Origin of the sequence: Thalassospira xianhensis MCCC 1A02616 (genome assembly GCF_003326475.1) — a bacterium.
Classification (GTDB): Bacteria; Pseudomonadota; Alphaproteobacteria; order Rhodospirillales; family Thalassospiraceae; genus Thalassospira; species Thalassospira xianhensis.
Genome location: NZ_JPWA01000004.1, coordinates 172,390 through 219,068, shown reverse-complemented (window position 1 = coordinate 219,068; position 46,679 = coordinate 172,390). Strand labels below are relative to the sequence as shown.

The 46,679-nt window shown below is 54.8% G+C and carries 41 protein-coding genes (1 of these 41 running past the window's edge); 19 read left to right on the top strand and 22 right to left on the bottom strand.

Going from position 1 to position 46,679, the window contains the following annotated elements:
* On the bottom strand, positions 1 to 1,078 hold a 1,078-nt coding region (locus TH5_RS05815), incomplete at its 3' end, for a GNAT family N-acetyltransferase (protein ID WP_114121071.1).
* Between the two features lie 278 nt (positions 1,079 to 1,356).
* Between TH5_RS05815 and TH5_RS05810 the strand changes: the two genes are divergently transcribed.
* Positions 1,357 to 3,351, top strand: coding sequence for an autotransporter assembly complex protein TamA (locus TH5_RS05810; protein WP_114121056.1), 1,995 nt, complete (start codon positions 1,357 to 1,359; stop codon positions 3,349 to 3,351).
* Positions 3,348 to 7,766 carry a translocation/assembly module TamB domain-containing protein gene (locus tag TH5_RS05805; protein ID WP_114121055.1) on the top strand — a complete coding sequence of 1,473 codons (4,419 nt, stop codon included), beginning with the start codon at positions 3,348 to 3,350 and terminating at the stop codon, positions 7,764 to 7,766. Before TH5_RS05810 ends, TH5_RS05805 begins: the two co-directional genes overlap by 4 nt.
* On the opposite strand, the gene TH5_RS05800 is transcribed toward TH5_RS05805, so the two are convergent.
* Positions 7,760 to 8,710 carry a sugar kinase gene (locus TH5_RS05800; RefSeq protein WP_114121054.1) on the bottom strand — a complete coding sequence of 317 codons (951 nt, stop codon included), beginning with the start codon at positions 8,708 to 8,710 and terminating at the stop codon, positions 7,760 to 7,762. The genes TH5_RS05805 and TH5_RS05800 overlap by 7 nt on opposite strands.
* A 28-nt stretch (positions 8,711 to 8,738) precedes the next feature.
* Complete coding sequence (locus TH5_RS05795; RefSeq protein WP_063091877.1) at positions 8,739 to 9,623, bottom strand: MurR/RpiR family transcriptional regulator; 885 nt, start codon at positions 9,621 to 9,623, stop codon at positions 8,739 to 8,741.
* A 365-nt stretch (positions 9,624 to 9,988) separates the two neighbouring features.
* Here TH5_RS05795 and TH5_RS05790 point away from each other — a divergent pair, with 365 nt between their 5' ends.
* The 5 genes from TH5_RS05790 (at position 9,989) to TH5_RS05770 (ending at position 15,606) form a co-directional block, all read left to right on the top strand.
* Positions 9,989 to 10,510, top strand: coding sequence for a TRAP transporter small permease (locus TH5_RS05790; RefSeq protein ID WP_114121053.1), 522 nt, complete (start codon positions 9,989 to 9,991; stop codon positions 10,508 to 10,510).
* Positions 10,507 to 11,787: a TRAP transporter large permease gene (locus TH5_RS05785; RefSeq protein WP_062953091.1), complete on the top strand. Its 1,281-nt coding sequence runs from the start codon at positions 10,507 to 10,509 to the stop codon at positions 11,785 to 11,787. The genes TH5_RS05790 and TH5_RS05785 overlap by 4 nt, the downstream gene beginning before the upstream one ends.
* Before the next feature lie 94 nt (positions 11,788 to 11,881).
* Entirely contained in the window at positions 11,882 to 12,937 is a 1,056-nt protein-coding gene (locus TH5_RS05780) for a TRAP transporter substrate-binding protein (protein ID WP_114121052.1), read from the top strand.
* A gap of 90 nt (positions 12,938 to 13,027) precedes the next feature.
* Entirely contained in the window at positions 13,028 to 14,497 is a 1,470-nt protein-coding gene (locus TH5_RS05775) for a M81 family metallopeptidase (RefSeq protein WP_114121070.1), read from the top strand.
* Positions 14,498 to 14,535: 38 nt separating this feature from the next.
* On the top strand, positions 14,536 to 15,606 hold the full coding sequence (locus TH5_RS05770; RefSeq protein WP_114121051.1) for a D-TA family PLP-dependent enzyme: 1,071 nt from the start codon (positions 14,536 to 14,538) through the stop codon (positions 15,604 to 15,606).
* A gap of 11 nt (positions 15,607 to 15,617) precedes the next feature.
* Here the strand turns inward: TH5_RS05770 and TH5_RS05765 are convergent, their stop codons facing one another.
* On the bottom strand, positions 15,618 to 16,112 hold the full coding sequence (locus TH5_RS05765; RefSeq protein ID WP_114121050.1) for a hypothetical protein: 495 nt from the start codon (positions 16,110 to 16,112) through the stop codon (positions 15,618 to 15,620).
* A gap of 202 nt (positions 16,113 to 16,314) precedes the next feature.
* Between TH5_RS05765 and TH5_RS05760 the strand changes: the two genes are divergently transcribed.
* The 3 genes from TH5_RS05760 to TH5_RS05750 all read left to right on the top strand — a co-directional run bounded on the left by TH5_RS05760 (position 16,315) and on the right by TH5_RS05750 (position 18,762).
* Positions 16,315 to 17,166, top strand: a complete 852-nt coding sequence (locus TH5_RS05760) for an alpha/beta hydrolase (protein WP_114121049.1) — start codon at positions 16,315 to 16,317, stop codon at positions 17,164 to 17,166.
* A gap of 148 nt (positions 17,167 to 17,314) precedes the next feature.
* On the top strand, positions 17,315 to 18,265 hold the full coding sequence (gene lhpI, locus TH5_RS05755) for a bifunctional Delta(1)-pyrroline-2-carboxylate/Delta(1)-piperideine-2-carboxylate reductase (protein WP_114121048.1): 951 nt from the start codon (positions 17,315 to 17,317) through the stop codon (positions 18,263 to 18,265).
* Positions 18,262 to 18,762, top strand: coding sequence for a thioesterase family protein (locus TH5_RS05750; RefSeq protein ID WP_114121047.1), 501 nt, complete (start codon positions 18,262 to 18,264; stop codon positions 18,760 to 18,762). The genes lhpI and TH5_RS05750 overlap by 4 nt, the downstream gene beginning before the upstream one ends.
* Positions 18,763 to 18,817: 55 nt before the next feature.
* On the opposite strand, the gene TH5_RS05745 is transcribed toward TH5_RS05750, so the two are convergent.
* The gene (locus tag TH5_RS05745; RefSeq protein WP_114121046.1) at positions 18,818 to 19,327 is read right to left on the bottom strand and encodes a GNAT family N-acetyltransferase; all 510 of its coding nucleotides are present in this window, start codon (positions 19,325 to 19,327) and stop codon (positions 18,818 to 18,820) included.
* A 102-nt stretch (positions 19,328 to 19,429) separates the two neighbouring features.
* On the opposite strand from TH5_RS05745, the gene TH5_RS05740 reads away from it, so the two are divergent.
* Complete coding sequence (locus tag TH5_RS05740; RefSeq protein ID WP_114121045.1) at positions 19,430 to 20,668, top strand: bifunctional alpha/beta hydrolase/OsmC family protein; 1,239 nt, start codon at positions 19,430 to 19,432, stop codon at positions 20,666 to 20,668.
* A gap of 78 nt (positions 20,669 to 20,746) precedes the next feature.
* Here the strand turns inward: TH5_RS05740 and TH5_RS05735 are convergent, their stop codons facing one another.
* The 10 genes from TH5_RS05735 to TH5_RS05690 form a co-directional block, all read right to left on the bottom strand.
* Positions 20,747 to 21,094 (bottom strand): RidA family protein, encoded by a 348-nt coding sequence (locus TH5_RS05735; RefSeq protein WP_007089349.1) that lies wholly within the window; start codon positions 21,092 to 21,094, stop codon positions 20,747 to 20,749.
* 42 nt (positions 21,095 to 21,136) lie between these two features.
* Positions 21,137 to 22,432, bottom strand: a complete 1,296-nt coding sequence (locus TH5_RS05730) for a M20 family metallopeptidase (RefSeq protein ID WP_114121069.1) — start codon at positions 22,430 to 22,432, stop codon at positions 21,137 to 21,139.
* Positions 22,433 to 22,454: 22 nt separating this feature from the next.
* On the bottom strand, positions 22,455 to 23,597 hold the full coding sequence (locus TH5_RS05725; RefSeq protein WP_114121044.1) for an NAD(P)/FAD-dependent oxidoreductase: 1,143 nt from the start codon (positions 23,595 to 23,597) through the stop codon (positions 22,455 to 22,457).
* Positions 23,594 to 24,637 carry a histone deacetylase family protein gene (locus TH5_RS05720; RefSeq protein WP_114121043.1) on the bottom strand — a complete coding sequence of 348 codons (1,044 nt, stop codon included), beginning with the start codon at positions 24,635 to 24,637 and terminating at the stop codon, positions 23,594 to 23,596. The genes TH5_RS05725 and TH5_RS05720 overlap by 4 nt, the downstream gene beginning before the upstream one ends.
* Positions 24,638 to 24,692: 55 nt before the next feature.
* Positions 24,693 to 25,622 (bottom strand): 3,5-dioxohexanoate:acetyl-CoA acetone transferase, encoded by a 930-nt coding sequence (gene kce, locus TH5_RS05715; RefSeq protein WP_114121042.1) that lies wholly within the window; start codon positions 25,620 to 25,622, stop codon positions 24,693 to 24,695.
* Complete coding sequence (locus TH5_RS05710) at positions 25,619 to 26,992, bottom strand: aminotransferase family protein (RefSeq protein ID WP_114121041.1); 1,374 nt, start codon at positions 26,990 to 26,992, stop codon at positions 25,619 to 25,621. The genes kce and TH5_RS05710 overlap by 4 nt, the downstream gene beginning before the upstream one ends.
* A gap of 23 nt (positions 26,993 to 27,015) precedes the next feature.
* On the bottom strand, positions 27,016 to 28,113 hold the full coding sequence (locus tag TH5_RS05705; RefSeq protein ID WP_114121040.1) for an ABC transporter ATP-binding protein: 1,098 nt from the start codon (positions 28,111 to 28,113) through the stop codon (positions 27,016 to 27,018).
* Positions 28,114 to 28,204: 91 nt separating this feature from the next.
* Positions 28,205 to 29,359: an ABC transporter substrate-binding protein gene (locus TH5_RS05700; RefSeq protein WP_114121039.1), complete on the bottom strand. Its 1,155-nt coding sequence runs from the start codon at positions 29,357 to 29,359 to the stop codon at positions 28,205 to 28,207.
* 109 nt (positions 29,360 to 29,468) lie between these two features.
* Positions 29,469 to 30,278 (bottom strand): ABC transporter permease, encoded by an 810-nt coding sequence (locus TH5_RS05695; protein WP_208638407.1) that lies wholly within the window; start codon positions 30,276 to 30,278, stop codon positions 29,469 to 29,471.
* A gap of 10 nt (positions 30,279 to 30,288) precedes the next feature.
* Positions 30,289 to 31,161 carry an ABC transporter permease gene (locus TH5_RS05690; RefSeq protein WP_114121038.1) on the bottom strand — a complete coding sequence of 291 codons (873 nt, stop codon included), beginning with the start codon at positions 31,159 to 31,161 and terminating at the stop codon, positions 30,289 to 30,291.
* A gap of 152 nt (positions 31,162 to 31,313) precedes the next feature.
* Between TH5_RS05690 and TH5_RS05685 the strand changes: the two genes are divergently transcribed.
* Both TH5_RS05685 and TH5_RS05680 read left to right on the top strand, forming a co-directional pair.
* Positions 31,314 to 32,258, top strand: a complete 945-nt coding sequence (locus TH5_RS05685) for a LysR family transcriptional regulator (RefSeq protein WP_244204823.1) — start codon at positions 31,314 to 31,316, stop codon at positions 32,256 to 32,258.
* Positions 32,259 to 32,461: 203 nt separating this feature from the next.
* Positions 32,462 to 33,148, top strand: coding sequence for a GntR family transcriptional regulator (locus TH5_RS05680; RefSeq protein ID WP_062953108.1), 687 nt, complete (start codon positions 32,462 to 32,464; stop codon positions 33,146 to 33,148).
* On the opposite strand, the gene aroQ is transcribed toward TH5_RS05680, so the two are convergent.
* From aroQ to TH5_RS05660, 4 genes are all read right to left on the bottom strand, one after another.
* The gene (gene aroQ / locus TH5_RS05675) at positions 33,145 to 33,597 is read right to left on the bottom strand and encodes a type II 3-dehydroquinate dehydratase (protein WP_114121036.1); all 453 of its coding nucleotides are present in this window, start codon (positions 33,595 to 33,597) and stop codon (positions 33,145 to 33,147) included. The two genes, TH5_RS05680 and aroQ, sit on opposite strands and share 4 nt — an antisense overlap.
* A 10-nt stretch (positions 33,598 to 33,607) precedes the next feature.
* Positions 33,608 to 34,909 (bottom strand): TRAP transporter large permease, encoded by a 1,302-nt coding sequence (locus TH5_RS05670; RefSeq protein ID WP_114121035.1) that lies wholly within the window; start codon positions 34,907 to 34,909, stop codon positions 33,608 to 33,610.
* Complete coding sequence (locus TH5_RS05665; protein ID WP_114121034.1) at positions 34,906 to 35,454, bottom strand: TRAP transporter small permease; 549 nt, start codon at positions 35,452 to 35,454, stop codon at positions 34,906 to 34,908. The genes TH5_RS05670 and TH5_RS05665 overlap by 4 nt, the downstream gene beginning before the upstream one ends.
* Before the next feature lie 73 nt (positions 35,455 to 35,527).
* A complete protein-coding gene (locus tag TH5_RS05660) occupies positions 35,528 to 36,463 on the bottom strand; it encodes a sialic acid TRAP transporter substrate-binding protein SiaP (RefSeq protein WP_208638406.1) in 936 nt (311 codons plus the stop codon).
* A gap of 329 nt (positions 36,464 to 36,792) precedes the next feature.
* Here TH5_RS05660 and moaD point away from each other — a divergent pair, with 329 nt between their 5' ends.
* Positions 36,793 to 37,044 carry a molybdopterin converting factor subunit 1 gene (gene moaD, locus TH5_RS05655; RefSeq protein WP_114121032.1) on the top strand — a complete coding sequence of 84 codons (252 nt, stop codon included), beginning with the start codon at positions 36,793 to 36,795 and terminating at the stop codon, positions 37,042 to 37,044.
* Positions 37,045 to 37,106: 62 nt separating this feature from the next.
* Here moaD and choV read toward each other — a convergent pair whose 3' ends face one another.
* From choV to TH5_RS05640, 3 genes are all read right to left on the bottom strand, one after another.
* Positions 37,107 to 38,303: a choline ABC transporter ATP-binding protein gene (gene choV, locus TH5_RS05650; protein WP_114121031.1), complete on the bottom strand. Its 1,197-nt coding sequence runs from the start codon at positions 38,301 to 38,303 to the stop codon at positions 37,107 to 37,109.
* Between the two features lie 2 nt (positions 38,304 to 38,305).
* The gene (choW, locus tag TH5_RS05645) at positions 38,306 to 39,154 is read right to left on the bottom strand and encodes a choline ABC transporter permease subunit (RefSeq protein ID WP_114121030.1); all 849 of its coding nucleotides are present in this window, start codon (positions 39,152 to 39,154) and stop codon (positions 38,306 to 38,308) included.
* 92 nt (positions 39,155 to 39,246) lie between these two features.
* Positions 39,247 to 40,206 (bottom strand): choline ABC transporter substrate-binding protein, encoded by a 960-nt coding sequence (locus TH5_RS05640; RefSeq protein WP_114121029.1) that lies wholly within the window; start codon positions 40,204 to 40,206, stop codon positions 39,247 to 39,249.
* Between the two features lie 378 nt (positions 40,207 to 40,584).
* Here TH5_RS05640 and betI point away from each other — a divergent pair, with 378 nt between their 5' ends.
* From betI to TH5_RS05615, 5 genes are all read left to right on the top strand, one after another.
* Entirely contained in the window at positions 40,585 to 41,175 is a 591-nt protein-coding gene (gene betI, locus TH5_RS05635; RefSeq protein WP_114121028.1) for a choline-binding transcriptional repressor BetI, read from the top strand.
* 62 nt (positions 41,176 to 41,237) lie between these two features.
* On the top strand, positions 41,238 to 42,695 hold the full coding sequence (gene betB, locus TH5_RS05630; RefSeq protein ID WP_114121027.1) for a betaine-aldehyde dehydrogenase: 1,458 nt from the start codon (positions 41,238 to 41,240) through the stop codon (positions 42,693 to 42,695).
* A 56-nt stretch (positions 42,696 to 42,751) separates the two neighbouring features.
* Positions 42,752 to 44,437 (top strand): choline dehydrogenase, encoded by a 1,686-nt coding sequence (gene betA / locus TH5_RS05625; RefSeq protein WP_114121026.1) that lies wholly within the window; start codon positions 42,752 to 42,754, stop codon positions 44,435 to 44,437.
* Positions 44,438 to 44,559: 122 nt separating this feature from the next.
* Positions 44,560 to 46,149, top strand: a complete 1,590-nt coding sequence (locus TH5_RS05620; protein ID WP_114121025.1) for an L-serine ammonia-lyase, iron-sulfur-dependent, subunit alpha — start codon at positions 44,560 to 44,562, stop codon at positions 46,147 to 46,149.
* A 177-nt stretch (positions 46,150 to 46,326) separates the two neighbouring features.
* Positions 46,327 to 46,679, top strand: partial view of an NAD(P)/FAD-dependent oxidoreductase gene (locus tag TH5_RS05615; protein WP_114121024.1) — the 5' end (the start) only. The gene runs 961 nt beyond the window's last position; the window shows 353 of its 1,314 coding nt (coding positions 1–353); it begins with the start codon at positions 46,327 to 46,329; its stop codon lies off the right edge, out of view.

The window sequence follows — 46,679 nt, the reverse complement described above, 5'->3', positions numbered from 1 at the left end:
CAGCCGCCGGTTTGCGCACGCGGCCGCGCAGATAGGCGCGGATGGCGCTTTCAAATGCGGGCAGGTCTTCGGCACCCAGCTGGCTTAGTGCCGGGGCTTCGATTTCGCGCAGGATTTTCTTGTCCGACGGGTTCAGATGCAGACGCAGGATCGGGCAGCGGAACTGATCAAAGGCGCGTTGGGCGATATCACGGAAGCGTTTATCGACGGTGCGGCCAAAGAATACGTCGATTTTGGTCGGGTGATCGCCGGGTTTGGTCAATGCTTCGACGATTTGCGGGCTCATTTCCGCACGTGCGGTCTTTTGCAACCGTTTCCAGTTCAGATCCAGAAGCACGTCGGCTTCGGGGATCACGCGTTCGCTGCGTGCGGCGGCAAGCAGGCTGCAATAATAACCGCGTGACAGATATTCATAGGACTGGCACAGGTTGATCACACGGCGGTTGCGCACCCCATGATCAAGCGCAAGATATTCACGCACCCGCATGATGCGTGCACCGGGGACCTGAAATGGCAGGTCTTTCAGGCGATCCACAAGGATTAGAGGCGCACCGGTTGCGACCGCCGGGGACCGTTCGGTCGGGATGTCATACAGATCGTGTTGCAGGCGAATGCCATCGGCACCGTCTTCGTAATAGCCGGGCAGATCGGCAATCTGCTGATAACCGTGGCGGTCATAAAGATTGCGGGCATTGCTGTTTTCAATGCGGACCTCAAGGCGGATACGCACACATCCGGCATCGATCGCCAGGTTTTCAAGCCCGGCGAGAAGTTGCGTGCCCAGACCCTTGCCGCGCCAGTTGTCGGAAATCGCCAGCGAATAAATGCGCGCGGTCGTCGTATTGGCGCGCAGCAAAAGCAGGCCATAACCGACAATGTCGGGTTTGCCGCTTTCGCCGGCATCAGCGACAAGAAGACGGGCGGATGCCTGACGCAGGAAGCGCGAAAAGCCGGACCGCGAAATCGCGTCGCTTGTGAAGCTGCCGCTTTCAAGGGCGCAAAGACCATCGAGATCAGAACGGGTGGCGTTTCGGATGATGACGGGCAGGGACGGGGTTGAAGTCACGTTTGAAGTCAATGGGTGGCCTCCGGCATTTGGGTGGCAGCAGCAAGCAGATTGCTCTCAACTTCGAGTAAGCGGAACAGTTTTTTCTGACAAGTGCGATTACCGATCACAGCCATGCCATTTTTTCATGCTGTTTGATCGTTGGTGCATTCGACCTGCGTATAGAATGAAAATATGGTAGACGCTTGGCAAGTGCCTTAAAACAATAAACGGATCGGCCTGTGCAATGAACGCGGCCGGACGTTACATAAGTCTATCGGGACCGAGTGAAAATATTGGGGACGTCGTCGGTGAATACGGATAAACGCTACAACCGCAAATCCAGATTGCGAGGCATTGGTGTTGTGTCTGTTTTGCTGATGGGAACGGCGCTTTCGGCCTGTTCGGGCGATGGCGTTCTATCCGAACTTGGTTTCGGCAAGGACAGCGATAGTGCGGCACAGGATGCCTTGGGGGCGACAATCCCCTATGAAGTCCAGATCGAAGGTATCGACCCGCAGGAAGAGAAACTGATTGCTGCGTTACGCGATGTCAGCACATCGATCCGCCTGCAATCCCGACCGACGCCATCGCTTGCCGGGCTTGAGCGCCGTGCCGAGGATGATGTGGAGCGGTTTGAAACCGTTTTGCGGTCCTTCGGGTTCTATGATGGACAGGTGTCTTTCAATATCCGCGAAGCCGAACCCGATGATCCGAATACATCGGATAATGAAAATGGCGGGGACGGCGATGACGTTGTCAGTGCGGCAAGTGAACCGGCGGCAGGCGCACCGGAAAGTACGGAGCAGCCCGATCCGGTTGATCTGGTTTATCAGATTGATGTCAATCAGCCCTATCTTCTGTCGGAAGTGAAACTGGTTATTGTCCGCCCGGATCATACGACGCGCCGCGAAGCCACGGATGAGGAACTGGAACGTACCAATCTGCATCTTGGGCAGCGTGCTGCTGCCGACCCGATCATTCTGGCCGAACAATATGCAGTTGATTTCATGCGAGATCGCGGTTTCCCGCTGGTGGAGGCGGGCAAGCGCACGGTGATCGCGAATACGGCGGAAAAAACCATTTCCGTGACTTACGAGCTGATCACCGGACCGGAAGCCAATTTTGGCAAGGTCAGTGTCAAAGGAGCCGAAACCGTTGATGAAGATTTCATCGCCGGTTATCGCAGTTGGAAACCGGGGCAGAAATATTCCCCCGAAGAAGTCCGGACAACGCGCCGCGATCTGGCGCAATCGAACCTGTTTGACAGCGTGATCGTCAAGCCGGTCGGGCCGGTCGCCGAAAATGGTGAAATCCCCGTCGAGATCGAAGTGCAGGAACGCAAACATCGCACGATTGGTGGCGGGGTTGATTTTTCAACTGCCGACGGGCCGGGGGCGAATGCGTTCTGGGAAAACCGCAATCTGTTCGGAGCGGGCGAACGGCTCAGACTTGGTATCGAAGGGTCGGGGCAAAGCCAGGGCCTTGAAGCTGCATTCCGCAAGCCGCAGTTTCTTAAGCGGCGTCAGGCGCTGGTTGCGGATGCTTCGGCCAAGAGTTACAGCACGGATGCCTATGACGGCGAACTGGTCGAAAGCTTTGTCGGGGTCGAACGCAAGTTTGGCGATTACTGGTCGGTTACGCTTGGCCCAACGGCGGAATATTCCGACCTGACGGGGGCTGATTCCCCTAATGAGCAATTCTATCTTGGCGGTTTGCGAGGTATTTTGCGGCGCGACAGCACCGATAATCCGCTTGATCCGACCGAGGGCAACCGGCTTGAATTCAACGTATCGCCCTATACCAGTTTGAGTGGCCCGAGCGCGCAATTCACTTCCGTTTCATTCAATGGATCGCAATATTTCGCCTTTGACGACGAAGGCGATTATGTCCTTGCGGGGCGGGGGCGTGCCGGGATGATTATCGGCGAAGATCGTTCGGATCTTCCGGCCAACAAAAGGTTCTATTCCGGTGGTGGCGGATCGGTTCGCGGTTACGAATATCAGAAAGTCGGGCCGCTTGATGATGATGGTGATCCGCTAGGCGGGCGTTCGGTACTTGAAGCCGGGATTGAGTTCCGCGCACGTGTGACGGAAAGCTTTGGCATCGTGCCGTTTATCGAAGGCGGTAATGTGTTTGAAGAAAGCAACCCGGACGATCTTGATCTGCTTTGGGCGGCGGGGCTTGGTTTCCGGTATTATACGGCGGTCGGGCCGCTTCGTTTTGATGTCGCGGTGCCGCTTGATAAGCGTGACAATATTGACGACGATTTCCAGATTTATCTTAGCCTTGGACAAGCATTTTGACGTTGCCTGACGATCCCAAACCATCCGGAACCACCAAACGTGGAAAGGTTGCCAAATGGGCGCGACGTGGAGCGATTGCGTTTGCGTGTCTGTTGCTCATGATGATTGCGATTGTCGGCATTGCCGGAACCGGGCCGGTATTGCGGGCGGTAACGCCGTGGTTAAACACCACGGTGGCAGAGGCGATAGAGGGCGATTTCGAAATAGGCCGGATTGAAGGCAGTCTTTGGACGGGGCTTTCGCTTGACCGGCTGTCGGTGTCGATGCCGTCAAATGGCCTGGCCGTGGAGGTCAGCCAGTTCGGGTTTGACTGGTCACCGCTTGCGCTTTTGGGTGGGACGCTTCGGATTGATCGGATTGAAAGTGCCGCGATTGATGTGGTCTTGCCCGATATGTCCGGAACCGAAGACGCCGTCGAGGAAGAAGAAACCACGTCGGGCGGTTTTGCGCCCCCACTTGCCATTGAACTTGGCAAACTGGCGCTTGAGCATGTGCGTATTTCCGATCCGGCCAGCGGCAAAAGTTTTGAATACGGTCTGGGCGCCAGTGCGACGATCCGCGAAAACCTTGAAGCGGCTTTGTCGCTTGATCTGCGGCCTCTTGATGACAGCATCGACCGGCTGCGTGTCGAGCTTGATCTTGATGCCGATGCGCAGCGATTAAAGGCCGATATCGAAGGCAAGCTGGATCGTGCCGGACTGGTCATGACCCTGGCCGGGCTGGCACCCGAAGATGCGCCAGATGTCACGATCAGCCTTAAGGGCGATGGCCCGGCGGCAGGCTGGAAAGGGCGGATTGAGCTTGCGGCAAGTGACTTGGTCACGCTTGGCGGTGATTTGAGACTTCGGCTGGATGACAGCCGGATCGGGTTTGACCTTGATGGTCTGCTGGCAACGCAAGGCGACCTTGCCGCGCAGCTTCCGGAACCGTTGCGGGGCGACGTTGATCTGGGGATTGGTGGGCAGTTTGACGCCGATGCCAGTATCCTGTCGATCACGCGCGGCGATATTGCGAAATCCGGGCTTGCGACGATTGCGGCCACGGCGGAAATCAATTTTGATGACAGCACGGTTCTTGCCGATCTACGCGGGGATATTGATTCGGCGGTATCGGGACTGATTGAGGATGCGGTGACGTGGGGCGGGCTTGATCTGACCGCGCATGCCGAAGGACCGCTTGAATTGCCCGATGTGAATGTCATGCTGCGCGGGGATCAGGTCGCAACGCCGGTATCAACCATCGGAACATTGGCACTTGATGCCGATTTGCGCGGTGATGAAGACGGGTTTTCTGTTCAAAGCCGGATCGATGTTTCGGGCAATGAATGGCAGGATGCCGATCTTGGCGCGATGCTGGGCAATACGCAGCAGGTTGCCCTTGATGCAGAAATTGCACCGGATTTCAGCAAGTTTGCCCTTGGCAAAATCAACATCACCACGCCGGGCATTTCGGTTAACGGCACGACCGATATCAATGACGTGATGGCGGTGACGGATGGCGAGTTGATTGCCGATATCCGCGATCTTGCGATTTTTGCCCCGATTTCGGGGCTTGATCTGACTGGCACGGGGCAGGTTGCGATACGCGATCTGGCATGGTCGCTTGAACAGGGTGGTACGGCCAATATTGCAATCAAGGCCGATCAGACCGGGTTTGGCATTACCGATCTTGATCGTATTGTCGGGGCGACGCCAACCATTGATGGCAAGCTTGCTGTCAGTGACGCATTTGATCTGTCGATCACACTTGATCAGATTGCTACTGCGATGGTCTCCGGTCCGGCGCAAATCGATATATCAAACGAATTCAGTAATTTGTCGGTAAAATCTGATCTTTCGGTTCAATCCGGTGTGGTGCCGCCAGATATAGGTGTTTCCATCGCCCCGGCGACGATTGCGATCAATCTTGACGGGGATATTGCAGCACCGGCGGGAACGATCAAGCTTGTAACGCCATCGGTTTCGGCGGGCGGGCAGAAGTTTGAAAAGCTTGATCTTGTGACTGAAATGCGTTGGTCCGATCAGGCAGTATTGTCGCTGATCAACAAGGCCGGGTTCGGTTTGATGGGGCGCAATTACGATCTGGCGGTTGATGTGGTTTTGCCCGCGGATGGGTTGCGGGTTGATAATATCGCCCTGACGGGTGAACGGCTTGAACTGGTCGGTAGCTTGATGTTGCCAGATTATGCCGTGCCGATGCGCGGCAAGCTTTCAGTGCGCAAACTTGATGCGGTGATGCTGTCTGATTTTGGGGTACCGGTTACGAATGGTGCGGGAACCGCCGATGTTGCATTCGTTCCGAAATCAGGCCAGCAGCAGATTGACGTGAATGCCAATCTGAAAGGCATTCGACTTGCCGCCGAAGACGGGGCCGAACAGCCCGCGATCGAGGATGTTGTTCTGGCGGGTTCGATCCTTGATGCATTCGAGAAGCCGGGTTTCAACCTGAAACTGAATGGCAGCGATATTCGTTTTGCGCCGCTTGCAGTGGATCGGTTGGGCACAGAAATCACCGGTGATATGTCGGCCATCGGAATTGCGCTTGATGCTAATGGTCGGCTTCAGGGTAACATTCCGGTCAAGCTTGATAGCGATATGGAAGTTGGTCTTTCAGACGGGATCAATGTTCGTGCCGATCAGCTTGATATCAATATCGGCAGTCAGAACATCGCCCTTCGCGAACCTCTGTTATTTACCCAGACAGAAAGCGGACAGCAGAAACTTGACGCGGCTTTGAATGTCGGTGCCGGTCAGGTGATCGCAAAACTTGACCATCGGCCAAAGCGCAATTTTACCGCCAATGCGCAAATTGCCGACCTCGTTCTGGGGCCGTGGGGGGAGATGTTCGGGTTAAGCGGGCTGGATGGTACGATGAATGTGACCGCCGATATATCCGAAGCGTCCGGACAATTGCCGATTGCGACCGTCAAGGGCGGAATTGAGAACATCACGACTGCGGCTGTAAAGGATATGGCGCCGTTTGGGATGGTGCTTGATCTGGCGTTGCGTGACGGTCAGTTTGACGGCAACGCCACCCTTGGTAATGAAGAGGCACAGATTGTTGAGGCGCGTGGTACCGTGCCTTTGGGTGTTTCCATCCTGAAACAGGATTTCACACTTGATCCGGATGCGCCGATTGATGCGCTGGTCAAGGTGGATGGGGAAATTGCACAATTCTGGCCTTATGTTCCGGCACCTGATCATGTCATGTCCGGGCATCTCAAGCTTGATGTGGTTGCGAGCGGCACACTTGATGCACTCGACTGGAATGGCAATATCGCCCTTTCGGATGGGGCGTATGAGCATCTGGAATATGGCACGCTGCTGAAACAGATCACGATCAGTGGTGATTTTGATCAGAACGGTTTGCGGGTGCCGGAAATTACGGCAACGGATGGCGGCAATGGCCGGATCAGTGGATCTGCCGAGGTAACATTGGATGACGATCCGGTTGTCAGCTACAAGGCGAATCTTAAGGTTGATAACGCAGCGCTGTCGCGTAAGGATGAACTGCAATTCTGGGCTGATGTGACGGCATCTGTTACCGGAACCGAACAGACTGCCGATATCCAAAGCAATGTGACGCTGCGCCGTGGTGAAGTCGACCTGACCCTTGCGCTGCCTGCATCGGTTTCGACGCTTGATGTCGAGAATATTGAAGATTCCAGGCAGCGCGAGGAAGAAGAGAAAAAGAAAGACGCGGCATCGGGTTTTGTCGGCAATCTGGATGTGACGGTTGATATTCCGGGACGTTTATTTGTGCGCGGACGGGGACTTGATTCCGAATGGGGTGGCAAGCTTGATATCAGTGGCACCACCGTTGATCCGGTTATTGTCGGGCAGTTGCAGGCCTTGCGCGGGCAGCTGGATATCATTGGCAAGACCTTCGTGATCAAGGATTCCAAGATCACGTTTTCGGGTGCAACACCGCCCGATCCATTACTGGACATCGAAGGGGTCTATACCACCGATGACCTGACCGTAACCGCCGGGTTCCAAGGCCCGGCAAGCGACCCGGAACTGGTTTTGACATCAAATCCGTCCCTGCCGGAGGACGAAATCCTGTCGCAGGTGCTGTTTGGCAAATCGCAGGGTAGCCTGAGCGCGATTGAGGCGGTCCAGCTTGCCAGTGCGGTGAACGAGCTTTCGGGCGGGGGCGGCGGACTTGATATCGTCGGTTCGGTACGTCGCTTTATCGGGGCGGATGTTTTGCAGGTCGGCGGCGGAGAAGACGGCCCGAACGTCAAGGTGGGTAAATACCTGACGGACGGGGTCTATGTCGGCACCAAAACCGGCACGACCCCGGGGTCAAGCGGGGTCGAGGTCGAGATTGAATTGACGCCAAATATCAGCGTGACCAGCGAAACCACCGAAATCGACAGCAAGGCCGGTGTTCAGTTCCGGCTGGATTACTGATCAAGTTTGATATCGCTGATATCCACAAGTGCCCCGCGCCGTGAAATCACGCGGCCAGCGACCTTTTGCGCAACGGCAATGGCGGCAGGCACATCGCGCCCGGCATTGCGGGCGGCAAGGTATGATCCGTTAAAGGAATCCCCGGCCGACGTCGTATCGACGATATCGGTGACCTTGGGCGGGGTGACGGTGCCGCTTTCGCCGTCCCTGATCGAATAAAAGGTCGGTTCACCACCGCATTTAACAACAACCTCGTCCGCGCCCAGCGAATGCCAGCGTTTGGCGGTGGCAGAGGGCGTTGCATCGCCAAACAGCGCGCTGTCGTCGTCAAATGTCGGCAGGACAGTGTGGCAATGGGGGGCAATCGCCAGATAGGTCGCCATTGCATCGTCCTGATCGGCCCAAAGACGCGGACGGTGATTGGTATCAAAGCAGACTTTGCCGCCCTGTTTTGCAAAGTCCTTTGCGATGCTGATCAGGGTCTGGCGGTCTTTCTCAGACAGGATTGCCAGTGTGATGCCAGAAAGATACAGACAATCGAACCCGCCAAGCGCATCGCGCAACACGGTATCGTGGCCGCCCTGAAGCATCTGTTTCGCGGCGGAATTATTGCGCCAGTAGGAAAAGCTGCGTTCACCGGTTTCATCGGTCTGGATGGCATAAAGACCGGGCAGCGCGCCATCGATCCGGCGGACCAGTGTTGTATCGATATTGTCGTTCTGCCACGCGGCAATCATTGCGTCGCTATAGGGATCCGTGCCCAGTGCCGTGATGTAGGAAACATCTGTATCAGGCGTTGCAAGCAGGCGGCTGGTGCGTGCCATATAGGTCGCACCATTAAGCGTATCACCGGCAAAGCCGAGATTGGCTGCGCCAAAAATGCTGCCGGGGGATGTTCCGGCAAGCTCGATCATGCATTCGCCGATAAAGGCAGTACGGGTCATTGGGGCCTCGATGGGGATGGTGGCGTGATTAGTCGCCGATAGGCTGGCGGCCGGTCGGCGGATTGAGAGTCAGCAAAGATGACCTGATCCGGCGAAGTTTTTCAAGTGTTCGGTCCGGCGTGCGCCGGGCAACCGCAGTGGCAATGATATCGATGGTTGCCAGAAAAACATGCCGGGTGGCCGTTGGCTTATAAATATCAGGGTTTTCAGGCATATCAATGCCAATCACAAGGTCGCTTTCAGCGGCAAGCGGACTTTGCGGGTGAGTCATGGAGATGACCTTTGCACCATATTGGCGGGCAATGGCGGCACTGTGGATCAGTTCGGTCGGTCGGCCACTGGTGGAGATGGCAAAAAGCACATCTTCCTCGCCAAAGGTGGAGGCCAGCATACGCTGAAGGTAACCATCACTTTGGGCCTGTGCGGGAATGCCAAGGCGGAAGAAACGGTTGGCAGCGTCAAAGGCAACTGTGGTGGAGCCGCCGCCGACCCCCATAAAGGCGATCTGGCGGGCATTTGCCAGAATATCGGCGGCCTTGTCGATCTCAGTACTTGAAAGCTGTTCGCGTAGCAGACGCAGATTATCGACAATCACGCCCAGAACGTGATTGGAAAGCACGTCGGCGGCAGTTGTATCATCGGCCAGGTCTTCGGGGGCCAGATATTGCATGCTGACGGCAAGGTTCTGTGCCAGTCGTATTTTAAAATCACGAAACCCGTCGCATCCAAGGGTCCGGCAAAACCGGATCACGGTCGGTTCGCTGACGCCAACCTTTTGCGCAAGATCGGATAGCGCGATCGTGGTGACGTCTTGCAGGTGATCCTGAACGTAGTCGGCAACCCGCTGTTCACGTGCGGGAAAGGTCCCGGCCTTTCGACGCAGGAGGCTGATGATATCGACAGTAGGTTGCATGCAAGCGTTCCGATCATTCTCGAATATGAGGTGTTGTTACCGACACCACGCTGATAAATATCACTTTTTCGGTTTACAGGCGATAGCTTCGATCTTGATCCCGAGATTACCCATCCTGTCGGATCTAACCGTAAAGCGGGCAGGGCGTTCATTGTCGAATTGTTTGATCGCCGTTGTCGTTTTTCGGTGGGTGGCCCAATAATATAGGTAAAAATGTAGTTTAACTACCTATAATATCATTAGTTGCAGATCATTCAGGGTGATATTTGCAATTATGACTCAAAAATATGTAGACAAGCTACAAAAATATCATCACGATGTAGAAAAATTACATAAAACATTCATCAGCGGAGAGATTGAGTAAGATGGCGCTGCGCCGTGTTGAAGCCACAGCCGCATTGATCAGCCGGTCCCTGAACTGGGTGGTCGAACGAGTAATTGCCGTCCTGATGCTGGCCCTTGTGCTGGATGTCTGGCTGGGCGTGATTGATCGTTACATTTTCCACTGGCAACTGCCCTGGCCCGAAGAACTTGCGCGCTACCTGATGATCTGGGCAGCTCTTTTGGCGGTGTCGGCCGGGATTGCGCGGCGCGAACATATCGGTATCGGGATGTTTATCCTTAATACGCCGATGCCCGTGCAGCGCACGGTCCTGTTCTGTGTCGATCTGATTGCGCTGTGCGCGTTTCTGTATCTGGCAATTTACGGTTTTGATTTTGCCGCGGGCGGTATGCGCCGTCAGGCGATGATCTTTGGCATGACGCTGGCACTGCCATATGCCGCGGTGCCGGTTGCATCCCTGCTTGCTGCCATTCAGTTGTTGCTGGTTGCGCTTCGCGATCAGGGCCGCTTCGTTCCCATTGATCTGGCGGAGGGAGCAGAATGATCGTCGGTATTACTTTTGTCGTTCTGATGGTTCTGGGCATGCCGATTGGTTTTGCCCTTGGCGTTGCCGGTGTGATCGGCCTTTATGACATGGGCGGGGGCATGTTCCTTGTTCAGGGGCCAAGCAAGGTCTTTAACGGTCTGAACGTATTCCCGTTCCTCGCCATGCCGTTCTTTATTCTGGCTGGCGAGATCATGAACCATATCGGCATCACCAGCCGTCTTGTCCTGTTTGCGCAGGCGCTTGTCGGGCATTTCCGCGGCGGGTTGGCGCACACCAACATGCTGGCATCGGTTTTCTTTGCCGGACTGACCGGGGCGGCGACTGCCGATGCGGCGGCCTTTGGCAAGACACTTGTGCCAGCCATGGTCGAACGAGGGTATCGCCGTGATTATGCCTGTGCGGTGACCGCAGCCGGATCGATCATCGGCCCGACCATTCCGCCGTCGGGATTGATGGTTGTTTACGGGTCGCTGATGGGGGTTTCCATCGGCGGGCTGTTTGCCGCCGGTATCCTGCCGGGGCTGATGATCTGTCTGATCTGCATGACCGTGATTGCAGTAACCGCACGATCCAAGAACCTGCCGAAAAACGAACGTCGTGCTAACCTTTTGGAAATCTGGAAGATTTTCAAATCATCGATCACGGCCCTGATTATGCCTTTGATCATTCTGGGCGGCATTCTGGGCGGGATTGTTACCCCGACCGAAGCCGCATCGGTTGCAGTGGCCTATGCGCTGTTTATCGGTATCTTTATTTACCGTGCGCTGACCTTTGCCGATTTCTTCAAGATGCTGATCCGCACCGCCAGGGTGACGGGGGTGATTTTCATCATCATCGCGTTTGCGTCGATCCTTGGCTGGTGGCTGAGCTTCAATCGCATCCCGCAGGAAGTTGCGAGCCTCGTTCTGGGGCTGTCGTCCGATCCCTATATGGTCATTTTCATGATTGTCGCCCTGTTGCTGATGATCGGGATGGTCATGGATATCAATGCGATCCTGATCATTCTGGCGCCGGTTCTTGTGCCATTGACGGTTCAGATCGGCATGGACCCGATCCATGCCGGGATCATCTTTGTCCTTGCACTCAATATCTCGTTGATGACGCCGCCCGTAGGTGCGTGCCTGTTCGTGCTGTCGTCTGTCACGGGTGAAAAGCTTGAAAAAATTGCCGCCCAGCTTTGGCCGTTCCTTTTGGCAGAACTGGGTGTGCTGTTCCTGTTTGCCTTCTGGTCCGATCTTGCGCTCGCGATCCCGCGATTGCTTGGCTTCCGGTAACCAGTGGCAATGAAACGCTCCGATCAGGTCCGGATCGGGGCACCAAAACAAGACCGTGGACAGAAATAAAAGGCCTTAATCAAGGAGAGGTAGAATGAATACGATGAAGCGTTTCGGGGCATTTGCCCTTGCGACGGCCATGCTGGCCAGCACCACGTCATTGGCCTATGCAGAGCCCAAGGTTCTGAAATTTGCCCATGACAACAAAATGGATCCGTTTGAAAACCCGGCGCATGCCTGCACCGCTGTTTTCGCCAACATTGTCGAAGCCGACACCAATGGCGATATCAAGGTAGAGGTTTATCCGTCCAACCAGCTTGGCTCGGCTGCCGAACATGTGCAGATGGTTCGCGATGGTCTCATTCAGGCGACCCTGACCTCGACCGGGGCGATCGCATCCTACTATCCGCGTATCGACGTTCTGAACCTTGCCTTTGCGTTTGACAGCAACGCATCGACCTATGACGTGTTTGATGGTCCGTTTGGTCAGAAACTGGCGGTAGATATTGAAAACACCCTTGGCGATGTCAAGGTTCTTGGTTTCCCGGATACGGGCGGGTTCTTTGCTGTGACCAACTCCAAGCATCCGATTGCAACGCTGGACGATTTCAAGGGCATCCGTGTTCGCACCATGTCGCTGCCGTCGCATCAGAAAATCATGCAGGCACTGGGCGCAGAAGCCTATCCGATGGCGTGGGGCGAAGTTTATGCCGGCCTTCAGACGGGCGTGATCGATGGTCAGATGAACCCGGTCCCGACCGTGACCTTTGCCAAGTTCAACGAAGTGCAGGGTTATCTTACCCTGACCAACCATCTGTTTTCGCCTTACACCTTCATGCTGTCGAAAGCATTCTGGGATGATCTGACTGCCGACCAGCAGAAGATTGTTCGTTATGCAGCACAGTCCTGTGTGGTTGCCAGCCGTGGTGTATCGCGCGTGATCGAAGCATCTGACCGTGGTCTTGCCGGTTTGACCGACAAAATGGAAATCACGGCACTGAGCTCGGAAGAGCGTCAGAAGCTTAAAGATGTAACCCAGCCGGTCGTGGTCAAACACGTTCAGGAATCTTTGGGCACGGAAGGCGTTGAACTTCTCGAACTGTTCCAGACGGAAGTCGATAAAGCCAACGCCCACCGCTACATGGAATAATCCATGCGCGTGCGGGTGGTGCTTCACCCGCACGCTTTTTTCTTTTGCACATAAAATATGATGATTACAAAGAACAAAAAGGATGGGGTCATGAGGATTTTTTGCGCCTCCATTGCGACCGAAACCAACACATTCTCGCCGTTGCGCACCGATTTTTCCGATTTCAAGGAAAGCTTCTATGCCCCGCCCGGACAGCACCCGGTGACCCCGACGCTGTGCAGTGCCGTCTTTACCGAGGCGCGCCTGCGTGCGGCAAAGGAAGGCTGGGAACTGATCGAGGGTACCGCCACCTGGGCCGAGCCGGGAGGCTTGGTCAACCGGGAAACCTATGAACAATTGCGTGACGAGGTTCTGGGCCAGTTGCGTGCGGCCATGCCGGTTGACGCGGTTATTCTGGGGCTGCACGGGGCGATGGTCGCGCAAGGATATCTGGATTGCGAAGGCGATCTGATTTCGCGCGTTCGCGACATTGTTGGCCCGGATGTTATTATCGGCACCAGTTATGATCCGCACAGCCATCTGACGGAGCAGCGCATTACGAACGCCGATATTATCGTCGCGTTCAAGGAATTCCCCCACACCGATTTTGTCGATGCCGGGCGTTCGGTGGTTGACCTGGTGTTGCGTACGCTTCGCGGAGAGATCACGCCGACCAAGGCGGTTTTTGACTGTCATATGATCGAAGTTCTGCCGACGTCGCGCGAACCGATGCGGTCCTTCATTGATCGGGCCAAGGCGATGGAGGGGGCCGGTGATGTTCTTTCGGTATCGTTTATTCACGGCTTCATGGCCGGAGATGTACCCGATCTTGGTGCCAAGGTGATTGTGACCACCAACAATGATCCGGCCAAGGCAAACGAGCTTGCCCAAAAGCTGGGGCATGAGCTTTTCGGATTCCGTGGTACGACACGGCCAAGTTTTGTAACCGCGGATGTCGCGCTTGATCAGGCATTGGCAAGCGACGCCCGGCCGATTGTTCTGACCGATGTGTGGGACAATCCGGGGGGCGGCGTGCCGGGTGACAGCACGATTTTGCTGCGTGCCGCAATGGAACGCGGGCTTCGTGATTTTGCGGTTGGCACCATCTGGGACCCGATGGCGGTTCGGATTTGCATTTCGGCCGGCGAGGGCGCGACATTGCCGTTACGCTTTGGCGGAAAAACCGGTGCACATGCGGGGGCACCGATTGATGCCGAAGTGCGGGTGAAAAAAATCCGGCGCGATTCATGGCAGTATTTTGGTGACAGCATCGTGCCGCTGGGCGATTGCGCAGTGATCGAGCTTCCGGGTGGGGGCGAGGTGATTCTGAATTCCAACAGATCGCAAAGTTTCGATCCCAGCCTGTTTTCGAATATGGGCATTGATCCGACGTCGAAAAAATATCTGTTTATCAAATCGACCAATCACTTCTACGATGCGTTCGCCAAGATCGCGGGCGAGATCATTTATGTCGATGTCCACGGACCTTATCCGTCCGACCCGAAAACCAATGGATACCGTCATTTGACGCGCCCGATCTGGCCGATTGTTGACGATCCCTTTGCCGCAATAGCAAGCTGATTGCTGCCACCACCAGACTTGATAAGGACGCTGCCCCGATGACCGGAATGCCCCAATATCCCGAACTTGATACGCCCTGCGCGGTTGTTGATCTTGATACTGTCGACCGCAATATCGAAAGCTATCAGACCTATTGTGACAAACACGGGATCGGGCTGCGTCCGCATATCAAAACCCATAAAATTCCGGCCTTCGCCGCCCAACAGATGAAGGCAGGTGCTATCGGGATCACCTGCCAGAAAATTGGCGAGGCCGAGGTAATGGCAGATGCAGGGCTGGATGATATTCTTCTGACCTATAACGTATTGGGTGAACGCAAACTCGCGCGATTGCGGGCATTGTTTGACCGTATCAAAAGCCTGCGCGTGGTGGCCGATAATGCGGTTGTGGTCGAAGGATTGTCCAAGGCCTTTGCCGACAGTGCCAAGCCGCTTGAAATCCTGATCGAATGCGATACCGGTGGCGGACGTTGCGGGGTGCAAAACCCGGCAGAGGCCGTTGAACTGGCAAAGAAAATCCAATCACTGCCGGGGATCAGGTTTGTCGGGCTTATGACCTATCCGGCGACCGGTGGTGGTGCCAAGGTTGAGGCATTTTTCACCACGGCCATGAAGGAACTGGATGCGATTGGCCTTGAATGCCTGGTGCGCAGTTCCGGTGGGACGCCCGATATGTGGTTGGCCCATGAAGTGCCGTCTGTGACCGAACATCGCATCGGGACTTATATTTATAATGACCGATCCCTGATGGCGCGTGGGGTTTGCAAGGAAGATGATTGTGCACTTCGGGTGTTGACCGAGATCGTATCCTTGCCAACACCGGGCCGGGCAATCATTGATGCCGGGTCAAAGGTTCTGACATCCGATTTGCTGGGTCTAGACGGATATGGCTATGTCGTGGGGCATCCCGATGTTGCGGTCAAGGCTCTGTCCGAGGAACACGGCATTTTGCATTTCGATCCGGCGACACAGCCGTTTGAAATCGGCCAGCGGATCGAAATCATCCCGAACCATGTCTGCGTTGTCAGTAACATGCTTGATCAGGTGCATCTGGTGCGCGATGGCGATATCGAAACGGTTGATGTCGCCGCGCGGGGTTACGTGCTTTAAGGCACGATTACCTATGCCGGATCATGGTTGGGCAGATAGCCGGTGAAACCGGTGATCAGCCATTTTCCATCAGACTGTTTTTCGCAGTAATAATGGGTTTTCCAAAGCAGACGGTCAGTTGATCCGTCTGCTTTTTTTATGGCGCCGTTGAAATGTTTGCGCACCAGTGCGCGATTGCCGGTGATATCGATTTTCGAGAGGTAGGTGGCACGGAAAACACCATCAAACAGGTCTTCGACATAGTCGATTTCCTGTGCTGCTATCGCCTGACGCAGCCACTCATCGCGATAGGCTGCCAGATCGGGGAACATCATTTTCCAGGCATCGGGATCATCGGATTTGCAGGCATCAATGGCGTAAAAGCCGTCTGCCTTGAAGTCGTCTTTGACCATGGACCAGTCGGCCGCGACGAAGGCCGCAATATCGCGCGGCACCAGCATTTCCCAAATCTGGTTGCGATCCGTATCACCGGCTGGGAACGGGCTGTGGAATGTGCGGCTGTTCATGGTCTATCCGACTGATTTTAAAATTGATTTTCGATATTCTGCCATTGACTTGCCCGCAGTGCAATTACGACAAGATGTTTGTCAGCGGAAATTATGCCCCTGTGTGAAGCATTTGCAAAAACTTGAAAAATAAAGAAAGATTATCGGACGTGCCTGATCTACCAATAATAATTCCGGTCCGGGCAGAGCAAACGAGGTTCAGATGAGTTGGGGTGGTTTTACCCTTGCCGAACTTGAATGGCAGTATAATCCGCGCGAAACCGTGCCGGAATACATGACCTGTTTTGAACGTTTTGTGCGTCTGTCCGACGACACACGGGCAAGTGTCCACCACATGACCGATATCCGTTATGGCGACGGGCCAAAGGAAACCATGGATGTTTACCCGGCGGCCGAGCCGGATGCACCAGTGCATGTGTTTTTCCATGGCGGTTATTGGCGAAGTCAGGACAAAAAGGATTATGCGTTTGTTGCCCGCGACCTGAACGCCGCGGGCTTTACTGTCATTTGCCCGAATTACGACCTGTGCCCGGATGTGACGGTTGCTGAAATTACCTTGCAAGCGGTCCGTTGCATGACCTTCATTTATCAGAATATCGGCGATTTTAACGGAGATCGTGATCGTATCAGCATTTCCGGTCATTCGGCAGGCGGGCAGATTGTCGCGCGCCTTGCAGCCCATCATTGGGAAGATTCCCTTAATGATGCCAATCCGTTTTGTGCGGTTGTTCCGGTTTCCGGGGTTTTCGATCTGGAACCGATCCGTTTTACCAGCATCAATGACGATGTGCGGCTTAATGCTGCGACGGCGGCGGATAATTCACCGATGCTTGATGCCGTTCCGCATGACGTCAAAATGATGGTGGTGGTCGGCAGCAACGAAAGCCCGGAATTTGTCCGCCAAAGTGATGCCTATGCTGCCTATTGCGGGCGCGAGGGGTTGAAGGTCCCGGTCTATAAGGCATGGGGTGCGAACCATTTCACGGTGCTTGAAGAACTTTACCTTGGTACCGGTTCGCTGTTTGGGCATCTGAAACGCTTTTTGCAGCGTTAATCGGCCAACAGGCCACATGTGGCGGGCAGATTATTCACCAGAAACAAAGTGAAAAACAGCGTGCGATCCTGTGACGCATGTTCTTTGACGTGGTATAAGATATCCATGCTACCACGCTGAAATCGAAAATAAATTTACAGGAAGGCCCATGCGTTTCATCTCTGCCGAAGAAATCGATAAATTCGTCTCGCCCCGCGATCTGGTTGAGGCGCTCCGCAAAGGATTTGCCCAAGGCTGTGAAGCTCCGTTGCGCAGCCATTTCAACATGGAACGCAGCAATGAGGATGACGCGACTTTCCTGATCATGCCTGCCTGGCAAAAGGACGGGGCGGCCGGGGTCAAGGTTGCCGCCGTGGTGCCGGGCAATTCGGCGCGTAACCTGCCGGCGGTTTCGGGGACTTATATCCTGCTTGATGCAGTAACCGGTCAACCATCGGCGGTGATTGATGGCACCAAACTGACGACGCGCCGCACGGCGGCGGCATCGGCATTGGCAGCGGATTATCTTGCACGCAAGGACGCCCGCGAGATGGTAATGGTCGGGTCCGGGGCGATGGCGCCGAACTTGATTAAGGCGCACGCATCGGTTCGCCCGATCAAAAAGGTCACGATCTGGAATCGCAATGGCGACAAGGCCCGCGCGTTGGCTGCTGAAACCGCCACCCTTGGGTTTGAGGCGGTGGGCACGGATGATTTGGAAACGGCATGCAAGAGTGCCGATCTGATTTCATGCGCCACCCTTTCGACCGAACCACTGGTCCGCGGTGACTGGCTTCGTGAGGGCACGCATGTTGATCTTGTCGGTGCGTTCAAACCGACGATGCGTGAAACCGACGATGCTCTGATGCAGAAATGCCGGATTTATGTTGATAGCTTTGAAGGGGCAGCGGCGGAAGGTGGTGACGTGGTTCAGCCGTTGAATGCCGGATCGATTGCCAAATCCGATATTCTGGGCGATCTGTTTGGCCTGACGCGCGGTGAGGTCAAGGGACGCCAAACCGATGCAGAATGCACCGTTTTCAAATCGGTCGGTCATTCGCTTGAAGATTTCGTTGCGGCGGTTGCGGTTGTCGATGCCGTCGGGAAGGTTGGCAAATGATCAGTACCGATCTTTTCGCCCCGGAGATGCTGGAAAGCTATCGCGGGACGGTACCGAAAGATTGGATCGACTTTAACGGGCATGTGAATGTCGGTTATTACGTTGTCGGATTTGATCTGGGATCTGTGGCGTTTCTTGATGCGGTCGGGATGGGACGGACTTATCCCGAACGGCGCGGGTTTTCGACCTTTGCACTTGAAATGCACATCACCTATGACCGGGAAATTCACCTGAACGACCCGTTTGTGATCCATACGCAAATTCTTGATTGCGATCACAAACGCATTCACATGTATCACGAATTGCGCCATGGGACCGAAGGATGGCTTTCGGCGACCAATGAAATCATCACGATGCATATCGATATGAAAACGCGGCGGTCGGCGGCATTTCCCGATGATGTTCAAAAGACGCTTGATCTGATCCGTGATGCGCATCGCGATTTACCGGTGCCAAGCGGGGTCGGGCGCAAGATCGGTATTCGTCGCGCAGGATGATGATAGTCGTCCCTGAGACGATCAAACCCGCATCCGGTGATGCGGGTTTTTGCATTCAGGCGACCTTTACAAACAGCTTGCAGATTTCGCCGCTGTTATTGACGTCCTGATCCCGTTCATAGGTCAGGCCAAGTTTGGTCAACAGTTTTAGCGATACGGTATTGTCCGGCAGGGTATAGCCAAATATCCGATCAAACCCGAGGGTGTCGTAACCATAGTCGATCAGGGCGTTGCTGACTTCAAACGCATAGCCCATGCCCTGACGGCTTTCGGTAATGGCATAGCCGATATCGGGCGCATCAAGGGTGTCGCGTTTGACAAAACCGCATAGACCGATTGCGGTATGCGTTGCCTTTTCGATCACAATGTAAGAACCGAAACCGTGTTTCAGATAACTGCTGAGAAGCCGTTCATCGATATAGTCACGTGCGGCATCAAGATCCCGAATATTGCGATCCCCGATAAACCGGATCCAGCCCGGTTCGTTCAGCAGTTGCAGGATAAAGGGGGCATCATCATGGGTCGCATGACGGACAAGCGTTCTTTTGGTTTCCAGTATTGTCATACTGTATTACCCTTGGTTTCGTGGTGGCGAATACCGCATGCTAGCCTAGAGTGCGCATAAATAAAGAATGAATTCGCCAAACACTGACGGCGGAGGTCCGATATGGCTGTGAGGCCAATTAAGCTTAGCTTTGAAGGTGCACTTGGTGCGCAGCTTTCAGCGCGGTTGGATTTGCCGACGGGACCGGTTCGGGCCTATGCGCTGTTTGCGCATTGTTTTACGTGCTCCAAGGACCTGACGGCGGCGCGCAAGATCGCGCAATCCCTGACCATGCAGGGGATTGGGGTCTTGCGGTTCGACTTTACCGGGCTTGGCGGGTCGGGCGGTGATTTTGCATCCACCAATTTCACATCCAATCTGGATGACCTGAAACGCGCGGCTGATTTCCTGCGGCATGAATTTGCAGCCCCCCGTTTGCTGATCGGACATTCGTTGGGCGGGGCAGCGGTTTTGGCCGTGGCCGATAGCGTGCCCGAGGCAACCGCGGTTGCAACGATTGGTGCACCCGCCGATGTCGAGCATGTGACCCATAATTTCGCAGGTTACCTTGAAGATATCGAACGCGACGGGCAGGCCGAAGTTTCGTTAAGCGGGCGGCCCTTTGTGATCAAGAAGCATTTCATTGATGATCTGCGCGCCCATGATATCGGAAAATCGGTCGGCAAATTGCACAAGGCGTTGCTGGTGCTGCATGCACCGATGGATCAGACGGTGGGTATTGAAAATGCGGCGCGGATTTTTGATGCCGCCAAGCATCCGAAAAGCTTTGTGTCGCTTGATAGTGCCGACCATTTGTTGCGCGATCCCGACGATGCGACCTATGCCGCGGAAGTGATCAGTGCATGGGCGCGGCGGTATATCACCGACGAAGAACCGGCCAATGAAGAGGTGCCCGATGGGGCGGTGGTTGTACGGGAAACCGGGCTTGGCAAGTTTCAGGCGATGGTTCTGGCCGGGCATCACAGAATGCTTGCCGATGAGCCCGAAGGTGTCGGCGGGTTTGACAGTGGACCGTCACCTTATGATTTTCTGGCGGCCGCCCTTGGGTCATGCACGGTGATGACCATGCGGATGTATGCCGATCAGAAACAGATCCCGGTCGATGGCATTCGGGTAGAAGTCCGACATGATAAAATCCATGCGACGGATTGCATGGAATGCGGGGCGGAATTCGAACAGAAGGGCGGCAAGATCGACCGTTTCGAACGGATCATTACCCTGCATGGTGATTTTACCGAGGAAGTCCGAGAAAAGCTGATCGCGATTGCCAATAAATGCCCGGTGCATCGCACATTGGAAGCCAAGTCACTGATCGTGACACGGGACGAGCGGGATCGGTAGAATTCATGGTCCTCATACAAAAAAAACGCCTGGCGCAATTGGCCGGGCGTTTTTGTATTCGGGGCGGAAGTAACCGGATTACGGTTTTGCCGCAACCACGATGAATTCAACCAGATAATCCGGGGTGGCAAGTTTGGCTTCGCCGCATGCACGTGCCGGGGTGTGACCCTGCGGGACCCATGCGTCCCAGATTTCATTCATTTTCGCGAAGTCGGCCATATCGGCAAGCCAGATGGTGGTCGAAAGGATGTTTTCCTTTGACGCGCCGCATTCGGCCAGAAGCGCATCAACCTTGGCAAGGCATTCCTTGGTCTGGTTGGTAACGTCGCTGCCCGGTTCGCCAACCTGACCGGCAAGATAGATGGTGTTGCCATGGACAACGGCCTGGCTCATGCGCGGGCCGGTGTGAAAACGCTGAATGCTCATCAAAGTCTCCTGGTATCAAGATATGATTGGGTTTTGGTATGATTATGCGGCGTGATTATCACGTTTGGTAACGCCGCACCAGTCGGCAATGAACAGGGCAAGGACCTCGGTGACTTCCATCATGCTGGAAATCGAGACCCGTTCGTCAATGCCATGAATTCGTTCGGCTTTCGGGCCATAACAGGTGGCCGGGGTATTGCCGTAAATCTGGAAGAAACGCGCATCCGTCGTCGCGGTGGAAGCATAGTTTTTGATCGTATTGCCGGTGACTTCGTGATGGATGTTACCGATCATGGTCATCATCGGATGGGTTTCGTCCATCACGCATCCCTCGGCCTGAAAACCGCGATAGGTGATGTCGAATTTTGCACCCTTGCAGGTCGGGTGATTTTCCATCGCACTTTGTGCAACCGCCTCGATGGTTTCGCGGACCTTGGCCAATTCCATACCGGGATAGAACCCGACACGGATGTCGGCCGAACAAACCGGCGGTACGGTCGATGCCCATTCACCGCCTTCGATCTTGCCCAGATTGAAATTCACCGGATGCACATGTGCGCCATAGGCCGCATGACAATGGGTGGGATGGTTCCAGATGTCCTCGACTTCTTTCAGGGTTTCGAAAAAGCCAAAGGTGGCCTCGATGGCGTTGCTTCCGGCCGAGGTATCAAGAACATGTGCCGGACTTCCTGTGACGTGAAGCTGGAACCACATCACGCCAAGCTGGGCTGTCATCAGCGTCTGGTTGAACGGTTCGGGAATGATCGCACAATCGGCCCGATATCCGGCATGCAGGCAGGCCAGCGCCCCATTGCCGGTGCATTCTTCTTCGACAACCGATTGCAGGATAACCGGGGCGGCGGGTTCAAGCCCCAGATCATGAAGGGCGGCAAGGGCGTGGCAATAGGCAATGATCCCGGCCTTCATATCGCCAGCCCCACGGCCATAAAGCCAGTCGCGTTCAACATAGGGATCAAACGGTCCGCGTCGCCATTGCGCCACCGGCCCGGTCGGCACGACATCGATATGCCCGTTTAAAATCAGGCTGCGTCCGGTTTGCTTTGCCGGTTCATGAATGCCGACGATATTTTCCCGTCCGTTATATTCGGTCGTAACCGGTGGGGAAAAGCCCGGTAAATCGCGCAATTCGTCAATATTGACCGCAACCCGTTCGACCATAAGCCCCATATCGGCAAAACGATCCGCCACCCAGTTCTGGGCCGATGTTTCATTGCCCAGAAGGCTGGCATGGCGAACCAATGCACAAAGGTCGTCAATTGCACGATCCCGGCGATTGGCAACGCTACGTCGCAGTTCATTGCGATCAAAATGGGTCATGGCACGATTTCCGTATTCTTCCTTACGCTGTTCGGACAAGGCCCGGGCGGGTGGCAGCAAGGGCATCCGTGGTCACGCCAAGTTTCGTCATCCTGTCTGGTACGCCATCGCCGCAAATCAGACTGGCGGCGTATTCACCCATCGCGGGGGCGGTTTGAATGCCATAACCGCCCTGACCGGCAAGCCAGTAAAAGCCATCCGCAACCGGGTCGAATGCCGATACCGGATCGCCATCGGCAAAGAAGCTGCGCAGGCCAGCCCATGCTTCGCCCGGTCGATTGACCTTAAGCGTGGTTGCCGTCATCAGGCGGTCAATCGTGATGGCGATATCGAGTTCTTCGGGCTGGACATCATGGGGCACGGTGGGGGTGGCATCGGAAGGTGACACCAGTAGGCGACCGGCATCTTCCTTGAAATACAGGCCTTCGCCGACATCCGATACCATGTGCCAGCCATGCGCATTGATGTCAGATGGCAGATCAACCATCACCGCCGTGCGGCGTTTGGGGGTGATGCCCAATGGGGTAACGCCCGCCAGTTTTGCGATTTCATCGACCCATGCACCGGATGCGTTAACGAGGATTTGCGCCTCATAGGTTTCGCCGCCTGCCGTGACCTGCCAGCCGGTTGCGGTTTTTGCAATTGCGGTGACATCGGCCTTGACCACCAGATCACCGCCAAGCTTTTTGAAATGGCGGATAAAGCCCCAATGCAGCGCATGAACATCAATATCCATCGCATCGGTTTCAAGGGCACCGCACGCAATCAGATCGGTATTGAGGATCGGGATCAGTTTTTTGATATCATCGGCTGTCAGGGCGACAACCTTCGCGCCATTTGCGCGGCCTTCGGTCAGAAGTTCGTCAATCGCGCCTTCATTGCCGTGGGCGGCGGTCAGGATCACACCGCGCGGGGTCAGGATCGGATTTTCGGTGAAACCTTCGGGCGGGTTCAGGAAAAAGTCACGGCTGGCGGTCGACATCTTGCGGATGATTTTCGGGCCGTAGGTTTCGCTGTATAGTGCGGCTGACCGGCCCGTGCTGTGATAGCCGGGCTGATCTTCGCGTTCGAGAACCGTGACGGACCTGCCGCGTTTGGCCAGAAAATAGGCTGCTGACATGCCGGCAATACCGCCGCCAATGATCAGGATATCAGATGTTTTCATTTGGGGCTCCCTGCGGTGGTGGCGTCAAAGGCGCTGATAAACTGAAAAAGGTTTTCAGCCAGTGTGTTACTGACATAACCACCTTCCTGCACTAGCACGGTTGGCAGATTGATGCCGCCAATTTTTTCGCCGATTCTGGCAAATCCGCCGGGTGTGACGGCCAGTCCGCCAAACGGATCATCCGATGATGCATCCAGACCCAGTGCAATGACAACCGCATCGGCGCTGAAATGATCAATCATGACAAGCGCACGATCAAGGGCGGCCAGAAATGCGTCATCGCCGCTGCCAAGGGGCAGGGGATAATTGTGGTTGAAACCAAGCCCTGCACCCTGTCCGCGTTCTTCGGCATGACCCCAGAAAAACGGATAGAAATCGCGTGGATCGGCATGGATCGACAGCGTCATGACATCATCACGGGCATAGAAAATATGCTGCGTGCCGTTGCCGTGATGCAGGTCAACATCAAGGACCGCAACCCGGTCGTATTTGGCGCGCAGTTCCTGTGCGGCAATGGCACTATTGTTCAGGTAACAGAAACCACCAGCAATATCGCGGCTGGCATGGTGGCCGGGCGGCCGGCACAGGGCATAGGCCGATTGGGCATTTTCATCGCGGACACGGCGGGTGGCGGCAATCGCGGTTTGTGCACTGGCATAGGCCGATTGCCAGGTGGTTGCCGATATCGGGCAGGATGTATCGCCCATATGAAAACCGGCCTTGCCCGCAGGTGATCTTGGATAGGGGCCAAGCCGGACAAACGGATGAATGCCGGGTACGACCAGATCAGAACCACCAAAAACCTTCCATTCGGCATGGATGGTTTGCAGGAATTTCAGATATTCCGGCGCATGAATGGCGGCAATCGGACCCATGCCGAAATCATCAGGGGTACGCAAATCAAGGCCAAGCCGTTTGACGGCCGTGGTCAGGATTTCCGCCCGTTCGGGGACTTCGGGGATTGGCCGTGCTTCGCCTGCGACCATGAATGTCTGGCCGTGATGGCGAAGCTGATCGGCTGAGAAATAGGCATGCATCATGGGCGCCGCCTTTCGTTGGCTTTGCGTCGTGGTGTTGGTGGCAGTTTGTTATTTCCTAAAAGGCGACCTGATCGGCACCTTTTAGGCCCAGCATGGTGCGGGCTTCGTCCGGTGTTGCGATTTCAAGGGATAACCCGTCGAGAACTTCACGGATTTTGCGAACTTGTGATGCGTTGTCCGGGGCCAGTTCGCCCTTGCGCAGATACAGGTTATCTTCAAGCCCGACCCGCACATGTCCGCCCATGGTGGCCGACATCGTGGCAAGCGGCATCTGATGACGGCCGGCACCCAGAACCGAAAACTGGTACTGATCGCCAAAAAGTTTGTCGGCGGTGCGTTTCAGATGGGCAAGGTTATCGGGATCAGCCCCGATGCCCCCCAGAACGCCCAGAACGAACTGAATGAAAATCGGACCCTTGATCAGGCCGCGATCAACAAAATGGGCCAGCGTATAAAGATGCCCGACGTCATAACATTCAAATTCAAACCTTGTGCCATTGGCATCACCCAGATCGGCCAGAATGGTTTCGATATCGGCAAAGGTGTTTTTGAATACGAAATCACGACTGTCTTCGAGAAATTTCGGTTCCCAGTCGTGTTGCCAGTTACTACGCCCGGCAAGGGCCGGGAACAGGCCAAAATTCATCGTACCCATATTCAGCGACGCCATTTCGGGTGCGGCCTGCTTTGCGGCACGAATGCGGTCCTTGACCGTCATGGTCATGCCGCCGCCGGTCGAAATGTTGATCACCGCATCAATAGCCGATTTGATGCGTGGCAGGAATTGGTCGAAAACAGCCGGTTCCGGGCTTGGAAAGCCGGTTTCGGGATCGCGGGCATGCAGATGCAGGATGGCAGCCCCGGCATTTGCCGCCGCAATTGCCTGATCGGCAATCTGGTCGGGGGTGATTGGCAGATGCGGGCTCATTGACGGAGTATGAACCGATCCGGTGATTGCGCAGGTGATGATGACTTTCCGGCTCATGCAAAGGCTCCGGCACGGGTGAGTTCGTCCTGAAGGTCGCCAAGGGCGGCGCGCAACGGAGTGAGGATGTCGTCAAACTGATCGGGTGTGATCGTCATGGGCGGGCAGACCATCACATGATCGCCGCGATAACCGCCGCGGGTGCGACGCCAGTAAATGATCAGGCCCTTGTCATAGGCGATGTCGACAAGGCGGGCAGCCGCAAGATGTTTGGGATCAATCGGTTCCATGGTTTCGCGGTCTTTGACCAGTTCGACCGCAAGCAGCAATCCTAGGCCGCGCACATCGCCGATAAACGGAAAATCAGCGGCAAGTTTGCCAAGTTCGGCCTTTAATGCCGCCCCGCTTTGGGTCGCATTTTCCAGAAGGTTATCTTCGTCGATAACATCAAGAACCGCGTTGCCCGCCGCACAGGCCATCGGATTTCCGGCATAGGTGTAACCGTGAATAAACCCGCCATGATCAAGAACCGGTCCGACAATACGATCAGGCGCGATCATCGCCCCCAGCGGGGCATAACCCGCCGCCAACCCCTTTGATACGGCCAGAATATCAGGCGTGATGCCCCAATGTTCGGCAGCGAAATATTTGCCAGTGCGCCCGGCACCCGTCATGACCTCGTCATAGATCAGAAGAATGCCGTATTGATCACAGATTTCGCGAATGCGGGCATAGTAGCTGTCGGGCGCGACCAGCGCGCCGGTCGCAGCTCCTCCGACGGGCTCCATGATGAAGCCAAGAACGGTTTCCGGACCCTGTTTGAGTATTTCGGCCTCTAGCATGTTGGCGTATTTCAGGCCGCGTTCATGATCACTCAGATCATCGCGATCCAGATAGCAGGTCGGGGCCGGAATTTTCGGTTGATCGACCATCATCGGGGCGAAGGGCGCATGCATTGGCGTATAGCCGGTGATGGCGAGCGCACCAAGGGTTGAACCGTGATAGCTGGGGAAACGCGAAATGATCTTGGTCCGCTGGGCTTGCCCTTTTGCCAGGGCATATTGACGGGCAAGCTTGATGCAGCTTTCGACGGCTTCGGACCCGCCGGATACAAAGAATACCCGTTCAAGATCGCCCGGTGCGCGTTCGGCAAGGCGGAATGCCAGATTTTCGGCCGCATCATTTTCAAAATGCAGGCGATAGGCGAAACTGGCCTTTTCAAGCTGCGCATTCATCGCGGCAATCACGCGCGGGTCGCTATGGCCGATATTGCTGACCATGGCACCGCTGGAGGCATCGATATAGCGTTTGCCATCGACATCCCACATATAGACGCCCTTGGCACGGTCAATCAGCGGCCGACGCGAACGGCTTTGATAAAACAGGCGGGATTCCCGGTTATGGCCGGTTTTGGGGTTATCATGCGTCACTTCGGGTGGCACTCCAGATCCGGTCAGTCGTTATGACCGGGCAACAACACACAATTTCGGGCGGCAATGTGCATGAACACATCAGCGCCTTCGTGATGGGGGCGGGCATCAATCGGGTTGATCACCTGCCAGTCACGACCATTGGCCGTGACGAAATAGCGGGCCTGCTGACCCAGATAATCCACCGTTTTGATCCTGCCGGGGATGGCAACCACACCGTCCGTGGCACCGTTCTGATCCGACAGGCCGATTTTTTCAGCGCGGATAACGGCGCGGACGTCTTTTGATCCATTGGCTTTGGCGGTTTGTTCGGATGTCGTCAGCAATGTTTCACCGCTTTGCAGGGCAACCTTGGTAAAGGCCGCATCCGGTGCACCAAGGGCAGCAGGAATGATATTGGAATGACCAAGGAAATCGGCAACAAAGGCGGATGCGGGATTGTTATAGACGTCTTCAGGCGCGCCTTCCTGTTCGACGACACCGTTATTCATCACCACCAGCTTGTCGGACATGGCAAGGGCTTCGGATTGATCGTGGGTGACGAAAACGGTGGCAATGCCCAGCTCGCGCTGAATACGTTTCAGTTCGACCCGCATTTCTTCACGCAGATTGGCGTCAAGGGCGGACAACGGTTCATCAAGTAACAGCACGTCGGGTTCGATCACGATGGCACGCGCAAGGGCAATGCGCTGTTGCTGCCCGCCGGAAAGCTGGTTGGGAAAACGATCCGCAACATGGGGCAGTTGCACCAGATCAAGGGCGCGATTGACCTTGTCGCGGATGTCGGATTTGGACACTTTGCGGTATTTCAGGCCAAAGGCGATATTGTCGTAAATCGATTTGTGCGGGAACAGGGCGTAGTTCTGAAACACCAGTCCCAGATTGCGTTTGTGGATCGGCAGGGCATTGACCCGTTTGCCACGGATCAGCAAATCGCCTTCGGTAATGTCGGTCAGTCCGGCAATCATGCGAAGTGTCGTGGTCTTGCCGCAGCCCGATGGACCCAGAAAGGTCACGAAACTGTTGTCAGGCACGGTCAGATCCATGCGTTGCACGGCGGTAAATTCGCCGTAACGCTTGACGACATTTTGCAGTTCGACCGCATTTTCGATGTCAGCCATCACAAATAACCCTGTCAGAAAAAGGCTGTGGTGCCCCGGCCATTATTTAAAAAACAACGACCGGGGTTCCGGTTTATGCGATCAGTCCGGCTTAGTAGCCGCGCTGAACCCGCGAGAAGGTTTTCGACCAGTCGGCTTCGTTTTCGTTCCAATAGGCCGGGTCAAAGAAGCTGAGTTCTTTAAGTGTGCCGGATGGATCAAACGCGGGCAGGGTCGGGATGACTTTGCCGAGTTCGACTTTCTGCGGATCAAGAGCAGGCGGATAGCTTTGGCCTTCGGCAACCGCAATCGCGACTTCGGGTTCAAGCATGAAGTTCAGAAGTTCTTCACAGGCTGCCATCGGGCTTCCGCGCAGAACGAACAGGCATTCCTGCCAGCCAAGACCGCCTTTCGGGTCGTGATAGCCGATATCGTGGCCCTGATCCTGCAATGCCTTGATGCGCCCGGACCAGCCTTCGGTGACATAGATTTCTTCTTCTGCCAGAAGGCTCATCAGTTCGGCCCCTGAACTCCAGTATTTCAGGGCCAGATCGCGATGGGCACGGATCATGTCCCAGACGGCGTCGATATCCTTGATTGCATTCGGGTCCTGATCGGATTGCAGGGCACCGTACCAGACGCGGGTTTTCCATTCGCCCCAGCCGCCGATCTTGCCTTTGTAAGCTTCATCGACCATCAGCTTGGCACCTTTGGCCTTGGCTTCATCGTCGCTGATATATTTGCGGTTATAGGCAATGCCGGTGGTGCCATAATCATAGGGAACCGCCGAAATGGTACCGCCGGTGATTTTGCGCAGCGGTTCGATCAGGCCGGGAATGACGTTTTTGAGGTTCGGAATATTGGCTTCGTTCAGCTCGGACGTTAGTTCCAGACCATGATAGCGGGCATAGTCAAACACACCCGACAGGTGGGCAAGGTTGAATTCACCCGGCTGACCAGCTTTGACGCGGGCGATATATTCGTCCGCACCGCCAAAGGTGCCCGATACGACCTTGATCCCGGTTTTTTCGGTATAGGGGGCAAATGCGTATTTTTCAAATGCCTCGGATACCACACCGCCCCAGCCGTCAAAGCGGACCTGTTCTGGTGTTGCGGCAAGGGCGTTGCGGGTCAGCATGCCCATCGGGCCACCGGTGATTCCGGCGGTGACACCCGCAGCCCCCAGAACGGTCAGAAAAGTGCGACGGTTGATATCGCCGTCTTTGAGGCGGGTAAGCAGGCGTTCATAGCGTTTCGTCTCGTCCATTTAAGGCCTCCTGATAAAGGTTTTTATCCGTTTTCTTGTCGGTCTTATGGTCTTCTTTTTTATGGTCTTGTTGTTGGTTTTGGCGGTTTCCCGCGGTATCTGTTGTTTGTTAGGCAGCGGCTTTTTGTGCCCGTATTTTTCGCGCTGATGCGATGCGTGCAATGGCGGTGGCAATCAATGGCAGCGCGATGGTGAAGATCACCATCACAGCGCCCAGTGCATTGATTTCCGGGCTGATGGAATTGCGCAGCATGGCAAAAATCTGGGTTGGGACGGTTTCAACCCCGCCCGGTTTCCAGAACAGGGTGCCGGTAATGTCGTCAAACGAGATGGTGAATGAAAACAGCATCCCGGCCATGACAGCCGGCATCATCAGCGGCAGGGTGATTTCAAAGAAAGTCTGGATCGGTGTTGCGCCAAGGCTCATGGCGGCTTCTTCGACGTCGCGCCGGATCGATACAAGGCGCGCCTGAACCACCAGAACCACAAAGGGAAGGGTAAATACGACATGCCCCATCAGAAGCAGGCCAAAGCTTTTGGGCATGGAGAGGAATTGCAGAAACAGCAAAAGAGCCACAGCCAGGACGACTTCGGGTATCAGGATTGGAGCAACCAAAAGCGTTGATATCGAACGCTTTCCCGGAAAATCGTACCTGACCATGGCAAGGGCCGCGAGCGTGCCAAACGTCGTTGAAATCGAACTGGTCAGCGCGCCCAGCAACAGAGATGTTTTGAATGCACGGATAATAGCATCGTTGTTCCACAATGCTTCGAACCAGCGTGTCGAAAAACCTTCAATCGGGAAACTGCCGAACTGGTTGGCGTTGAATGCCAACAGGATGACGACCGCGACCGGCGCGAACAGAAACAGATAAACAAGGATTGTGGTGATACGGATCAGGGACCAGCCGGACATCATTACATTCCCCCTATTTGAAGCTTTTGGCGATCTGATCGACGCCAAGATAACGGGTGTAAATGACAACCAGCGCACCCAGAAGCGCCAGCAGGACAAGCGAAAGGGCGGAGCCCAGAGGCCAGTTAAGCTGTGTGACGATGGCCTCGAACACGAGATTGGCAAACATCGCATCGCGTGGCCCGCCCAGAACGATCGGGGTGATATAGGTCCCCGCGGCCAGAACAAAACATAACAGCGATCCGGCGGCGAGACCGGGGAAGGACAGCGGCAGGGTGACTTCGCGGAAGGCCTGCCAGCCGGTGCAGCCAAGGCTTTTGGCTGCTTCAGTCAGGTTCTTGTCGATACCATCCAGGCTGACATAGACATTCAGGATCATGAAGGGCAGCAGATAATGCACAAGACCCAGAATAACCGTGGTCTGATTGTAGAGCATCTGGATCGGTTCATCGATGATACCAAGCGAGATCATCAATGTGTTGAGCGCGCCCGACGTGCCAAGGATGTTGATCCACGACATGGTGCGGATGATGTAGCTGATCCAGAAGGGCAGCATCAGCATCAACAGCAGGAAAGTCTTCGATTTCATCGGGGTGTTGGCAACGAAATAGGCCGGGATATAGCCGACCAGCGCGCAGATCACCGTGGTGTAAAAGGCAATGGCAAAGGTCTGAAACAGAATATCGCGGTAAAACCTGTCGCCAAGCACTTCGATCCAGTTATCAAGATAAAATCCGACCTGATCAGCACCGGTCGCGGTGCGCAGCCAGAATGAATAAACCACGATGAACATCATCGGGATGATCAATAGCAGCGATATCGTCGCCAGTGACGGCGATAGCAGGACCCAGGGCGTTCTGCGTGCCCCGGCTACATCTGCGGCCATTTTTGCCTCCCGTTATTGTGCTCTGGCAATTGCTTGCCATGCGCGGTTATCTGGCCGTGAATGAATATGTCTGATCATTTCACCCCAGACTTGCACATAGCGCAAATAGATAAGTAGAATGGATTGCATAGCCAATTGCTATGGGTGGGGAAATGAGCGACCTTTTAAAACGGCAATTCGACTGGAACCTGTTGCATACCTTTACGGTGATTGTCGAAGAACGGTCGATCACCGGGGCGGCCAACCGGCTGCTTTTGCGCCAGCCCAGTGTCAGCAATGCGCTTAAACGGCTTGAAGATCAGATCGGCGCGCGCCTGATTGACCGGGAACGCGGCCGGTTTGAGGTCACCGAACAGGGATTGGCGCTTTATCACGAATGCCGCGAGATTTGCGGGGCGATTGGTCGACTTTCCGATGTGATGTCGGACAGTGGCAATCAGCTTAGCGGGCATTTGCATTTGTGGCTGGCAAGTCATGTGGTGTTTCCGCCGCTTGACGATGCGTTGTTTGAATTCAATCGCGAACATCCCGAAGTCACCTATGAAATCAACGTCGCGACATCCGCCCATGTAACAAGTCAGGTCCTGTCCCAGCAGGCAAGTTTCGGCATTTGTCTGGTGAATGAACAGCATCCCCGGCTGGAATATCGCAAACTGTATCGTGAACATTTCGGGTTCTTTTGCGGGCCGACACATCATTTGTTTGGTCGGGAAAACCTGACACTTGCCGATCTGCGTAGCGAAGCATTTGTATCGTTTTCCACCGATCAGCTTTCCGATGCGCTGGCCCCGGTTGCGGTATTGCGCGCGCGCGAAGGCATGAAAGGCAAGGTGATCGCCACCAGCCCGCATCTTGAAGAAGTCCGCCGCCTGATCAATGCCGGGCTTGGTATTGGTCCGTTGCCGATCCATGTCGTGCAAAACGCGATGGAACGCGGGCAGTTATGGCGCCTGCCACCCTATGATGCGCCGCCGGCAATTGATATCTATCTGGTGACCAATCCGCGCATGTCGCTTGGCCGGGCGGAACGGTTTTTTATTGAAAACCTGACCGGGCGGCTTGGCAGTGCGCCAGATGGTTATTTTGTTTATCCGTAAGGATTTCAACAATATGACCAAACGGGAGTTATGTCAGGCTTTATGCTGAAAAATGCCTCTTGATACTTTCAGGCTCATTTCCTGAAATACTACGAATTTTGCCAAATGATCTTTATTTCCCTATTTTATCTGGTATTTTAAAAAATATCAGTTCCAAAGCCTATTATGACCAGATTGCCACCCTTTCAGAGATCTAGCCAAAGATGAAACACAAGTCCTTATTCCTGCCTTCTGATAACGAAACCGTTGGTGATATTGCCTTTCGCAATATCCGGTCGGATATCATCCGAGGGCGGTTGAAGCCGGGGCAGAAGTTGCGTCTTGATCAACTAAAATCGCATTATGGTGTTGCTGTTTCGACCTTGCGCGAAATCCTCAGTCGGCTGGCGGCAGAGAACTTTGTTGTTGCAGAAGGGCAGCGGGGGTTTGAAGTCACCGGTATTTCCGAAGCCGGTCTTCGCGATATCGCAGCCTTGCGTCTGCTGCTGGAAACGCATGCCTTGCGGCAATCAATCGCAACAGGGGATCTGCAGTGGGAGGCACGAGTTGTTTCATCCCACTACATGCTCAAAGTGGTGGAAACCAAGCTGATCGAAGGTGACATGAGCCAGGTTGAGCAATGGGTGCAGCAGGATTGGGAATTTCATCATGCGACCATTTCTGCCTGTGCGTCGCCCGCGATGATGGCGGCGCATTCAACCGCTTTCGACCGTTTCCTGCGTTATCACATGCTGGTTCTTGATTTTCGTGGGAAACCGGCGGCCGAAGAACATGCCCGCCTGCGCGATCTGGTGATTGCGCGCGATGCCGAGGGCGCAGTTGCGTTGCTTACCAGCCATGTGGAAAGCGGACTGAACCACGTGCTCGGCACCGGCAAAATTCCGGCCTAGGCCGCGACCGTCTGTGTTTCGCGGATCATTTCTTTCAATACCTGCACCGCGGTTGGATAACCGCGAGCGCCCAAACCGGCGATGACCGATGTAACAACACCGGACATCAATGAATGGTGATACATTGATTCACGTCGGTGAATATTGGATATGTGCAGTTCAATGGCCGGGGCGGAAAACATCTTTAACGCGTCCATGATTGCCATTGAGGTAAAGGTATATGCGGCCGGATTGATGATCAGTCCTGCCGCATTATCCGTGGCTTCGTGGATCCATTCGATCAACTGCGTTTCCGAATTGCTTTGCCGGAATTCAACATCGGTGTCGCCGGCAGCATTACGGCACATTGCCTCGATATCGGCCAGGGTGGTGCGGCCGTAAATTTCGGGTTCGCGCCTGCCCAGACGGTTCAGGTTCGGTCCGTTAAGAATATAGATGGGTTTTGACATGGGGAATCTCTTAACCGTTATAGCCAAAAAGTCTGGGCAACCAGAGTGCGATATCGGGCACCAGTGTGAATAACAGCAACGCAAAAAGCATCGCGACAAGGAAGGGCATTATTTCGCGTACGATTTCGCGCAAAGGGCGTCCGGAAATGGCCGTCATGACGAATAACAGCAAGCCATAAGGGGGGGTAATCAGCCCCAGCATGATGTTAATGACGCAGACCACGCCAAAATGAACCAGATCAATGCCAAGCGTATTTGCCGTGGGAATGAATACCGGCACGATTACCAGAAGGATCGTCGTTCCTTCCAGTAGGCAGCCCAGCACCAGAAGGATCGCATTGACCATCAAAAGGAAGGTCAGTGGTGATAGATCAAACCCAGCCAGCCATACATTAAGTGCAGACGGAATATTTTCGACGGTGACGACGTAGTTGAACACCATTGCCCCGGCGATCAGCATGCCGATTGATGTTGTTGTCCGTGCACTTGACAGCAAAGAATTATAAAGGTCACCCAAGCTGATGCTGCGATAGATGAAGGTCGACACAAGCAAGGCATAAAGCGCTGCAATTGCAGCGGCTTCGGTTGGTGTAGTAATGCCGCCGTAAATACCACCCAAAAGAACAACCGGCATCATCAGGGCCGGGAACGCATTAAGGGTTACTTTTGGCAGTTCATGCAAGGGGACAGGGGCCTCGACCGGGAAGGCGCGACGCCGCGCGGATACAAGAATATATCCGGCCTGAAACAGGCCCATGATGATGCCTGGTACAACGCCCGCAAGAAACAGGTAACCGATCGATGCGTCGGAAACGAGCGCATAAACGACCATCGGGATTGACGGCGGAATGATCGGGCCGATCACGGACGATGCAGCGGTCAGTGCCGCAGCAAATGCAGGCGGATATCTTCCGTCCTTGGTCATCATGCGCTGCATCAGTTTGCCCGTACCTGCCGCATCGGCAAGTGCCGAGCCTGACATCCCTGCAAAAATGATGCTTTGGACGACATTCACCAGCGCAAGGCCGCCGGGAAAACGCCCCACGACAGCATTACAGAACGCCAGCAGGCGGATTGTCATAGAGCCCGAATTCATCAGTTCGGCAGCAAGGATGAACAGCGGGACTGCAAGCAGAATGTAGCTTGAAAACATTCCGTTCAGAAGCTGTTCGGAGGCGGTGCCCATATCCAGACCGGACAGCAGCAGATACAGAATGGATGACGCAATCATCGCATGTCCGATCGGAAGGCCCAGCAGGCTGAGGAATATGATTGAGACGATGCAAAGAGTGAAAGGATCAGCAAGGCTCATGGGCGGGTATCCGTTTCGGAATGTTCTATGGTTTCATGAGCTTCTTTGGGAAGGAATTCATGTTTTCCGCTCTTGCCCCGAACTGCCGTAACGAGAATCCACAAGTACCGCATCAGTACGGCAACGGCGAAGATCACATACATTGAAAAAAGCCAGTCGAACCGGATATCAAGATATGATGATTTCTGGATTTTCATGAAAGTCACGAAATCCCAGGTCGCGGGCAGCGATATGCCATAAAGAAACAGAAGCACAAGTGCCGCTACAACGGTCATCCCACGGCGAACTTTCGGACTTACCGCGCTATAAATAATGTCAAAACGGATTTCGTCCCGTTCGCGCACGACAAAAGCAGCGCCCCACAGAACGATCCAGAGCCACATGATGATGGTAAGTTCGGATGCACCACCGATGGGGAAGTTCAGAAGATAGCGGAACGCCACCTGAACAATGAAAGCACCAAACATCACAGCCAGCATCAATGCTGCGATATTTTCTGCCCGACGGTGCAGCCATAGGCCGACCTGTCTGATTCTGTCCGTCATGTATCGTAATCCGGTCCGCGGTGTGCGGGGCCAAAACCCCACACACCTTTGGTTTCATTCAGGCTGCGGATGCTTAAAGCGCGTTGATGCGCTCAAGCATACCTTCCGGCCAGTCTTTTGAAAGCTCGGACTCAAGGTACATCTTCTGGGCATGGGCGCGGAATGCGTCGACGTCAGGCGTATAAATCTCCAACCCCTGTTCCTTGAGGAAATCGGACAGTTCCTTTTCCTTCTTCAGGTGCTGTTCCTGGCTCCAGTTGATCGCCTCGTCGGCGGCATTCTGGAAGGCGTCCTGTTCTTCGGCGCTCATGCCTTCCCACACCTTGGCCGAGACGACCAGAAGGTCATACCCGACAAGATGGGAGGTCATCGCGATCTGGTTCATGACTTCATAGAACTTCATGTTCTGTACGTTGGGCAGGGGGTTGTCCTGACCGTCAATCGCCCCGGTTTGCAAACCTGTGTAAACTTCGGCATAGGCCATCGGGGTCGGGTTTGCACCCAGGGCCTTGCCCAAAAACTGCCATGCATCCCCGCCGGGCATGCGAAGCTTGACGCCTGCCATGTCCTCGGGCGTGTTTATTTTTTTGTCGATACGCAGACCGACCTGGCGGGTGCCGAAATAGGTCGGGCCCAGAATGTGGATGCCAAGCTGTTCTTCGGCCATCGTTTTCATTTCGGTCCCGGCGTCACTTGCGAAAAATTTCCGCAGGTGATCAGCGTCACGGAATAGATAGGCCGAACTCAGGATCGAGAAGGCTGGAATCTGGGTGGCAATATCTTGCGGTGCAACGTTACCCATTTCAAGGTTCCCGCGCTGAATCGCAAGGATTTCGGTGGTCTGTTTAAACAGGTTGCCACCGTAATAAAGTTCGAACTCGTACTTGTCGCCCAGCGCCCCGGCGAGTTTCTTCATCATGTCTGCACGGATGTCTTGTTCCGAAAAGACAGCGGAGAAGCGCAACTTGGTTGCATCGGCAGCCGACGCCACATTTCCCAGTCCAAGCATTGCGATTGTACCCAATGCAGCGAGCCCTGAGGCGATAGCTTTTCTGCGAGTGATGATTCTTGGCATGCGTAGTCTCCCTGGATATGTGAATTGTAAGTTACTATTATTTTTGTATGGTGATTTTAATTATATACGTTAAAAATTGGCTTGCTGCAAGTTTGATAGACCTGCCGATCAGGGAGTTGATTGACATGTCATCTGGCCGAGATCGGCTTTAGCGATGCTTTCGTTTTAGAATTCCGGGGAGAAAACAGTATCTGCGCTTGCGCTATATCCCTGTTTGCGCAAGCATGCGGCCAAACACGGATTTCAAGCGCACGGGATAGAAGATGAAGCTGGTTTATTTTTCCTGGGTCAAAGACCGTATCGGCATGGCCGAGGAAGATGTTGAACTGCCGGAAAATGTAAAAACCGTTGCCGACCTTCTGGCATGGATGCCGGGCAGGGGGGCGAATTTCGCCGATGCATTGGCCGATCCGGCGATTATTCGGGTTGCCGTTGATCAGGAATATGCGCAGGGCGATCGGGATGTACGCGGTGCGAGTGAAATCGCACTGTTCCCGCCGGTAACCGGCGGATAAACGAGAAGTTCAATAGTATTATTAAAAAAGGCGCCCGGTTTGTGGGGCGCCTTTTTTGAGGGTCAGTCTGCGACGGTCGCTGTTTGCGTCAGGCTTTCAAAGAATTCCTTGCGACCCAGAGTGCCTGAAATGCGTCCCTCGCGGGTGAGCAGAACCGGGTTCTGGGTGATGCTGCGCATTTCGATCAGGTCTTTGAGAAGTACGGTATCATCCGCAACAAAGATGACCGAATTGTCCGTCGCATCCAGATCGGCAGGCAATTCGCCATTATAGTTGATCAGTCGCAGCTCGCCCCGTTTGCCATTATGGGCCGCCTTGATGATTCCGTCCTGAAGCGTGATGCGGATGTCTTCGTCCTCGACAGGAAGTTCACCGGTATCGTTGCGCTGGTCCCTGTCAACACGGTGCATGATGGCGCGACCGCGTAGGATATTGACCGGGTTCATATGGGCGACGAAATCAGCGACATATTCATTGGCCGGACGAAGGGCGATGTCTTCGGGCGTGCCGTGCTGCACGACATAGCCGCCTTCCATGATGGCAATCGAATTGCCAAGTTTCATGGCCTCGTCCAAATCATGACTGACAAACAGGATGGTTTTGTTGAGCTTTTCCTGAAGATCAAGAAGCTCGTCCTGCAGGCGGTTACGGATCAGCGGATCAAGGGCCGAAAACGGTTCATCCATCAGAAGGATTGGTGCATCGGTGGCAAAGGCGCGTGCAAGTCCGACACGCTGCTGCATGCCGCCTGAAAGTTCGTGAGCATACTTGCCTGCCCACTGATCCAGCCCGACAAGAGCCAGTTTTTCACGCACTATTTCGCGGCGTTCCTTCGGCCCCATACCATCAAGTTCAAGGCCAAAGCCGACATTGTCTTCGACGGTGCGCCACGGGAACAGGCCGAATTGCTGGAACACCATCGCAACGCATTTGCGCCTGAGGTCGCGCAGCGTATTGGCATCACAACTGGTGACATCGACCATCCAATCACCATCATGCACCCGAAGCGATCCGCGTGAAACACGGTTAAGCCCATTTACGCAGCGCAGCAGCGACGATTTTCCCGAACCCGAAAGCCCCATCAGGACGCAGATTTCACCCTGCGGGACATCAAAGCTGACATTGGCAACGCCAAGGATATTGCCTGTGGCCTTGGCTATTTCGTCACGATTTTTACCGGCGTCGAGGAGGGCGAGCGATTCCGCCTGCTTGTCCCCGAAAATGACGTCGATATTATCAAATTCAACAGCATTGCTCATGATTACTGCCCCGTATTTTCAGATTTGTCGCGGCGGCAGATGCGATCCAGCACAATGGCAAGGATCACAATTGCAAGGCCGGCCTCGAAGCCCTGGGCGATATTGACCGTATTAAGGGCGCGAACAACCGGTTTGCCAAGTCCATCAGCCCCGACAAGAGCGGCAATAACCACCATGGACAGTGACAGCATGATGCACTGGGTCAGGCCCGCCATGATGGATGGCATGGCAGAGGGCAATTCGACCTTGAACAGCAACTGGCGCGGGGTGCAGCCAAAGCTTTTGCCTGCTTCGATCAATGCCTTGGGCGTGCTGGCGATGCCAAGATGCGTCAGGCGGATCGGGGCGGCGATGGCAAAGATCACGGTCGAAATCAGGCCTGGAACCACGCCAAGACCAAACAGGATCAGGGTCGGGATCAGATAGACAAAGGTTGGGATCGTCTGCATCAGGTCGAGAACCGGACGCAAGGCCTGATAAAGCCAGGGACGATGCGCGGATGCCACACCAAGCGGCACCCCTATTACCATGCAGAACAGCGTCGCATAGATCACAAGTGCGAGCGTTTCCATGGTGGCTTCCCAATAGCCGAGATTGACGATCAGAAGCAGGGAAAGAACGGTAAAGGCCGTCAGTTTCCATGATTTGTGCAGCCATGCAGCCAGCACACCAAACAGCGCGATAATCAGAAACGGGGGCAACCAGACCAGCAGATCGACTGTGTTTTCGATAATGAATTCAAGAACGTCCGAGATGGTGTAAAACACGAAGTCGGCATGCTCGTTAAGCGCATCCATAAGGGATGCAATCCACCGTCCCAGCGGAATTTTAGTTTCCGTGAGCCATTCCATTGGATTTTTCCATTATTTGAACAAAGAAAATGTGCCGATACGCTGCCCGTGATGATGGCAACGTACCGGCATTATGAATTCGAAGCTGGACCCTAGAGACCGAGTTCATCTTTAAGCGCTGCCTTGGCATCGCCACCGTCAAAGGTGGTAACACCGTCAAGCCAGGCCATCGCGGCATCCGGATTGGTTTTAAGCCATGCGGTTGCCGCTTTTTCCGGATCGGTGCCTTCGTTCAGGATGGCATCCATGATCTGGTTTTCCATATCGAGGCTGAATTTCAGGTTGGTGACGAATTTACCGGCATTCGGGCAATCGTCAGTGTAACCGGCGCGCAGGTTGGTATGAACCGTAGCACCCCCGAAATTAGGACCAAATACGTCATCGCCACCATCAAGATAGGCCATGTCGTATTTGGCATTCATCGGGTGCGGTTCCCAGCCAAGGAAAACGATGAATTTGTCACGTGCCGATTTGCGTTTGACTTCGGCCAGCATGCCCTGTTCGGAAGATTCAACAAGTTCAAAGCCCTTGAGGCCGAACTGGTCGTTGTCGATCATGTCCTGGATCAGGCGGTTGCCGTCATTGCCCGGCTCGATCCCGTAAATTTCGCCATCAAGCTGATCCTTGAACTTGGCGATGTCGGCGAAATCCTTGAGGCCCGCATCATAGGCATTTTTCGAAACAGCCAGCGTATATTTAGCGCCCTCAAGGTTGGCACCGGTGCTGACGACGGTTTTCTTTTCCAGGTAAGGCGCAATATCTGCTGCCATTGTCGGCATCCAGTTGCCGAGGAAGACGTCAACGTCCCCGTTGGCAAGGCTGGTGTAAGTGACAGGAACGGAAAGAAGTTCGGTTTCAGCGTCGTAGCCAATTGCTTCGAGAATTACCGATGCGGTTGCCGTGGTGGCGGTGATGTCGGTCCAGCCAACATCAGAGAATGTTACGGTTTTACAGGCATCGCTATCAGCCGCTTGCGCACCGGCCACCCCCAGAAGGGTGGTGGCAATGACAGTGGTGCCAAGAAGACGGCCAATGGTGGAGCGTGTGGTCATGTTTATGGTTCTCCCTTGTATGGACCTAGCGGTTACTGATGGTGACAATAACGTCGCCATCAGACTTTCGGTTCCGGAGGCCAGACGCATGTGACGCGATGCGCATTTGGCACCGTGAACATTCGTCCAAAACCATGTGATCGGGTCCCTTGAACCCGGTCACATAGACCGGAATAATCATAAAAACAGCCGTAAAGCCGCGCAACCAAGGCACTTTCCCTGCGAACGTCGCGCCGCAAAAGACGGCGTTTTTTATTGATTGATTGTTCAATTAAAATACAGCATATTCCCCCAAGGTCAATTGCGAAGGGCGAAAAAGTCGCATTTGCGTCACCAGACAGGCCTAAGTCCTTCGGATCGCTTAGAATTGGATTAGTAATGCCCAAGGTTGGAATGCAGCCTGTTCGCCGCAGGCAACTGATCGATGCCACGATCGAGACCATTCACCGCTTTGGTTTTGCCGATACCACGATCAGTCGGATTGCCGGGGCGGCGGGAATGTCGTCAGGAATTATTTCGCACTATTTCGGTGGTAAAAATGCGCTTCTGGAAGCAACGATGCGGTTTTTGATGCAGGAATTGCGTAGCGATTTTCTGGGCCGCGTTGCCAAGGCAAAAACACCCCACGAACGCCTTGAAGCGATTGTTGATACCAATTTCAACGAAGCGCAATTCACGCCGCAGGTGATTGGTGCGTGGTTGTCATTCTGGTCGCAGGTGCCGTTTTCCGATCCACTGCGCCGCCTGAATGCGGTCTATTTCAAGCGACTGGCATCGAATTTACGCCATGAGTTGCGCCGGCTGACAACCGATCAGCGGGCCGAAGAAATTGCGGCGGTGACTGCTGCCATGATCGACGGCATCTGGGTGCGGTCCGGGTTGACGCCGGGACGCGCCAATGTCGCGGCGGCGCGGAAAATGGTGCTTGATACCATGCACCTGCATCTGGCGAGTTCGCCCGCGCGCTAGTCAAGAGACATACACTTACAAAAGGGCTGCCCGTTTCCGGTGTGGCCTGCAGGAGTTTCGACATGAGCCTTTATCAGATCCAGAACTTCATCAATGGCAAAAAAGTTGCCGGTTCGGGTGCGGAAATGGTCACGCTGAACCCCGCGACCAATAAGGTCCTTGCCAAGGGTAAGGAAAGCACCGCTGCCGATGTTGATGCCGCAGTGAAGGCTGCACGTGCCGGTTTTGAAATCTGGAAAAACACGCCCGCGGCTCAACGGGCGCGCGTTTTGTTCAAGGCTGCCCAAATCCTGCGGGACCGTAACGATGAATTGGCGCTGGTAGAAACCCGTGATACGGGCCGTGCCATTCAGGAAACTGAAATCGTGGATGTGATTTCCGGTGTCGAATGCCTTGAATATTTTGCCGGTGTGGCCGGAAGCCTATCGGGCGAGCATATCGATCTTGGCGGCAATTTTGCCTATACCCGGCGCGAGGCGGTTGGCGTTTGCGGTGCCATTGGTGCGTGGAACTATCCGATCCAGATTGCCTGCTGGAAAGCCGCACCGGCATTGGCGTGCGGAAACGTGGTTGTTTACAAACCCTCCGAAGTCACTCCGCTTTCGGCGATTGCCGTGGCCGAGGCATTGCAGCAAGCAGGTCTTCCCGATGGGGTTTACAACGTTGTTCAGGGCGCGCGTGCTTGTGGTGCGGCACTGGTCGAACATCCGGGCGTTGATAAAATCTCGTTGACCGGCTCGGCCGAGACCGGTGCCAAGGTCGCCGCAGTTGCCGCAGGCGGCATGAAGGCCGTGACCATGGAGCTTGGCGGCAAATCGCCGATGATCGTGTTTGAAGATGCCGATCTGGATAACGCAGTATCGGGCGCGCAGATGGCGAATTTCTATTCATCCGGGCAGATTTGTTCGAACGGCACGCGCGTTTTCGTCCATGAAAGCGTTGCCGATGTCTTCATCGAAAAGCTGATTGCGCGGAGCAAGAACCTTGTTCTTGGTGATCCGGAAAAGCCGGAAACCCAGGTTGGTCCAATTGTGACCAGGGCGCAGTTCGACAAGATCATGTCCTATATCGAAACCGGCAAGGGCGAGGGCGCAAAATGCGTTCTGGGCGGTCATGCGGTGACCGAAAACATGCCCGAAGGTGGGATGTTTGTTGCTCCGACCATTTTTACCAATTGTACCGATGACATGGCCATCGTGCGCGAGGAAATCTTTGGGCCGGTGATGTCGGTCCTGACCTTCATGGATGAAGACGAAGTCATCAAACGTGCCAATGATACCCAGTATGGTCTGGCTGCGGGGGTCTTTACCAGGGACCTGTCGCGCGGGCACCGGGTTGTTGCCCGGCTTGAGGCGGGAACCTGCTGGATCAATACCTATAATATCACGCCGATTGAAATGCCGTTCGGCGGGGTCAAGAAATCCGGAGTGGGCCGCGAAAATGGCCGGGCCGCGATTGAACATTATACCCGGATCAAATCCGTCTATGTCGAAACCGGTGACGTCGAGGCGCCTTATTGATCACGGTTCCTGACTGTGAATGGCTGCCTGCAACCTGTTGAAGATAAGGAAAAAGCATGAATACGCCGACCACCACGGAAAAGTACGATTACGTTATTGTCGGTTCCGGTTCCGCCGGTGCCGTTCTGGCCAGCCGTCTGACCGAGGACCCGGAAGTCAAGGTTCTGGTGGTAGAGGCAGGACCGGTTGACCATTGGTGGGACTGGCGCATTCATATGCCAACGGCATTGTCTTATCCGATGCAGTCCGAAACCTATAACTGGGCCTATTGGACAACACCGCAGGCGAACCTGAACAACCGCCGGATGGAAACGCCGCGTGGACGGGTGTTTGGGGGATCCAGTTCGATCAACGGCATGGCCTATGTCCGTGGTCATGCCCTTGATTACAATCGCTGGGCGGAACAGGATGCGGCGTTAAAAGAATGGGATTATGCGCGGTGCCTGCCTTATTTCCGTAAGGCCGATACGCGCAACGAAGACACCAATGGTGACGAATATCATGGCGGAGATGGACCGCTGCATGTCACCACGGGGGCTTGTAAAAACCCGTTGCACAAGGCGTGGATCAAGGCCGGGCAGGAAGCCGGTTATGAATTTACCCCCGATCAGAATGGCTATCGCCAGGAAGGTCTGGGGACGATGGATATGACGGTTTACAAGGGCCGCCGTTGGTCCACAGCACGGGCCTATTTGCATCCGGCAATGAAACGTCCGAACCTGACCGTTTATGACAAAGCATTGGCGCAGCGCGTTGTTTTTGATGGAAAACGTGCCATCGGACTTGATTTTACCCACCGTGGTGAACTCAAACGCGCGACGGTCGAGCGCGAGGTGATTATTTCGGCAGGATCGATCAATTCGCCAAAGCTTTTGATGTTGTCTGGAGTTGGTCCGGCAGCACATCTGCGCGAACACGGGATTGATGTGGTGGCCGATATCCCCGGTGTTGGTGAAAACCTTCAGGACCATCTGGAACTTTATGTCCAGATGGAATGCACCCAGCCGATCAGCCTGAACAGCAAGCTTGATCCTTGGAACAAATTCAAGATCGGGTTGGAATGGTATCTTTTCAAAACCGGGCTTGGTGCGACCAACCATTTTGAAGCCGGTGGGTTTATCCGTTCAAAAGCGGGTGTTCAGCATCCTGACCTGCAATATCATTTCATCCCGGCTGCGATTAACTATAACGGATCCAAAGCCGCCGAAAAGGATGGTTTCCAGGCACATGTCGGTCCAATGCGGTCCAAATCGCGCGGCACGGTCCGGTTGGCGTCAAACGATCCGGCAAAGCGCCCGATTGTTGATCCGAACTATATGAGCCATCCGGAAGACTGGGAAGAAATGCGCGCATCCGTGCGTCTGACCCGCGAGATTTTCGCACAGGATGCCTTCAAGGACCTGCGCGGTATTGAAATTTCGCCGGGCAGGGACATCCAGACCGATGATGAAATCAATGCATGGGTCGCCGATCACGCCGAAAGTGCCTATCACCCGTCCTGTTCGTGCAAGATGGGCAGCGACGATATGGCCGTGGTGGATGAAAAAACGCGCGTGCACGGTATCGAAGGCCTGCGCGTGGTGGACAGTTCCATCATGCCGACAATCGCATCGGGCAATTTGAATGCCCCGACCATCATGATCGGGGAAAAGGCCGCAGATATCATTCGCGGACGCGATCCGTTGCCACCATCAAATGCGCCATATTTCGTCCATCCTGAATGGGAAACCAAACAGCGTTGATTTCGATTATCCCCGGTCTTTGATCTTTCAGGATCGGGGATTTTTGTTTCGGCCATTGCTTTCGTTCATCTGGCGGGTGATCATCGCGGAAATCATATGCAATTTTCCCGGATTGCCCCGCCATGCAAGAAATCAGCCTGCTTAATTCCGTGATCGGCCCCGTGATGCGCGGTCCGTCCAGTTCCCATTGCGCAGCGCCTTATATGATGGCGAAGGTCGCACGCGAGTTGTCATGCAGCGATGGCGAGGTCTTGAAACAGGCCATTGTCCGGTTTGATCCACGCGGATCATTCGCGCCGGTATATCAGGCCCAAAGCTCGGACGAGAATTTTACTGCCGGTTTCGCCGGGGCAGCACTGACTGATGCGGATTATCGCGACATTTTGCCGCGTGTGATGCGTGGCGAGGGATTTCTGTTTAGTGTTGAAATCATTGAACTTGAAAACAACAACCATCCCAACCGTGTTGATCTTGAACTAACCGTAACCGACCGGAATGGCACGGAACGCATCGATCTTTATGCCGGTGCATCGGTTGGCGGCGGGATGTACTACATCGATGCGATGAATGGCGAACCGGTCTTTCTGACAGGCAAAACCGCAAGCGTATTTGTCTGGGGCTCTGATATCGGCGTGCGGTCGGATGATATTGCCGCCGGGCTTGTTGAGAATGGCAACAGGTTGCTCTGCATATCGGTAGACCCGGATCATGACCGCTGCGAAATTGCCTTGCAGGCCTTGCCCGATACAAAGTTGATAGCCTCTTTACGTGATCAGGACGGTATCAAAGACGTTCGTTTCGCTGCGGCCTCGCAATATCCGGTGTGTGCGACTGACGATCTGTTTTCGACCAGCGATGCGGTGATTGCCGTGGCCGAACAGCAGGGCGGATCGCTTGCCGAGGCGGGACTTGTTCTGGAATCCAGGCGTCTTGGACTGTCACGAGATGCAACGCGCGCGCTTTTTCGCGAACGGTGTGAATTGATGTTGCGCGTGGTGGCAGAAGGATTTGATGCCAAACCCAAAGACAATGTGATGCGGTTTTTAACCCTTCGCGCACGCAAGGTTCGCGATGCCAATCTGCCCGCCGGGCTCGGCGGGGCGGTTTTGCAGGATGCGATTGCAGGCGCGCTTTCGGCGATGGAACGGGATTCTAATCGCGGACTGGTTTGTGCCGCACCAACTGCGGGCAGTGCAGGCGTGGTTCCGGGGGCGCTGTATGGGTTGATCCGGCATGGCATTGATCTGGAAGGTGCCACCGATGCGTTGCAGGTGATGGCGCTGGTGGGGGCCGTGTTTGCGGCGCGCGGAACCTTTGCCGCAGAATGCGGCGGCTGTTCGGTGGAAACGGGCGCATCGGCGGCGATGGCAGCGGCTGGCGTCGCGCAGGCATTTGGCGGAACACCTGTGCAATGTTTTGACGCGGCAAGCATGTGTTTGATGAATACGCTGGGCCTTGTGTGTGACCCGGTGGGTGGGGATGTTGAAATTCCGTGCCATGCGCGTAATGTCGCCGGGGTGTCGCACGCCTTTTCATCGGCAATGGCGGTTCTGGCCGGGTTTGATGCTGTGTTGGGATATGACGAACTGGTCGATCAGACGGTTAAAATCGGGGCGATGATGCATCCGGATTTACGTTGCACGGCACGTGGTGGATGTGCGGCCACCAAAACCGCCCTTAGGATGGTTGAGGCGGTAACGCAGGCGCGCTGAATGACCCATATAAACCGGTTTTTGCGCAATCCTTTGTTCTGCATGTTGCCTGTTTTTGCATAATCGGTGAAAAGCATGCGCAAAGGCCGGTTTTAGCCAGTTTTCCCTTGATGGTCCGGCCAATTCCGGCACCATTAGGGGATAATAAATCACAAGACAACAATTCCGAGGCGCCGTGTGTTTACCCCGAACTTCCTGACCGCAAATGACAAATCTGGCGCATATCCGCCATCCTACTACGCGGCAACGGCGAACAAGACCGCACCCTTTGCCGAACTTGACGGGGATAAGGTTTGCGATGTCGTTGTTGTGGGCGGCGGGTTTACCGGGTTGTCATCTGCACTTCATCTTTCAGAACGCGGATATAGCGTTGTTCTGCTTGAAGCGCATCGGGTTGGTTGGGGCGCATCAGGGCGCAATGGAGGGCAGGTCGGTTCGGGGCAGCGCCGCGAGCAGGACGACCTTGAAAAAATGGTCGGTCGCGAAGACGCCAGAAAGCTTTGGGATATTGCGGAACAATCCAAGGATAT

What these genes read in the sequence shown, in the direction of transcription:
- aroQ (WP_114121036.1), bottom strand. Translation starts at nt 33,597, where the DNA reads ATGTCAAAACCCATCTATATTCTTAACGGACCGAACCTGAACCGTCTG.
- betB (WP_114121027.1), top strand. Translation starts at nt 41,238, where the DNA reads ATGAGCCTTTATCAGATCCAGAACTTCATCAATGGCAAAAAAGTTGCC.
- TH5_RS05695 (WP_208638407.1), bottom strand. Translation starts at nt 30,278, where the DNA reads ATGATGTCCGGCTGGTCCCTGATCCGTATCACCACAATCCTTGTTTAT.
- TH5_RS05665 (WP_114121034.1), bottom strand. Translation starts at nt 35,454, where the DNA reads ATGACGGACAGAATCAGACAGGTCGGCCTATGGCTGCACCGTCGGGCA.
- TH5_RS05785 (WP_062953091.1), top strand. Translation starts at nt 10,507, where the DNA reads ATGATCGTCGGTATTACTTTTGTCGTTCTGATGGTTCTGGGCATGCCG.
- TH5_RS05685 (WP_244204823.1), top strand. Translation starts at nt 31,314, where the DNA reads ATGAGCGACCTTTTAAAACGGCAATTCGACTGGAACCTGTTGCATACC.
- TH5_RS05680 (WP_062953108.1), top strand. Translation starts at nt 32,462, where the DNA reads ATGAAACACAAGTCCTTATTCCTGCCTTCTGATAACGAAACCGTTGGT.
- TH5_RS05800 (WP_114121054.1), bottom strand. Translation starts at nt 8,710, where the DNA reads ATGACCCGTACTGCCTTTATCGGCGAATGCATGATCGAGCTTGCCGGA.
- TH5_RS05640 (WP_114121029.1), bottom strand. Translation starts at nt 40,206, where the DNA reads ATGACCACACGCTCCACCATTGGCCGTCTTCTTGGCACCACTGTCATT.
- betI (WP_114121028.1), top strand. Translation starts at nt 40,585, where the DNA reads ATGCCCAAGGTTGGAATGCAGCCTGTTCGCCGCAGGCAACTGATCGAT.
- TH5_RS05690 (WP_114121038.1), bottom strand. Translation starts at nt 31,161, where the DNA reads ATGGCCGCAGATGTAGCCGGGGCACGCAGAACGCCCTGGGTCCTGCTA.
- TH5_RS05750 (WP_114121047.1), top strand. Translation starts at nt 18,262, where the DNA reads ATGATCAGTACCGATCTTTTCGCCCCGGAGATGCTGGAAAGCTATCGC.
- choV (WP_114121031.1), bottom strand. Translation starts at nt 38,303, where the DNA reads ATGAGCAATGCTGTTGAATTTGATAATATCGACGTCATTTTCGGGGAC.
- betA (WP_114121026.1), top strand. Translation starts at nt 42,752, where the DNA reads ATGAATACGCCGACCACCACGGAAAAGTACGATTACGTTATTGTCGGT.
- TH5_RS05670 (WP_114121035.1), bottom strand. Translation starts at nt 34,909, where the DNA reads ATGAGCCTTGCTGATCCTTTCACTCTTTGCATCGTCTCAATCATATTC.
- TH5_RS05770 (WP_114121051.1), top strand. Translation starts at nt 14,536, where the DNA reads ATGACCGGAATGCCCCAATATCCCGAACTTGATACGCCCTGCGCGGTT.
- lhpI (WP_114121048.1), top strand. Translation starts at nt 17,315, where the DNA reads ATGCGTTTCATCTCTGCCGAAGAAATCGATAAATTCGTCTCGCCCCGC.
- TH5_RS05780 (WP_114121052.1), top strand. Translation starts at nt 11,882, where the DNA reads ATGAATACGATGAAGCGTTTCGGGGCATTTGCCCTTGCGACGGCCATG.
- TH5_RS05760 (WP_114121049.1), top strand. Translation starts at nt 16,315, where the DNA reads ATGAGTTGGGGTGGTTTTACCCTTGCCGAACTTGAATGGCAGTATAAT.
- TH5_RS05720 (WP_114121043.1), bottom strand. Translation starts at nt 24,637, where the DNA reads ATGATGCATGCCTATTTCTCAGCCGATCAGCTTCGCCATCACGGCCAG.
- TH5_RS05775 (WP_114121070.1), top strand. Translation starts at nt 13,028, where the DNA reads ATGAGGATTTTTTGCGCCTCCATTGCGACCGAAACCAACACATTCTCG.
- TH5_RS05790 (WP_114121053.1), top strand. Translation starts at nt 9,989, where the DNA reads ATGGCGCTGCGCCGTGTTGAAGCCACAGCCGCATTGATCAGCCGGTCC.
- TH5_RS05705 (WP_114121040.1), bottom strand. Translation starts at nt 28,113, where the DNA reads ATGGCTGACATCGAAAATGCGGTCGAACTGCAAAATGTCGTCAAGCGT.
- TH5_RS05620 (WP_114121025.1), top strand. Translation starts at nt 44,560, where the DNA reads ATGCAAGAAATCAGCCTGCTTAATTCCGTGATCGGCCCCGTGATGCGC.
- TH5_RS05735 (WP_007089349.1), bottom strand. Translation starts at nt 21,094, where the DNA reads ATGAGCATTCAGCGTTTTCACACCGGCCCGCGCATGAGCCAGGCCGTT.
- TH5_RS05765 (WP_114121050.1), bottom strand. Translation starts at nt 16,112, where the DNA reads ATGAACAGCCGCACATTCCACAGCCCGTTCCCAGCCGGTGATACGGAT.
- TH5_RS05795 (WP_063091877.1), bottom strand. Translation starts at nt 9,623, where the DNA reads ATGCAACCTACTGTCGATATCATCAGCCTCCTGCGTCGAAAGGCCGGG.
- TH5_RS05745 (WP_114121046.1), bottom strand. Translation starts at nt 19,327, where the DNA reads ATGACAATACTGGAAACCAAAAGAACGCTTGTCCGTCATGCGACCCAT.
- TH5_RS05660 (WP_208638406.1), bottom strand. Translation starts at nt 36,463, where the DNA reads ATGCTTGGACTGGGAAATGTGGCGTCGGCTGCCGATGCAACCAAGTTG.
- TH5_RS05740 (WP_114121045.1), top strand. Translation starts at nt 19,430, where the DNA reads ATGGCTGTGAGGCCAATTAAGCTTAGCTTTGAAGGTGCACTTGGTGCG.
- TH5_RS05700 (WP_114121039.1), bottom strand. Translation starts at nt 29,359, where the DNA reads ATGGACGAGACGAAACGCTATGAACGCCTGCTTACCCGCCTCAAAGAC.
- kce (WP_114121042.1), bottom strand. Translation starts at nt 25,622, where the DNA reads ATGAGCCGGAAAGTCATCATCACCTGCGCAATCACCGGATCGGTTCAT.
- moaD (WP_114121032.1), top strand. Translation starts at nt 36,793, where the DNA reads ATGAAGCTGGTTTATTTTTCCTGGGTCAAAGACCGTATCGGCATGGCC.
- TH5_RS05725 (WP_114121044.1), bottom strand. Translation starts at nt 23,597, where the DNA reads ATGAAAACATCTGATATCCTGATCATTGGCGGCGGTATTGCCGGCATG.
- choW (WP_114121030.1), bottom strand. Translation starts at nt 39,154, where the DNA reads ATGGAATGGCTCACGGAAACTAAAATTCCGCTGGGACGGTGGATTGCA.
- TH5_RS05730 (WP_114121069.1), bottom strand. Translation starts at nt 22,432, where the DNA reads ATGACCCATTTTGATCGCAATGAACTGCGACGTAGCGTTGCCAATCGC.